The sequence below is a fragment of the Diaphorobacter sp. genome (assembly GCF_050251835.1).
GTDB lineage: Bacteria > Pseudomonadota > Gammaproteobacteria > Burkholderiales > Burkholderiaceae_C > JBFXIE01.
Genome location: NZ_JBFWLZ010000020.1, coordinates 1 through 51,352 on the forward strand (window position 1 = coordinate 1; position 51,352 = coordinate 51,352).

Here is a 51,352-nt window from a genome sequence, read left to right on the forward strand (position 1 = left end):
ATCCAGTGCGCAGGCAGGCCGAAGGCCGGGTCGGTGGTGGGGGTGCCGATCAGCGGCGTGGAGATGCCGCCGGGGTTGATGGCCAGGAACATGCCGGGGAAGGCCTCGCCCTCGCCCACCACCACGCCGCGCAGGGTGATGCGGTAGGCGCTGGGCTTGAGCTCCAAGTTGTCGCGCACATGCACGGCGGGCGGCAAAAAGCCCACCTCTTGTGCAAATTTGCGGCGCACACCCTTGATGCGCGTGAGCAGGTCGCCCTGGCGGTTTTTGTCCACCAGCGCGATCAGGCGGTAGCCCAGCTCCAGGCCCAGCAAGTCCACGGGCTGCAGGTCGTCCCAACTGGCCTCGCCGTCCCCTGCTGCGGGGGCGGGGGCTTCCTCTTCCGGCGGCGGGGCCTTCTGGCGCTGCAGCAGCACCCAGGCGCCCCAGCCAAACAGGCTGCCCATGGCCAGGAACACGACATGCGGCATGCCCGGAATCAGGCCCAGCAGGATCAGCACCCCGGCCGTCACCCCCAGCACGCGCGGCGACATGAACAGCTGTTGCACGATCTGCTGGCCCATGTCCGTTTCCTTGCCCACGCGCGAGACCACCATGGCCGAGGCCACCGAGATCAGCAGGCCCGGAATCTGCGCCACCAGCGCATCGCCCACGGCCAGCAGGATGTAGCTGTTGGCGGCCTCGCTGGCCGACAGGCCATGCGACACCATGCCGATGGCGAAGCCGCCCACGATGTTGATGATCAGAATCAAGATGCCGGCCACCGCGTCGCCGCGCACAAACTTGCTGGCGCCGTCCATGGAACCAAAAAAATTGGCTTCTTCCTGCACCTCGAGGCGGCGGCGCTTGGCTTCCTTCTCGTCGATCAGGCCGGCGTTCAGGTCGGCATCGACAGCCATCTGCTTGCCGGGCATGGCGTCCAGCGTGAAGCGGGCCGACACCTCGGCGATACGCTCGGCACCCTTGGTGACCACCACGAAGTTGATCACCACCAGGATGGCAAACACGATCAGACCCACGGCAAAGTTGCCGCCAATCAAAAAGTGACCAAACGCCTCGATCACCGCACCTGCGGCGCCCGGGCCGGTGTGGCCCTCCAGCAGCACCACGCGGGTGGAGGCCACGTTCAGCGACAGGCGCATCAGCGTGGTGAGCAGTAGCACCGACGGAAACGCCGCAAAGTCCAGCGGCTTGAGCATGTAGGCGGCCACCATCATTACCATCAGCGCCACGGCGATGTTGAGGGTGAAGAAGGTGTCCAGCATCCACGCGGGAATGGGCAGCACCATCAGCGCCAGGATGGCCACCACCAGCATCGGGGCCGATAGCCCCTGCAGGGCCACGCCGTTGGTGCCGGCCCATTGCCTCATGGATTGGATCGAATTGGGCGTCGTCATTTTGTGGCTCCGGCCGCGGTGGCAAGCGGCTTGTGGTGCGGATCGAGTTCAGGCGGCACGTAGGGGTCGGGCTGCGCTTCGGGCATGCGGCCCTCGCCGCGCATTGCGGCCTTCAGGCGATAGACATAGGCCAGCACCTGCGCCACAGCGGTGAACAGCTGGGCGGGAATGGGCTGATCGAGCTCGGCGTGGGCATACAGCGCGCGCGCCAGCATGGGCGACTGCAGCACCGGCACCTTGTGCTGCTGGGCAATCTCGCGGATCTTGAAGGCCAGCAGGTCCGTGCCCTTGGAGATGACCTGCGGCGCGCCCATCACGGCCTCGTCGTAGCGCAGCGCCACCGCGTAGTGGGTGGGGTTCATCACCACGAAGTCGGCCTTGGGCACTGCGGAGATGCTGGCGCGGTCGGCAATCTCGCGCTGCTTTTGCCGGATCTTGCCCTTGACCTCCGGGCTGCCTTCAGATTCCTTGTGCTCTTGCTTGACCTCCTGGTGGCTCATCTTCATGCGCGACTTGAAGAAGAACGCCTGCAGCGGCACGTCCACCACCGCAAACGCAAACACCACCAGCAGCTGCAGACTGACGCCGGCGACGATCCAGTCAGCCACGTGGCGCAGCGACTGCGGCGAGGGCTGCAGCACCAGCAGTGCCATTTCTTCGATGCTGTGCCCCATGTAGTTCCATGCCACCGCCGTCAGGATGGCGCTCATCAGCACCATCTTGGCCACGTTGGCCAGCTGCTGCTTGGAAAACAGGTTGGCAAAACCCGACAGCGGGTTGAGCCGATTGAACTGCGGCGTGACGGGCTTGAAGCTGAAGATCCAGCCGCCCGCGCCCACGGCGCTGGCCAGCGCGGCGGCGCCGGTCAGCAGCGCAAACGCGGCGCTGGCAAGCAGCCCCACCCCCACCATGGACTGCATGCGCGACAGCATCTGGCCGGGCGCCTGTACGGTGGCTGCGTCAAACACCAGCTGCATGCGCATGGCGCGCTCCAGGTACTCGACGAACCACGGCGCCAGCACCAGCAGCGCCACGGCACCCACACCCAGGATGGCCAGGTGCGACAAGTCCCGCGACCGGGCCGCCTGGCCGTCGGTGCGTGCCTTCTGGAGCTTTCGCTCCGTGGCGGGTAGGTTTTTGTCTTGGCTCGAATCCATGGTGGCATGACCTCAGGGCCATGCCATTGTCGGGAGCCGCAGGAAAAGCTAAAGCCCGAATAAAGGGGCAGGTGCGGCGCTATTCGCGGTGGCAGGCAGAGCCACGTTGCCGCTGATGTGCTATCGGGGTAATAGCAGCAAGCCTCCGATTGGCGGAGTCTGGTTGCACCCGGCGGTGTCCGGCGGTGCTTTTTCGGGCCAAACTGGAGCCGTCAAAACCCCAGGCTGGCCAGCAGGTCATCCACCTGCGACTGGTCGGTGACCACGTCGGGCGTGGCCCCCGGGTTGACCACGGGGCCTTGCAGGCGTTCGCGTTGCGGCTCGGGTGTGGCGGGCGGCTGCGCGCCGGGCGGCGCGGTCTGCAGCAGCAGCTGCACCAGTTGCTGCTCCAGCGTGCTTGCCAGGTTCACCACGCGGGCGATCACCTGGCCGGTGAGGTCGTGAAAGTCCTGCGCCATCATGATCTCGGTCAGGTGGCTGTCGGCTTCCTTGGTCACGCGATCGACGTCGGTCAGAAAGTTGTACACCTCGCCCCTGGCCACGGCAGCCACCGGATCGGCCACCAGCGAGGTGACCACGCGTTTCGTCTCCGAGGCCATGTAGTCGTGCAGCGACTTGGCCTGCTCCACGCGGCCCAGCACCTTTTCGGCCGCCTCGCCCGTCAGCCGCGCAATGTAGGACAGACGGCTTTGCGCATCGGGCAGCTCACCCATGCTGCCGCGCAACTGGTCGGCATAGCCCAGCTCGGTGAGTGCGGTGTGCAGCTGGCGCGTCAGCAGGCCGATTTTTTGGTGGACGTCGTCCGCCGCGCCGGCGGGCATGCCTTGATCCGCAGCTCCCATGGTTACAGCCCCAGCTTCTTGAGGATGAGCGTCACCTTTTCTTCGAGCGTGGCTTTGGTGAATGGCTTGACGATATAGCCCGCAGCGCCGCCCTGGGCTGCGGCGACGATGTCTTCCTTGCGCGCCTCGGCCGTCACCATGAGCACTGGCAGATGCTTGAGCGTGTCGTCCTTCTTGATCTCGGTCAGCAGCTGAAAGCCGTTCATGTTGGGCATGTTGATGTCGGTGACCACGAAGTCGAACTTGCTGTTGCGCAGCTTGTTGAGCGCTACCACGCCGTCCTCGGCCTCGTCGGCCTCGGTGTAGCCGCTTTCCTTGAGCAGATTGCGGACGATGCGCCGCATGGTGGAGAAGTCATCAACGATCAGAAAACGAAGGGCGGAGGACACAAAGGACCCTTTCGGTGCAAAAGAGGGGCGAGATTGGGAGGGCTATTGTCGTCAGTCACCGACGGCGTGACAAGTTGTTACCGACGCTCAGGGGTTTAATGCAGGATTGTCCGGCTTTTCGGCCGGGGTTTTCTCCTGGGGGAATAAGACATTCCTCTTGCCCATGAGTCGTTCCTCTGCCTCGTGCGTCAATACGGTAATGGTGATGCGGCGATTGACTGGCGCGCGCGGGTTGTCCGGCTCCAGCAGATCGCTGGCCGCCAGGCCTACCACGCGGCCCAGTTTGTCGTCGGGCATGCCGGCGGCCACCAGTTCGCGGCGCGAGGCATTGGCGCGGTCGGCAGACAACTCCCAGTTGCTGTAGCCGCGCTCGCCGTTGCCATAGGGCACGGCATCGGTGTGACCAGCCAGGCTGATGCGGTTTTCCACTTCGCCCAGCGCCGCGCCGATCTCGCGCAGGATGTCGCGCATGTACGGCTTGACCAGTGCGCTGCCGCTGTCGAACATGGGGCGGTTTTGCTCGTCCACGATCTGAATCTGCAACCCGTCGGGGGTCAGGTCCAGGCGGATCTGCGAGCGGTACTCATTGAGGCGCGGGTTGCCCGTGATCATGGCGTCGATCTTGGTCTGCAGCGCCTTAATGCGCTCGGCGTCGATGCGGGCGCGCTCGGCGCGCAACGCGTCGGGGCTGAACTGGTTTTTCTCGGCGCTGGAGCGGCGCACCTGGCCGTGCACTTTGGTCAGGTCATTGCCGCCGCCCGGGATGATGCTGGAGCTGTTGCCCGCTCCGTCGCCGCCTTGCATGGCTACCTTGAGCGGCGACTGAAAATACGAAGCAATGCCCTGCAGGTCGCCCTGGGCCGTGGAGCCCAGCAGCCACATCAGCAAAAAGAAGGCCATCATGGCCGTCATGAAGTCGGCGTAGGCAATCTTCCAGGCGCCGCCGTGCGCGGCGTGCGCGCTTTTCTTGACGCGCTTGATGATGATGGGCTGGAGCTTTTTTTCTGCCACGACCACCCCCGCCTACTTTTTGCCCTTGACGTGCGCTTCCAGCTCGGCAAAGGTCGGGCGGTCGCCAGAGAACAACACCTTGCGCCCAAACTCGATCGCCGTGGCCGGGTTGTAGCCCTGCATGCTGGCCAGCAGGGTGGACTTGATGCACTCGTATTCCTTGGCGGCGTCTGCGGCCTTTTGCTCCACCAGTCCGGCGATCGGCTCCACAAAGGCATAGCCCAGCAAAATACCCAGGAAGGTGCCCACCAGCGCCGAGCCCACCATGCCGCCCAGCACCGCCGGCGGCTGGCCCACCGAGCCCATGGTGTTCACCACCCCCAGCACGGCGGCCACAATGCCGAAGGCCGGCAAGCCGCCGGCCACACGGTTGAGCGCCGCCACCGGCGCATGGGCCTCCTGGTGGTGGGTGTCGATCTCGTTGTCCATCAGGGCTTCGATCTCGTGCGAATTGAGGTTGCCCGACACCATCATGCGCAGGTAGTCGGTGGTGAATTCGACCACATGCGGGTCAGAGCCCACGGTGGGGAATTTCTTGAAAAGCTCGGACTCGTGCGGTGCCTCCACATCCGCCTCGATCGCCATCAGGCCCTCTTTGCGGGCCTTTTGCAAAATCTCGTAGAGCATCGCCATCAGCTCCAGATAGCGCGCCTTGGTGTATTTGGAGCCCTTGAGCGCCGCAGGAATGGCCTTCAGGGTGGCCTTGATCACCTTGGGCTGGTTGTTGACGATGAACGCCCCCAGTGCCGCGCCACCGATGGTGGCCATTTCAAAGGGGAGCGCCTTGAGCACCACACCAATGGCGCCGCCATGCAGGATGAACACGCCAAAGACGCAGACCAGGCTGACGATGTATCCAATGATGACGTTCATTAAGGCGGTTCAGAAGCGTGGGTGGGCTGGTGAGAACAACCGCACCCAGTCAAGCTAGGCCGCGGCGAGAATGCACGGTAGTGATAATGGTATCGGATTGAACGGGCGCCACTTGAGAACTAGTCCGCTGACCCGTAAGGATCGGCCGTGGTGCGCCTAGTCGGATCGGAGTACGGCTCGTTTAGCGATTCACTCAGTCTGGCAGCCAAGCTTGCAGCCAGTTTTGTAGGTGTGCGCCTTCCAGCATCCAATGCTGGTGCACGGCCTTTCGCAGCGCGTCGCCTGATGCCGCCGATGCGTCCAGATCGGCCAGGTGCATGCGGATGGCGTCCACCCAGTTCTTGTAGCGGTTCTTCACGCGCGTCACGGGCAAGCCGCATTGGTAGGGCGCTACGTCGCTGCATACCACGGGGTAGCCACAGGCGCCGTACTCCAACAGCTTCAGGTTGCTTTTGCAGTCGTTGAACAGATTGTGTTCCAGGGGGGCCACCGCCAGGTCGAGGTTCAAACTGGCAAGCTTATGAGGGTACGACGCAATGTTGACGGGCGTGTGGTGCTCGTGCAAGTAAGGGCGCATGGGCGCTGGGCACATGCCCAGAAACACCCACTCCACCTCACCTGCCAGGGCCTTAACCACGTCGGCGATCAGTTCCAGGTCGCCCTGGTGGCTTGAGCCGCCTGCCCAGCCGACGCGCGGGCGCTGGCCCTGGCGGCGCAGGCTGGAGAGGTGGCCCCAACGTTCGGGGGGCAGCCGGTTATGCACTACACGAATGTCGCGGTGCAGCTTTGCCATTGCTTCGGCCAAGGGGGTAGTGGAGACGACCAGCCGATCTGTCAGATCGAGCCAGCGTTTCAATACCCTTTGCATGTCTTGCGGTAGTTGGCCCCGGTGTCCATTCTTCATGGGCAGGTTGAGCAGGTAGTCGTCCAGTTCAGCCACTTTGAACGCCTGGGTGAAGGGTACTGTGCGGCGTACCGTCTCGAACGGCACATCGCCCACCAAGCGCTGGAGCACCCAAGCGTCAGGACGTAGGCGCTCCATCTCCACCGGGCCGTAGTGGTATTCGCTCACGCGTACATCGGCCAGTCCGGCATTCGCCATGGCCTGGCCGGGGTGGATGATGCGGTAGTGGCCGCAGCCGAAGGCGTCTGCATTTACTGCTAACACCACCGGCAGTGGGCGCCAGGGCAATGGATCCCAGTTCAAGCGCGTATCTGTTTCCACGGCGAACTCCGTGGACTGGAGCGACAGGTTGCGGTTGTAGGCCGGGTCGTGCGCCAGCGCGGGCAGCCAGCGTCGGTACATCTCGTCCTGCGCAAGCGCGCGTTGTTGGTCGAACGCCTCGGGAGGCGTAGAGGTCAGGGTGGCGCCCTTCTCGTGCAGCAGCACGGCGTGGGGCGTCCACACCGTCAGGTAGCCTGCCGCGCGTGCGCGCAGGCATAAATCGATGTCGCCGCAGATAAGCGGGAATGCATCGGCATCCATGCCGCCCAGTTCGTCGTAGAGCGCGCGGCGCACCATCAGGCAGGCAGCGCTGACGGCGCTGTAGTTCTGGTCAATCTCCAGCCGGTGCATGTAGCCCGGTGCGTCGGCTTCGGCCCCGGAGAACGGGTAGCCTGCCATGCCGTGCAGCCCAAGCAGCAGTCCGGCGTGCTGCACCTGACCATTGGGGTAGAGCAGCTTGGCGCCGACCACGCCCACCTCGGGGCGCTGCGCGTGGTTGAGCAGCGCGTCGAGCCAATCGCCTTGCGCGATGGCTGTGTCGTTGTTCAGCAGCACCAGATAGTCACCGCGCGCCTCGCGTGCGCCTAGGTTGTTCATGGCGGCGTAGTTGAACGGCTGCGGATAGCGCAGCACGCGGATGCGCGCTTCGCCCAGTGCCGCCAGGCCGTCGAGCCAGGTGCAGGCGGCGGGCTCGGTGCTGCCGTTGTCCACCAGCAGGATCTCGTAGTGCGGATAGGTGGTCCTCTCCAGTAGCGAGTTGACGCAGCGTTCTAGTAAGGCGAATTGGTCCCTGGTGGGGATGATGATGGACACCAGCGGCTGCGCCTGGTGCCCATAGAGAACGCGGTAGCGGCCCGCCAGGGAAGCATCGACCGTGGCGTTGTCGTAGCCACGCGCGCGCAAATGTTTGGCAATTGCTGCCAGTTCATGTGCGTTGTTCGCCAGCAGCGGTGTGTGGGTGACCAGCAGGGGTTCGTGTATGTGTGCCAAGCCGTTCAATCCGCCGGCTTCGATCAGGCGCAACAGTAGTTCGAATTCCGGGGCCTGCGCATAAGCTGCATCGAAGCCTCCAGCCTCCAGGAACACATCGCGGCGGAACAGCCAGTGCCGAGCCATGTTCGCGGGGCAGGATAGCAGCATGTCCAGGTTGAAATCCGGGAGGAACATGGGAGTCGGCTCACCAGAGTCAGTTGGCACGAGCGCATCGGCAAAGACGGCGCGGCACTGCGGCGCGGCTAGCAACTCCAGCATCACGATGGGCAAACCCGAGGGGGTGAAATATTCGCCCGCATTCACCACCAGAAGCCAGTCGCACGCACCGGCTTGTACCAGTTGGTGGATGGCGTCAAGCTGCTCGGTGGCCGTTATGGCGGCAACGTTGCACAACTGGGGCAACTGGCTATGAGCGGCATTCGCGCCCAGTACGATGATGGACTGTGGCGTGAACGCCGACGGCAGCGCTGCAAGGCTTTGCAAGGTGGCACCCAGGCTGCTGCCTGACTGACCTTGGGTGCGGATGAAGAGGGTTAGTGAGAGCGGAGCTTTGGCTTGGTATTGCGTCATCAAGCGCGACTGCGCGGGTGTTGGAACGCGCTCGGCCAGCCATTGGCTCAAAGGAGGCTGACCGTTGTCTGCGGCGCAGGCGGCCGTGCTGGCAGCCAGCTTTCTGCGCTGCTGGTGCGTGGACAATCCGGCGTATGCTCGGGCGGCGCTTTGTGTCACTTCGATGAAGTTTTGTACGCTTTGTCGCGCCTGTTCGCGTGCCGCGGCGAGGTGTCTGGCTCTCTCTGCCGGGAGATCCGGAACCAAGGAAAAATCCAGGCACGCTTCCTCTACGGTCGGGATACCGTATTTTTCGAGGTTGAACTGTTTTAAGTAATCTGACTGAATGAAGATCGAGGGGCAGCCGCATGCATAGGCTTCAGCCACCATATTGGAAGGCTCATAGCAATACAGAACTTTGGTGGAGCGCAAAATATCTGCAATCTCCTCGGCGGATCGGGGAATTTCTTGGCACAGGTTGATGCCGTTTTGCCGAATCGTATCCGCTATTCTCCCGCCGAATGCAAGATACTTGTGAGCGTAGTAGCAAAATCCTGTTCTTTGAGTGGTGGAGGTATTTTCATCGTTGAAGATTCGTTCATCGACAGGGGGTAAGAAAAGTCGCCCACTGTGCGCCTCACCTTGTAGAACCCATTCGTCCCAATAAAAAATGATGTCGTTGGGATTAATGCTGGCATGCCCACCAAGATGGCCTGCCTTATTGAGCAACCAACGTGCAACTACAGGCTCTTGGAGCGGGTTGTCACGTATGACCTCTGGATAAACGGCGATCGGTGTGCGGTGGGTATCTTTGTGCCTTTTCTGGATCTCATGGGTCAACACAGGGGTGCGCAGCCAAGGGCTTTGGAGTTGCGAAGTAATGTATGCCTCATAACCTAGTTCGTTAAGTATGTGGCATAAATAATGCAACATCCGAGGTCCTGCCGTTTTCTGAGAGAAATCAGGACTGACGATGTAATACGGCCCATGGCGGCTTTGGTAGAAACTAGACCCCGGTTGGTAAGGAGTCATGTTTTTTCCTCCACATACGCCAATCCATCAACACTGATGATGGTTGTTCCGGGTGCAAGAGTGGTCGAAACTGTATCAATCACATCATTAATGAAGGTACGACGGGTTGCGATAACCAGGCAATCTATTTTTGCACTGCTGATAGACTCAGGGGGCGAAACTTTTAGGTCGGCGTATTCCAATGCGTCACCGTGGAAGACCTCCTCCTTGTCGGTAACCCAGACCATATTTGCATGGAGGTCAGGGCTCTTTCTAAGAAAACTGTAACCCCTGCCCTGTATACCCCAGAGGCCGATGCGTGCGTTTGGGCAGGTGCCGACAAATTCCCTGACCAAGCGAGCCAAGCCTTCCGCCTCGTGATCGGCTTCTATGCAAAGCTTGCTCTCATTCATGAACGCATTCCAAAAAGCCGGGCGCGATGCAGCATCCGGAATGGCTTCGTGCATGACGATGTCGAAGCCCTTGTTTTCCTCGGGAAAGCACTGCATGCGCGCAAAAAGTCGGCCAGCCATGTCGTAATAGCTGCTCCACAAGCGTTGCATACCTTCGGCGCCAAATCCTTGGCCTTCGAGCCAGCGAAAAAACTGGTGAATACCGAAAATCATGTTCTTGTTGGCGTAGGCCTTCCATTCCCATGCGCCGACGCATTGCAGCATGCAGGGTTCGCCGATGTAGGCGATGGGTTGGCCCGCAACGCGAGGCACGGTCAGCATTGCATGGGGGAAGCAATCATCAACGAGCACGGAAGAGCCGTCAACGCTGGCACTGGGCTTCAGCCAATTGAGTGCATCCACGAAAAACTGCCGCCGGGTGACAAAGCAGAATGTGCCGCTGAACAAGGCGGAAGGGTTTTTCCCTGGCAGAAAGACGAGTTCTTCCAGTTGTGAAAGATGCAGCCATTCACGGGAATCACATTGGAGGTTCTTCAGCAGAAACTCCGGAATGGCCGGCTTCGCCTGGCGGATGAGGCGGCTGCGCAACGAGGGACCAATCCAACCGAAATTGACATAGTGATAGCTGACGTGGGGGGCGGCAGAGATAGAATCCATAATGCGTGCAATGCCGCCGGGCAAAACGATGTCGTCGTCGCTGATAACCCACACATAATGGCCGCTGGCGAGCTTGGCGGTAACGTTCAGCAGGTTGTTGCCGAATCCCAAGTTACTGGCATTTTTTCCATAAATGATGGGAAGGCGACTTGCCTTGACCACCGCCTCGGTATGATCGGTCGATGCGTTGTCCGAGACAACGATTTCCAGCCGATCCAGGAAAGGGGCGCTTTCCCTGGCAATATTTTCGAGTAAAGGTTCTAGCAACTCTGCTCGATTGCAGGTTGGAATGCATAGGGAGAGAAGTGGCTGGGACAACGTTCGACCTATAGGTAAATAAAAATCGATCCTAGATTCAAATGGCGGTGATGTTGATGTCCAGGCTGCCGCCGCTGATTTTACCGGTCCGGATGGGATGATCCAGCACATGCAGACCATATATATGATCATGCCATCCTGCTGGTGCGTTATTCTGTCGAACGCGCATTTCTTCCATTTTTCGGTACTCGTGTGCTTGATTGAATTCTTTGATTGCTAGCATCTCTCCGTACCATTGATTGTTGGTGAGTAAATCATTGATTTCATCAAAATATAAAATAGTTGCGGGCAGGTGTTTGTTGGGGGTTGATTCAGAGATTTTGAAAACCGCCGAAGTTGAATTATAAAGATCGACATCAGCTGAAACAAAACCAAGCCATACACCGAATGCATATGGCGGACGCTGTATTTGATCCTTGTAGATCATCTGACCTGTGTTGGGAGCGTCTTTCACGGTGTTGTCTGGATTTATTTTAATTTGGCAATGATTTGCAGGATTTTAAAATTTTCGTTGTCGGTTTTTATTGCGGTTGACTGACTGTTGATTATGTTTAATGTGCATTGATCCAGTAATTTCTCCATCGATGAAATGGAGAAAAAATTAATGTGCTCATGCCAATGTTTTTTGTTTTTCAGTCGAGTATTTTTGTCTTCTTGCATTACGGGTTCGTGTGGCACCTCAAGATAGAGGGTGCTGCTTTTATCCATGCGCAGGCAAATGGCCTGCAGTATGTCGCAGGGGTAGGGGACATGTTCCAAAACTTCGCTGCAAACGATCAAATCATATGCCGAGGCAAGTGTTTCCTGTGCTGAGACGCTTTTCGCGCCAGCGATGGTGGGCTTTTGGCTGATGTCGTAGATGTGGAGGCATTTGTTCTTGCTCTTGAAGGGGGTGTTTTTCCCCGTGTCTCCGCCCCAATCCAAAATTGCAGGGTTGGGCGCAATGTGGGGGGCAATGAAGTTTTCTATCTGGTCAAGGTAGGGGATGTCTGCAAGCAGTAACCGATTGCGCTCCCGGTAGCCTGGTTCGTAGAGTTCCCGCAACTCCACATAGTCTGGGCCGCGATAGTCTTGGTAGAGCCGGGACAACTCGGCATCGCTAAAACGCATGTCGAGAAAAAGAAAGTCACACACCCCGCAATACAGGGAGTTGCATATGGAGTATGCGTGTCCATTGGCAATGGTGTTCAGTCCCCAGGAGGCGTCGATGACGACGGGGCGCCAGCCAAACACCCGGTGCGCGACAAACGGCATAAGGATGGCTGGTGAGGCTTGCAGTTGCATATTGCCGCAGCAGACGCACTGTGTGGCAATGCGTTCGCGCGGTGTAGATGGAATGGTGGTCATGGCTTGGCCGCTCTGTTTAGTGCGGTTTGACGGTGTGCTCAATGGCCTGCGCCAGCGTGTGGTGCAAATGCAAACCCAGTGCGTTGCGGGCTTTGGCGGTGCAAGGTACGTACCGCTGCCTGGCACTGTCGGCGCCTGCCGCAGCAGCTATGTGCACGGGCTTGCCTGGCGCCAGCAGGTCGCGCACCAGTTCCGCCAATTCGCGGATGGTGATGGCCGCTTCCGAGCCGACGTTGTACGCATGGCCTGCTTGGCCGTTGCGCAGCAAGGCTTCCAACCAGTACGCTAGATCGCGCTGGTCCATGTAGGAGCGAACGGGGGTGCCGTCGCCGCTGACGGTGATTGTGGGCGCAGTCAGGGCATCGCGGATGAAGTTGCCGATGGCGAAGTGCACGTTCAGCGGCAAGTCCTGGCCTATGAAGGCAAAGCAACGTGCCACCACGGTCTCGACGCCATACTGCTGCTGGTACAGGGCGCACAAATGCTCGGCGCAGCGCTTGGCAATGCCGTATGCGTGTTCTGGCCGTAGTGGATCGGGAATGCCGTTGTAGGTCTCGGGAATGGCATCCATGCCGGGTGGCTGCGGGCCATAGACGCCACCGGAGCTTGTGAGCAGAAAGCGGCCAATGCGATGCTGTGCCGCATAGTCCAGCAGGTGGCGCGTGCCATCGACGATCTGCGCATAGCGCTGCATGGGGTTCAGTTGGGGGCCACGGGTCGAGTCGGCAGCCGCATGCAGCACATGGGTGAAGCCACCGGCTGGCGGCAGCGATGCGGGGTCGAGGATGTCGCCCCGGTGCAGGCGCAGCCAGGGCTGGTGCGCGAATTCAGGGTTGCGTGCCAAAAAATCCTGCGGTGACCGGCTAAGTAGGGTGATCGAAGGCGCATCCTGGCCTGTGCCATGCAATGCCTGCCAGTGTCGCAAAAGGGCCTTGCCAAAAAAACCCGTACCTCCGGTGAGAAGTAGCTCCATGGTTGGTTCAGTTTTTTGGGGCGGCTGTAGGGGGGATGTCCTTTTTCCGGGCTATCCGGGCAAGGTACCACTCCTGTGCCATGGCTTGGATCCGGCTGGATGTGTCACCAGTGTTCTCGCACATGTCGACCTGCCGCCGCAACGTGGCGATTTCATCGGGAGTGCAGTGCGCAAGGATTTCTTCTTTCGCCAACTGTGGATCTACTTCGGGAGTCCAGTCATCAATAATCCTCCCATCGCTATCGATATTCTCGTTGAGGCCACACTGCTCTAACGTGTCGAGAAAATTCTGGTATGCCGTTCGATAGCGTTTGCTTGCTGCGTCATAATCGCAGCGCGATAGGAAAAAATTGATATTTAGTGTTTCTGGCAGGTTTCGTTCGGCGACGAATGGCAGACAGAAGAATTCACACATCTCCCTGACTCGTGCATCGTGGGCAATGAAGACGGCTGGTTTTCCTGCGTGGATGGCGGGGGTTAATCCGTGCATTCTCGCGCCAAATGCAAAATCAATGGTTTCCATGAATTTCTTCCAGGTCGGGTAGGCTGAAAAGTAATGCACTAACCCTTTCTCCAAGAGTGAAATGATTGGAGTCAGATCTTGGTATGATTTTTTGGCGGACTGGATGCTTTTGCTGGATATTTTTCCTGGGTAATGCAGAGCTTGAATTGCGAGGCCGAATTCTTGTTCTATGTAGTGGTAATTGGAGTGTTCGGCGAATTGGAGAAAATCCGCAATCCTGCTGTGAGGATTCTTCTGATAATTAGAGTAGCATACCGCGACTCGGCGTGGATCTTGGGGCGGCTGCAGGAGCGATGATTTCAGTGCGGGGCCGTTGAGAAAGAGAGAGGGGCAGCCTAAGGGGACGGCGTTTTTGATTCCGAGACGGCTCAGGGTTTCAGCCGAATATGTACCACGCGTTCCAACGATTGGCGACCGATCTGCAATCGTTTTTAGGTAGCGCACGACCTTGGGCGATAGAGTTTTATGTAAATCTGTGATGTATTCGTAGCTTTGAGCTTGTATGGACTCACTTAGGCTGAAGAATGGGATTTTCAACCGTTCGATGAAGTTGATCACATATTCGAATGCATATCCGTCCTCGTCGAATGGCGGAGGGGCGATGCGGCAGGGCAGAAAAAAGATAACCTTGGAGAACTTTTCATTGACTTCCTCTGGGGACATCTGGAAGTTCCAGATGCCAAAGTTCCTGCCCGAGGTTAGTAGGGCGCCACCGTAGGTGTATGCGATATCTCCGCTGTTGATCAAGCGAGCATGGTGTGGATAGTTGGCTCCGGTTTTCGCAAGGCTCGTGAGCGATGGTAGAAAACCGATCAGCGTGGGCCGGTTGTCGGGATAACTTGCGCCCGACGGGCGAATATGACCACGCTTTGTGGGTGGGTGGTTATTCGTAGTCATAGATCTCTTCCAGGCCAATGAGCCGCTCGGGGGGCAACCCCAGGCCCAGCAGATGCTGCCGGATGGCCGTGCCGAACCGGATAGAGCAGATGAGCAGCGGGTAGGCACCATGGCGCTCGGGGTCGTAGGCCGCCACGGTGTGGCCTGCTACTTGCCGCCCCCATTCGGCGGGCGAAGTGTCGGCAAGTGCCAGGATGGGAAGGGCGTCCGCCAGGGGCAGTACATAGTTATGGAAGTCGCCGCCGATGCCGTAGGCAACGAAGGGGCCGCCGATGCGCTGGTGAAAGCGCTGCAGCAACAGAACACGTTGTTCTGCAGCGCTGGGCTGAACGCGGGCCAGGGCCCGGATCGAATCCGGGTACACCGGCGACTCGTAGTGCCCCAGCGAAAGCTGGTGGCAGGTCAAGCCCTGGCTGGCCAGCAGCATGGTCAGGGAGGCGGGGGTGAACTGGTGCAGGTGCTCGGGGTTGCAGTCGCTGGCCAGCAGGGGGTGGCCCGCGCCGTGGGGGACTTCGATCAGCACCTGCCCGCCGGGCGCCAGCAGCGCGTGCCACGCCTGGAGCTCCAAGCCGGGATCGGCAATGTGCTCGAGCACGTGAAAGGACGCGATCAGGTCGTAGGGGGCGGATTCGACCTGGGCCGCCGGGGTGGAAAAAACCCGGTTCAGCCGTTGGCGTGCCAGATCTTTGTCGTGCGATAGTTCCACGCCGTCGTACACCACCAGGTGGCTTTTTTTGATGGCCTGGCCCAGCGCGCCCTCGGCGCAGCCTACCTCCAGGATGCGCTGCACCTGAGGCGTGAGCAAATCCGTGAGCGCGGCTGCCCGGCTGGCGGTTTTCTGCTGGAACCAGGGCGTCTGCAGGTCGTTGCGCCGGGCCAGCGATGCGTAATAACAGCTACCCGCCTGCGCTGCAGGGCCACGCCAGCGGTGTCCGCAGCGCAGGCACCGGGCGTAGGCCGGGCTGGCGGGCAACGCGGCAGCAGGTGCGCAACAGCAGGGGCAGGCGACGGTAGTCATGTTGTATTACATGCTTATTAGGCCTCTGGCGCTTACCTAGCAAGCGCAAGCAGCTCTCATTTTTGATTGTGCTCGTTGCCTCTTGCTGTCAGCGAAACCGGGCTCAAGGGCACGATCATCTCGGCCTGTAGTTGCCGCAGCGGCAGCAGCGGGCTCATGTCTTCCAGCGGCATCGAGGCCATGGAACCATTGGCTTGCGGCACAGCGGCCACCTTGGGCGCCAGCGCTTCGTCGCGCTGCAGCACCACTTCCACAATCAGGGGCCGGGGCTGGGCCATGGCCGCTGCCAGGCCAGGGGCCAACTCGGCAGCGTCGCTGATGCGCAGGAAAGGCAGCCCGTAGGTGCGCGCCAGGTCTTGCAAGTCAGGCATCCACAGCCCGGCTTCAGGGCCGGTGCCGACGTAGCGGGCCTCGAAGTAGTTGCGTTGCGTGTTGCGGATGGAGGCATAACCGCCGTTGTTCATCACCACCAGGCAGATCGGCAGGTTCTGGCCGCGCAATGTCGCCAACTCCTGCAGGTTCAGTTGCAGGCTGCCATCGCTTTCCACCGCCACCATGGGGCGGCGGTCATTGGCCAGGCAGGCGCCGATGGCGGCGGGCAGGCCGTAGCCCATGGCGCCCAGGCCCGATGTGAGGAACACGCGCTGGCCGGGCCGGTTGCGGAACACGGTGTAGAACACTTCGACGGCCAGGCCCGAGCTGCCGGTGCTGACCAGCGTGTTGGCGGGGATGGCGTCCGAGAGTGCGTCGGCAAACTGGAAGTGGCTGATCGCGCCCTGGTTGGGGAAGGGTTGGCCGTCGTTGACGCAGTAGCGTGCCTTCCAGTCGGCGCAGCGTGCCAGCCACTGTGGGCGTTCATAGCGGCCACCGTCCAGCGTGGCCGTGAGTGCGGTGATGAAATCACCCGCATCACTGGTCACTGCTACATCCATGGTCATGTCAAGCTTGGCGATCTCGTGCGCGTCCACGTCCACCACCACCTTGCGCGCGTGGCGTGCAAAGTCGCGCGGGGCGTAGGCGGTGATGATGTTGTCCAGGCGGCTGCCAATGGCGATGAGCAGGTCTGCGTTTTGTACCGCGAAGTTGGGCGCGCGCAGCGCCACCACGCCGGGGCGGCCCACATATAGCGGGTGCTCATAGGGCAGCAGATCCAGGGCGTTCCAGGTGGTGACCACGGGGACGCCGAGGGCCTCCACCCATTTCTGGAAGGCTTGGGCAGCTCCGCTCAGGCGCACGCCGTGCCCGGCCAGGATGAGCGGGCGTTCGGCGCCCTCCAGCAGTGTGCGTATCTGCGCAAGCTGGGCTGGGTCGATCGTGGGGGCTGCAGGTGCATCGGGCTGCCAGGCTTCAAGCGTGGTGGGGTCGATGGGTGCGCCCTGCACGTCCAGCGGCACGTCGATCCACACCGGCCCGGCGCGGCCCGTGCGAGCCAGGAAGGTGGCGCGCTCCAGTTCGCGGCGGATGTCATCGGGGTGTTCGATGGTCACGGCATATTTGGTGATGGGGCGCACGATGCTGACGATGTCCACCTCCTGCACGCCCTTTTGCCGCAGTGGCGAATCGCGCAGCAGGTCGGCGCGCTTGACCTGACCCGAAAGCACCAGCAGCGGTACCGATTCGATCCATGCTCCCGCCACGGCGGTGACGGCGTTGGTCGCACCAGGGCCGGTGGTGACCATGGCCACGCCAATGTTCTGCTGGATGCGGCCATAGGCTTCGGCGGCAATAGCGGCAGCCTGCTCGTGGTGGCAGGCCACCACTTCCAGGCGCGGGTGCTTGCCCACGGCGTCGTTAAGGTGCATGGCGCCGCCGCCCGGCAGCAAAAAGACATGGCCCACGCCCAGCGTGGCGATGAATTCGGCGATGTAGTCGGCAACGCGATAGGGGGTCGGCACGGCTAGTCCATCCAGTAGCTCAAAAGGGTTTTGCGGTCGCGGTTGGCGTTGACCGCTTCATCGGTATAGAACGAGTCGTCACTGATGTGCGTGGAAGACAGTTCCTCGATGATGACGCCCCCCGCGCTGTAGAAGGCGTGGCGCACGCCGGGCTCGATGGTGACCACGTCGCCCGGGCGGCATGGGCGCTCCACGCCGTTGAGCGAGAGCGTCATTTCCCCATGCAGCACATGGAAGGTTTCTTCCTTTTGCCGGTGGTGCTGCTCGGGGTGGTGTTGGCCGGGCAGCAACATCAGCAGCTTCTTGCAGTAACTGCGGTTGACCACGGTGAGCATGGTCAGGCCGGCCTCGTCGAAGCGCTCCAGGCCGTAGTGGTGCGAGATTTCCAGGTCCACGCGTGCGGGCACCACCACATGGCTGGCGGCCAGTTGGGCGCGCACGCGCTGGACGATCTCCCACACCTTGGCGCGCATGTCGCGCTGGCTGGTGTTGTGGGGGGTCAGCGCGGCGTCGGCGGCAACGGCTGTTTGGGCGGTGAAGGTGGCGTATTTCGACCAGTCGTTGGCGGTGTATTGCCCGTCCTGCGGCGGGAAGGCGAAGTACACGTCTTCGGCGTGCACGGTTTCCCCCGCGGCAATCGACCGCCGGGCGAAGATGCCGCGCTGTAGGCTGCGCAGGCTTGCGCGCTCCACAGGATTGGCAGGCTGGCGCTGCACGCCTTCTCCGCATAGCAGTAGGGCGCGTTGGGCAGCCTCCAGCCAGCGCTGCACTTGCTGCGGGCTGGCCGAGTAGGCGTTGAGCGGGTACTGTGCGGTAGGCAGGCCGACGTGTTTTTCGAATACGCGCGCGCCTTTGGCCAGTGCCATTTGCACGATGTCGGTGCTGTCCGGGTCTTCGTGCGTGGAAAAGCCCACGTGCACGCCAGGGTAGCGCCGCTGCAAGAAGTCAATCTGCGACAGGTGCATGTGCGCGTCCGGCGTGGGGTATTCGCCCACGCAGTGCATGATGGCGAAGTTTTTCTGGCGGTGCGTGAGGAAGCTCACCAGGCGGTCAATCTCCTCCAGCGTGGCCCCTGCGGTGGAGGCGATCAGTGGGCGCTGTGTCTGCACCACGCGTTCTAGCAGCGGCCAGTCGCTCATGGAGCAACTGGCGATCTTGATGGCGTCCAGGCCTTGATCCTCGATCACGGCCACCGATGGCTCGTCGAACGGGGTGGACAGGCACAGAAAGCCGTTGGCGCGGATTTCTGCCACCAGGCTGTCGAACTGTTTGCGTGTCAGCCGCGTCTCGCTGAAGCGTTTGATGTACTTCACATCATCGCGCCCTCGCATGGCCTTGTGGATGAAGGTGTCCAGGTCGCGGTACTGCAGCTTGAAGGCGAACTGGAACGGAAACGGCTTGCACACCTCCGCAAAGGCGCGGACCAGCGCCACGCCATGGGCTAGGTCGCCCATGTGATTGTTGGCCATCTCCAGGATAAACAGCGGCTGCGTAAATAGTGCGGAAGCGGTAGGAGGCGTCGTCGTGCTCATGTGTGTCGTGTCTTTCCGCCTTTAAAGGCTTCGATCTGGCTGGCTGCGTAGTCCAGGTGGTCTTCAGTCAGCCCAGGCCAGACGCCGATCCAGAAGGTGTCGTGCATCACCTTGTCGGTCACACGCAGCTCGCCTGTGACGCGGTAGGTCTGGCCCTGCATGTAGGGCTGGCGCGTCAGGTTGCCGGCGAACAACAGGCGCGTGCCGATCCCGTGGGCGTCCAGATGCTGTAGCAGCGCCGTGCGGTCAATGCCGCAGCCGTCACGCAGGGTAAGCGTGAAACCAAACCACGAGGGATCACTGCCCGGCGTGGCCTCGGGCAGCACCAGCCAGTCCTCGCAGTGCGACAGGCGCGCGTGCAGCCAGGCGAAATTGCGTTTGCGCGCGGCGATGAAGGCTTCCAGGCTGTCCATCTGCGCTAGGGCGCAGGCGGCCTGCATGTCGGTGATCTTGAGGTTGTAGCCCAGGTGCGAGTAGGTGTACTTGTGGTCATAGCCTTGCGGCAAGCTGCCCAGTTGGCGGCAAAAACGTTTGTTGCACGTGTTGTCCTTGCCGGGCGCGCAGTAGCAGTCACGCCCCCAATCGCGGAACGATTCGAGCGCGCGTTTGAGTATGGGTGAGTTGGTGAATACCGCACCGCCCTCGCCCATGGTGATGTGGTGGGCCGGATAGAAGCTCAGTGTGCCGATATCGCCGAAGGTGCCAACCATCTTGCCGTCACAGGTTGAGCCCAGCGCGTCGCAGCAGTCCTCGACCAGCCACAGCCCATGGCGGTCACAGACTTCGCGCACCACTTTCAGGTTGAATGGGTTGCCTAGCGTGTGGGCCAGCATGATGGCTTTGGTGCGCGGGCTGATGGCGGCCTCCAGTTGTGCCACGTCAATGTTGTAAGTGCCCAGCTCCACGTCAACGAACACCGGCACGGCGCCGAACTGCAGGACTGGGTTCACCGTGGTCGGGAAGCCTGCGGCCACGCCGATCACCTCGTCGCCCTTCTGAATGGCGCGTTCGCGCAGCAGTGGTGAGGTCAGCGCCGAGAACGCCAGCAGGTTGGCAGAGGAGCCAGAGTTGGTGGTCAATACGTGGCGCACGCCCAGGTAGCTGGCGAGGCGCTGTTCGAAGGCTTCGTTGAAGCGGCCCGTGGTCAGCCAGCCGTCCAGTACGGCGTCGGTCATGGCGCATAGTTCGGGTGCGCCGATGACCTTGCCTGAAGGCGGCACGGTGGTTTCGCCAGGGACGAAAGGCGCTGGCGCGTGGTAGCGCTGTGCATACATTGCCACCAATTCGCCAATGTGCTTACGCAGGGATGGTTCGTCAGGGAAGTTCATTGGGCGCTGTCTTGAAAGGCTGCAATTTGCATACGTGTGAAATCCTGCATGTCTTTGCCTGTACGCCAAGCACTGTGCCAGTCGGTAGTGCGTGCCAGTGTCTGTGCCAGTGTCCAACGCGGGCGCCAGTTCAAATGTTGGTTTGCTTTGGAGGAGTCCAGTGCCAGCCGTCCGGCCTCATGGGGCTCGCGCGTCTGTTCCTCGATGCGCCATGCCGCCGGTCCAGGCCATAGCGCCGAAAGCTGCGCTATCACATCGGCCACGCTGGCCAGTCCTTCGGAGTCTGGGCCAAAGTTCCAGGCCGATGCGGTGTGTTCCTGGCCCTCTGCCAGCGACTGGGCCAGAAGCAGGTAGCCGTGCAGCGGTTCCAGCACATGCTGCCAGGGGCGGGTGGCATGGGGGTGGCGCAGCGTCAGGGTTTCGCCGCGCTCCCAGGCGCGCAGGGCATCGGGCACCAGGCGGTCGGGCGACCAATCACCGCCGCCGAGAACATTGCCCGCGCGCGCAGTGGCAAGTGCAACGCCGCTGTCTTGCAAAAACGAAGCGCGCCACGAGGCACACAGCAGTTCCACGCAGGCTTTGCTGCTGCTGTAGGGGTCGTATCCACCGAGTGCATCGTTTTCACGGTACGGCCAGGGCCATTCGCGGTTGTCATAGCATTTGTCGCTGGTGACCACCACCACCGCGCGTACTGAAGCGCAGCGGCGAGCGGCTTCCAGCAGGTACACCGTGCCCATCACGTTGGTAGCGTAGGTTTCGGTAGGTGCTGCGTAAGACGCGCGCACCAGCGGCTGCGCCGCCAGGTGCAGGATCACTTCCGGCTGGAATGCAGTAACGGCAGCGTCCACGCGCGTGATGTCGCGGATGTCTGCTAGCGCGCCGGGTGTCAGTTCGTCCAAACGTGCCGCCAGCCACAGCGAGGGAGTGGTGGCTGGCGGCAATGCGTAACCCTGCACCTTGGCGCCCAGCATGTGCAGCCACAGCGACAGCCAGCCGCCCTTGAAGCCTGTGTGTCCGGTCAGCAGCACGCGTCGTCCAGTCCAGAACGCGGGGCTCAGCTCCATAACCGCCAGGGCGCGTGCCCGCTGTGCCAGCGTTCTTCAAGCATATGGCGGTCGCGCAGGGTGTCCATGGGCTGCCAGAAGCCGCGGTGAAAGTGGCTCATCAACTCGCCGCGCGCAGCCAGCTGACGCATGGGTTCTTGCTCCCAGATGGTGGCGTCGCCCGCAATGCTGTCGAGCGCGCCGGGCTCCAGAACAAAAAAGCCACCGTTGATCCAGCCGCCGTCGCCGTCGGGCTTTTCTTGGAATCCACGCACCTGTTCGCCCCGGATCTCCAGCGCCCCGAAGCGGCCCGGAGGCTGCACGGCCATCACAGTGGCTAGCTTGCCGTGGCGGCGGTGGAACGCCAGCAACGCGGTCACATCGATGTCGGCCACGCCATCGCCGTAGGTCATGCAGAAGGTTTCGTTGCCCAGGTATTTGCGCACACGCTTGAGGCGCCCGCCGGTCATTGTGTGTTCGCCCGTGTCCACCAGGGTCACGCGCCAAGGCTCTGCGTGCTGGTCGTGTATCTGCATGCGGTTTCCGGCCATGTCGAAGGTCACGTCGGACATGTGCAGGAAGTAGTTAGCGAAATACTCCTTGATGACGTAGCCCTTGTAGCCCAGGCAGATCACGAAGTCGTTGATGCCGAAGTGGGCGTAAATTTTCATTATGTGCCAGATGATGGGCTTGCCGCCGATCTCAACCATGGGCTTGGGTCGCAGGTGCGATTCCTCGGAAATCCGCGTGCCCAGCCCACCTGCCAGGATGACAGCCTTCATTGTGGCAATCCTGCGTGGGCGGGACGAAGAGACTTGGCGAGAATCATGTCAGATGTTCATGCGAGTACCAAAATGCTGAGGTTAGCGTAGTGGCCACGAAACATGCGTATGCCAAGCAATCCCAGCATGGATTTTTGAAAAAATGGCTTTCAGCCCTTGCCTGGCAAGCGCTGAAAGATATAAAGAGGGAGTTTTTACTGGGAACCACTGTTTAGTTGAGCAATGCCAGTACCCCCTGCGGAATCTGGTTGGCCTGAGCCACCATGGCGGTGCCGGCCTGTTGCAGGATCTGGGTGCGCGACAGGTTGGCCGTTTCCGCGGCGAAGTCAGCATCCTGAATACGGCTGCGCGAGGCGGACATGTTTTCCGAAGAGATGTTCAGGTTGGCGATGGCCGTCTCGAAGCGCGACTGCAGGGCGCCGTAATTGGCACGCTGGCTGCTGATCGCGGCGATGGCAGCATCCACCATGGCCAGGGTGCGGTTGGCGCCGCCGACCGTGCTCACGTCCATGTCCTTGACGGCCTGCAACTGGCTGGAGGTGGCGGTGTTGGCGCGCATGAAGCCACCTCCTGTCAGCGTCCCCTGGCTATCCGAGGCGCTAAACGACTTGGACGAATCGAGCGTCAACTGGCCCGTGACGACGTAGCCGTTGGCGGCGAAGGTGCCAGTACCCCCCTGACCCGCAATGCCTGTCTGGGCTGTAGGCAGTGGCGTGCCGTCGGGGTTGGTCAAGCCGAAGGTGCTGGTGGACACCGAGTTGTTCAGTAGCTTGATGTCTTCGCCGGAATCGTTGGTGAGGATGATGCGGTTGCCGTCGTCATTCACGCGGGCCGACACGCCGGTCTTTGCCGACACGTCGTTGAATGCCTTCACGGCGGCGCTCAGGCCGTCGGCGGTGAGGGAGTTGACGGTGAACGAAACCGTCGCGGGGGAGCCCGTGGCGTTGTTCGATGCCACCTGCATCGTGTACGAGGCGCCGGAGACCAGGCTGTCGATGCCCACCTCGGTGCGTGCCGAGGCACTCACGCCGGTGAGTTCGGTCTGGGCATTCACCAGGGACGCTACGCTCTTGGCCGAGGCACCGGCCGGGTAAGTGATGGCCTTCTTGCCGTAGGCGCCATCCACGGTCAGCGTGCCGGGGCCGGTGATGCCCGAGGTGGGCGTCGCAGCTTGTGCCTTGACGGAGCCCGGCAGGCTGCCCAGTGTCAGATCGCCGGTGTTGTCCGTCGGCGTTACTGCCTTGCCGCCAATACGGTAGTTGCCGTAGGCACTGGTGCTGAAGTTGGACGAAGTGGCCGTGATGGTCTGGTTGGCATTGGCGCCTACCTGGAACTGGGCGCTGGTGAACGAGCCGTCCAGCAGCTTGCGGCCGTTGAATTCGGTGGTCTTGGCGATGCGATCCAGCTCCGAGGTGAGCTGGTTCACTTCGGCGTTCAACGCTTCGCGATCCGAGGCGCTGTTGGTGGCATTGGCCGACTGCACGGCCAGCTCGCGGATGCGCTGCAGAATGTCGCCCGAGCTCTTGAGCGCACCCTCGGCAACCTGGGCGAGCGAGATGCCGTCGTTGGCATTGCGCGCGGCCTGGTTCATGCCGCGGATTTGTGTAGTAAAACGCTCTGAAATGGCCAGCCCGGCGGCGTCGTCCTTGGCGCTGTTGATGCGCAGGCCCGAGGACAGGCGATTGATCGAGGTATTGAGCGAGGCCTGGCTGACACCCAGATTGCGCTGGGCGGTGAGCGAGGCGATGTTGGTGTTGATCGTCGATGCCATTGCGGAACTCCTGCAGGGCTGGAAATGAACATTACTGCCGGTTCAAGCGTTACCCCTCCGGCGGACTTTTTGGGAACGTTGGAGGGATTGTGGCCAGCGGCTGCTGCGCCGTTGGCTTGATAAGCACGCCAAAAACCGCTCAATCCGCCAATTCAGTCCTAAAGTTTTCCAAGCGCAACCCGAAAACAGAATCAACGGGGCGCATGAAACAAAAAGTGACGACCCGCTGTTCAACAGTCAGCCTGGTTGGGCGCTGTGAACCCTGCGGCCAGACGGTTCTGGGCCCAGTTGGCGGCAACGCCATAGATATGTCAGTTCCTTCAGGAGAGTAGCAATGGCCACTATCAACACCAACGTCGCATCGTTGACCGCCCAGCGCAACCTGAGCATCAGCCAGAATGCGCTCAATACCTCGATCAATCGCCTGTCCTCGGGCCTGCGCATCAACAGCGCCAAGGACGACGCCGCCGGTCTTGCCATTTCCGAGCGTTTCTCCAGCCAGATCCGTGGCCTGAACCAGGCCGTGCGCAATGCCAATGACGGTATCTCTCTGGCGCAGACGGCAGAAGGCGCGCTCAAGAGCTCGGGCGACATCCTGCAGCGTATCCGCGAGCTGGCCGTGCAGTCGGCCAACGCCACCAACAGCGCCTCGGATCGCGAAGCGTTGAACTCCGAAGTGAACCAGCTCACCTCGGAGCTGGACCGCATCGCCAAGACCACTGAATTCAACGGCCGCAAGCTGCTGGACGGCTCGTTCACCAGCGCCCAGTTCCAGGTGGGCGCCAATGCCAACCAGACCATCACGGCCACTTCGTCGAACTTCAGCACCAACTCCTACGGCAACAACCGCATTGGCGCGAAGGCAGCTACCGCCACCGACGCCACGGGCGATTTGACCCAAGGGAGTACCGCAGGCACGAACCTGGTCCTGCGCGGCACCTCCGCCGGCTCGTCTGCGATTACGGGGGGGACGCTGACCGTAGAGGGGGCTGCTGGCAAGAAAGACATTACCTACGGGGCCAAATCTTCTGCCAAAGATGTGGCAGCCTTGGTCAACGCGCAAACCGAATTCACGGGGGTCAGCGCGTCGGCACGTACGGAAGTGGGGATGGACACGTTTGTGTCCGGGGCTTCCTACACCATGCAAGTGGCGTCGAACAACGAAACAAGTGCGCCAGTCACCATTTCGTTCAAGACGAACGGCAACACGGCCGAAGGCCTCAGCGCTGCAGTGAAGGCCTTCAACGATGTGTCGGGCAAGACGGGTGTGTCCGCTCGCTTGAACGACGCTGGAAATGGCCTTGTCTTGACCAATGCTTCCGGCGAAGACATCAAGTTGCTCAATAAGTCGGATGCCGCCAGCGTGTTCACTCTGAAGGCGCTAGACGGCACCAACAATGGAGCAGGTACTGCATTGGGCGCTGCCGTAGCCGGATTGTCCACCGCCGCTTTTGGCACGAACGACATTGTCATCACGGGGCAGTTGACGTTGGATTCGTCCAAGTCGTTCAGTGCCACGGACAGCGCTGGCAGCACGACTGCCGGCTTCTTGAAGGCAACCACTGCGACGGCCAGCCAGATGCAGAAGGTGAAGGACATGGACGTGAGCACGGTGGCCGGTGCCAACCGCACCTTGGCCATGGTGGACGCCGCCATCTCGACCATCGCCAGCCAGCGTGCCAGCTACGGCGCCCTGCAGTCTCGCTTCGAGAGCACAGTGACTAACCTGCAGACCACGTCGGAAAACATGGCTGCCTCGCGCGGCCGCATCCAGGACGCCGACTTTGCATCGGAAACCGCCGCCTTGTCGCGCGCGCAGATCCTGCAGCAGGCCGGCACCGCCATGGTGGCGCAGGCCAACCAGTTGCCCCAGGGTGTGCTGGCCCTGCTGCGCTAAGCGCGGCTTGGGAAGCCGGGCCCCTGAGGGGCCGGCTTTGCAAAGCAAGAAGGAGCGGCGGCGATGCGAGATCGCCGCCGCTTTGTCGCTTGCAGGGATGGACGGTATTTCGGGCACTTTTCGGCGCAATGCGCCTGGCAGCTTGGCTGGACAATCTCTCGATTGGTATTAACCTGACAGTGCATTTATCAGGAGGTGGCTATGGCCAGCTTTACGTCCCTAGGGGTCGGTCTCGGCGGCGGCGTGGATGTCAACGCAATCATTAAATCGTCGGTGGACATGGCGCGCCTGCCCATCACCCGGACTACTGGCCTGACCTACCAGGCCACGATGATCGACGCCAAGATTTCTACCTATGGTCAGATCAAGTCACTGGTGTCCACTTTGTCAGACGCCGCGAGCAAGCTGACGAGCGTGACGGGCTGGAATGCAGTGACCGCTGCTTCGTCGAACAAGGATGCTGTCACCGCGTCGGCGGTGGGGGGGACGGTAGCTTCCACGTTCAGTGTGGAGGTGCAGGGGCTGGCCAAAGCGCAGACCACGACTTCGCAAGCGCTGAGCAAGGGCTTGCCGGTGGGCGCTGGCACGCTGCGCCTGCAGGTGGGCAAGTGGGCGGACTCCTCTACGTTCACGCCTGCCGATGGCAAGACTGCGGTGGATATCACCGTCGGGATCAACGACACGCTTTCCGACATCGCTGGCAAGATCAACGGCGCCAAGGCGGGCGTGACGGCCACCATCGTGTCCGACGCCTCGGGCGAGCGGCTGCTGCTACGCAGTCAGAGCACCGGCGAAGAGGCAGGGTTCCGCATGACGGTCACCGATACCGATGGCGACGATGCTGATGGTTCGGGTTTGTCGCGCCTCATGGATAGCGCCACCACCATCTATGCGGCCGACGCCAAGGCGACGGTCAACGGCATCGCGGTCACCTCGGCCAGCAACACGTTCACGAATACGGTGTCGGGCGTGACGTTCAACGCACTGAAGGAAACGGCCGGGCCGGTTGAGATCACTGTGGCCAGCGACACCTCAAAGGTCAAGGAGAACCTGGACGCCTTCGTGAAGGCTTACAACGCGGTCAACCAGGCGCTCAACACGATCACAGCCTACGACAAGGACACCAAGACGGCCGGATTGCTGCAAGGCGACTCGTCGGCGGTGACACTGCAGAACACCCTGCGCATGGCGTTGCAGTCGGTGGCGGGCGGGGATGGCAAACTGCGGACACTGTCCGATGTTGGCATCAGCACGGCCAAGGGAACTGATCCACTGCGGCCCTCGGGCGACTTGGCGATTGACTCGACCAAGTTCGAAGCCGCGCTCAAGGATCCAGAGGCTCTCAAGGCGTTCTTCCGCGGCGCCGATGGCAACACCTCAAATGGCGTGGGCACCAAGATCAAGTCCACGATCGACGGCTTGCTGGCCGATGGAACCGGCTTCTTCTCCAGCAAGGACAAATTGCTGAAAAAGGCCAAGGATCTGAATGCCAAGGATACCCAGGCTGTGGAAGATCGGGCCACCCGGCTGGAAGCCAGCCTGACGGCGCGTTACGTGGCCCTGGACAGTCAGATGAGCAAGCTCAATGCGCTCAACTCCTACATTGCCCAGCAGGTCACGACATGGAATAAATCCTCGGGCTGAAAGAGCTTCAGTTTGACGGCCTTGTGCCGATAAATTGAATAGCAGCCAGTTTCAGGATTACCGTCATGTTCAGTGCCTTCACTCCCCGCGCCGCATCCGCGTACCAGCGCATCAACGTTGAAACCAGCATGCACACCATCGACCAATACCAGTTGGTCAACTTGCTGCTGGACGGTGTTCTGAATGCCATTGCCACGGCCCGTGGCGCACTGGCACGCGGTGATGTGCTGACGAAGTGCAACAGCATTACCAAGGCCGTGCGCATTCTGGAGGAGGGCTTGATGACGGCGCTGGACCGCGAGGCCGGTGGAGAGCTGGCCCAGAACCTGGGGGCTATCTATGACTACAGCCTGCGCCGTCTGGTTCTGGCCAACGCACGCAACGACGACGCCATGATGCAAGAAGTGATGCGCTTGATTGAGCCGATTGCGCAGGGCTGGAAAGACATGAAGAAAAACAACGAAATGGCCAGCGAAGCAGCGGAACCTGCGCTGGCGGAGGCTTGAAAAATGCCGGAAATGCTCATCGACTACTACAAAGCCATCGAAGACAGCAGCGCCAAGATGCTGGAGGCGGCGCGCCAGAAAGACTGGGACGAGGTGGTGCGCTACGAGGGCGCCTGCGCCGTGCTGATCGAGCAGCTGCGCTATGAGGCCCGCCAGCAGGAACTGGCCCCCGAGCATCGCAAGGAAAAGGCTCGCATCATGCAGCGCATCTTGCGCAACGATGCCCAGATACGCTGCCTGGCCGAGCCATGGCTGGTGCAGTTTGACCACTTGTTCGACGGACAGCCGCAGGTGATGCACTAAGGTTTTTTGGTCAAAAACGGTTCCGGCGCTTATTTATCAAGCGCTGGCAGCTATCAAAACAAGAGTCTCGAAGGCGTGGTCCAGCAAGACAGGCGACGGGGTTGTCTTGCCGCCAAAGCGCCAGGACACCGAACACCGGCTACCGCAAGGTAGCCGGTGTTTTTTAGGCCGGAAATGGCGCTGGCGCTTATCCGTCAAGCGCCAGAAGCTATCAAATGATGAGTGGATGCGCGATGAGCGGTGGTCTTAGACCTGCATGTTCATGATGTCGGTGTAGGCCTGCACCATGCGGTTGCGCACATGCAGCGTGGCCTGGAAGCCGATTTGCGCTTTTTGCATCGAGACCATGGTCTCCTCGATGCTCACGTTGGGGTTTTCCAGCTGCACTTCACGCTGCAGGCCGCTTGCGCGGTCCTGGGCGGCGCTGACCGCCTGCAGGGCGTTTTTGAAGGCGGACGAGAAGCCGGCTTCCTGCACGCCGTCCTGGGGCGCCGTGACGCGGCGCGCCACCTGCGTGCCGGTGACGGGAAGCTGGGAGCTGTTGATGCGCAGGTCCATGGTGGTGCTCTGGGGAAGGCTCGGGATGGGGCAATCGTAGGCGTTTGGCGGATCGGTGGCGTGCGGAAATGATGGCCAAAGGCGCGGCTAATCCGGCCAATGGCGGCGGGGGCGGCTCTCATAATCGGGCCACCGCCAGAGTCTTGCCTGGCGCCAGACCCTTTGGAAAGCACCATGTCTGCAGTAGCCGAAATTCCCGTGACCCCGCCCGCCGCCGCCGCCAGCACTGGCCCGCTGCAGCGGCTGGCGTCGCTTGACCGCACCGCGCGCCTGCGCCTGGGCGCTGCGGCAGCGCTGGTGCTGGCGGTGCTGGTGGCGTTTTTTTTCTACGGCCGGCAGCCCGAATACCGGGTGTTGTTCTCGGGCCTGAACGACAAGGACGGTGGCGCCATCGTGGCGCAGCTGGCCACCATGAACGTGCCCTACAAGTACACCGAGGGCGGCGGCGCCATCATGGTGCCCAGCGACCGGGTACACGACGTGCGCCTGCGCCTGGCCACCCAGGGACTGCCCAAGGGTTCGGTGACGGGCTTCGAGCTGATGGAGAGCAACCGCTTTGGCGTAACGCAGTTCCAGGAGCGGCTGAACTTCCAGCGCGGCCTTGAGGGCGAGCTGACGCGCTCCATCCAGGCGCTGGCTTCGGTGCAAAGCGCGCGCGTGCATCTGGCGCTGCCGCAGCAAAACGGTTTCTTTCGCGAGCAGCAAAAGCCCTCTGCCTCGGTGCTGCTGAGCCTGTACCCCGGACGCACGCTCGATCGCGCGCAGCTGGCGGGCATCGTGCACCTGGTGGCCTCCAGCGTGCCCGAGCTGGCACCGTCGGCCGTCAGCGTGCTGGACGACACGGGCAAGCTGCTGTCGCAGACGCCCGACATGTCCGGAGCGGGCGTGGATGCGCAGCAGCTGGCCTATGTGCAGTTGATCGAGCAGCAATACTCGCGCCGCATCCTGGACTTGCTGGAGCCCGTGGTGGGCAAGAACAACGTGAAGGCCCAGGTGACGGCCGAGGTGGACTTCAGCCACACCGAGCAGACGGTGGAGCAGCACCGGCCCAACCTGGCCCCCGATTCCAGCGCCGTGCGCAGCCAGCAGGTGGTGGAGACCGGCGGCGCCCCCGGCGCGCAGCCGCCCACGGGCGTGCCCGGCGCGGTGAGCAACCAGCCGCCGCAGGCGTCCGCCGCGCCCATCAACGGCGCCAACCCCGCGCCCACGGCGGCGGGCGGCGTGCAGGGCGGCGCGGCGGCGCCGGGCAAGCGCGAGTCCATCACCAACTACGAGGTGGACAAGACCACGCAGGTGACGCGTGGCGGCATAGGCTCCATCAAGCGCGTGAACGCTGCCGTGGTGGTCAATTACCAGTCGGTGAGCGAAGGGCCGGGCAAGCCCCCGGTGACCAAGGCGCTGACGCCCGAGCAGATCGAGCAGATGACGGCGCTGGTGCGCGAGACCATCGGCTTCAACAAAGACCGCGGCGACTCGGTCAACCTGATGAATGCGCCCTTCCTGGTGGAAGAGGTGAACACCGCCGAGCAGCCCCTGTGGAAGCAGCCCGAGATGATCGAGCTGGCCAAGTCGCTGGGCTGGCCCGTGGGTGTTTCGCTGGCGGTGGCGCTGCTGCTGCTGGGCCTGGTGGGCCCGGTGATCAAGGGGCGCAAGCAAGAGTCGCTGGAGGGCGGGCCGCGCCAGCCGGGCGCGCAGCTGGACGCCGTGGCCGGCGAAGAGCTGCAGCGCCCGGCGCTGCCGGCGCCGGTGCAGGCCCAGGACCTGCAGCCCACCGAGGAGCAGCTGCGCCTGGAAGAGGCACGCCAGCTGGCCCGCAGCAACCCGGTGGCCGTGGCCAGCATCCTGAAAACCTGGGTCAATGGCGAATGATCATGAACAACCCCCTGAGGCCCTGCGGGCCGTCCCCCTTCTCTCGCAGCGCTGCGCGTTGCGCGCTGGGGGCGCGCCAGTTGCGCAGGGCGCGGGTCATGCGCGCAACAAGAGGCAAGAGCCATGGATGAGCAAGGACTGAACGACGCAGCCATCATGCTGATGTCCCTTGGCGAGGAAGAGGCGGCCGAGGTTTTCAAGCACCTGTCGCCCAAAGAGGTGCAAAAGCTGGGCGAGACCATCGCCCGCATGCGAACCGTGTCCAAGGAGAAGGTGGACGAGGTCATCAACCGCTTTACCGGCGACGCGGCTGCGCAGAGCCTGCTGGTGTCGGATACCAGCAACTACGTGCGCTCGGTGCTCAAGCGCGCGCTGGGCGACGACAAGGCCGCGCTGCTGATCGACCGCATCCTGCAGGGCGGCGATGTGTCGGGCATCGAAAGCCTGAAGTGGATGGACCCGCTGGCGGTGGCCGAGCTGCTGCGTCACGAGCACCCGCAGATCGTGGCCGCCATCCTGGTGCACCTGGATCCGGACCAGTCGTCCGAGATCCTCAAGCAGTTCACCGAGCGCCAGCGCGCCGAGGTGATGCTGCGCATCGCCACGCTGGAGGGTATCCAGCCCACGGCGCTCAAGGACCTGAACGAGGTGCTGTTCAAGGTGCTGGCGGGCGGCGACAAGGTGCGCAAGAGCTCGCTGGGCGGCGTCAAGGCGGCGGCCGAGATCATCAACCTGATGGGCTCGGGCATGGATGCTGCGGTGCTGGAGTCCATCCGCGGCTACGACATGGACCTGGCGCAAAAGATCATGGACAAGATGTTCGTGTTCGACGACATCGCCAAGATGGACGGCCGCGCCATCCAGACGGTGCTGCGCGAGGTGGCCTCCGAGACGCTGGTGGTGGCCCTCAAGGGCGCCCAGCCCGAGGTGCGCGACAAGATCCTGGCGAACATGTCCACCCGCGCCGCAGATGCCATGCGCGAAGACCTGGAGTCGCGCGGCCCGATGCGGCTGTCCGAGGTCGAGGCGCAGCAAAAGGAAATCCTCAAGACGGTGCGCCGCCTGGCCGACGAGGGCCAGATTGCGCTGACCGGCGGCGGCGACGACGCCTTTGTCTGACGCACGCCAGGCCGGAGACTGACCCATGACGCGCGCGCATCGCCACTACACCCGCTTCATCCCTCGCGAGGAGGTGGGCGATGTCACGCGCTGGGAGTTTGGCGACATCGATGGTGCCAACCCTGGCGGGCCGATCGGCCCCATCGGCCCGGAGCCGAAGGCCCCAGAGCCGGCAGTGATTGCGGCGGACCCGGGCATTCCCGAGGCCGAGCACCAGGCCCTGTTGCAGCAGGCGCATGACGAAGGCTATGCCCGCGGCCTGGCTGAAGGGCAGGAGCAGACGCACTTGCAGTGGCAGCAGCGCATGGACGACTACGTGGCCGGCCAGGGCCGCGAGGCCGCCGAGCGCCTGGCGCGCGTCGCCCAGGCCTTTGAAGACAGCCTGGCTGGCCTGCAGCAGGGCATGGCCCACGAGGTGCTGCAACTGGCCTGCGACATCGCCCGCCAGGTGGTGCGCCAGGAAGTGACGGGCAACCCGCAATCCGTGCTGCCCGTGGTGCGCGAAGCCGTGGATATGCTGGCTGGCGAGGGCCGTCCGGCCACCGTGCGCCTGAACCCCGGCGACTGGGCGGCGCTGGAGCAGCCGCTGCGCGAAGAATGGGGCGGCGGCGCCATCCAGTGGCAGGCCGACGCGGCCCTCGCGCCCGGCGACTGCGTGGTGGAGTCGGGCGGCATGGTGGTGGACGGCACGCTGGACAGGCGCTGGCGCCGCGCCATTGCCGCGCTGGGTCTGACGCAGGCCTGGAGGGACGACGACCATGCCGATTGAGCCAGCCCCTGTCTGGGCGGATTTTGTCGCGCAGGCGCGCGCGCGACTGGCGCCGGGCCTGCCGCTGCACACGCGCGGCACCCTGACGCGCCTGACCGGCCTGGTGCTGGAGGCGCAGGGCATCCGCGTGCCCGTGGGCTCGCAGTGCCAGGTGCAGATGGCCGGGCAGGAGCCCGTGCTGGCCGAGGTGGTGGGGTTTGCGGGCGACAAGGCTTTTTTGATGCCAGCCGGCGACACCCACGGCCTGTCCAGCGGCGCCAGCGTCACACCGGCCGAGGCCTATGTGCCTGCGCTGCGCCTGGGCGTGCAGCAGGCGGATGAGGCCGGCACGGGCGCGGGCGTGCTGTGCCTGCCCATCGGCAACGGTTTGTTGGGGCGCGTGGTGGACTCGCAAGGCAACCCGCTGGATCATGCGGGCCCCCTGGAGCAGGTGGCCGCGCGGCCCATGGACCGCAGCCCCATCAACGCCATGGAGCGCGACCCCGTGCGCCAGCCGCTGGACACCGGCGTGCGCGCCATCAATGCGCTGCTCACCGTAGGGCGTGGTCAGCGGCTGGGCCTGTTTGCGGGCTCGGGCGTGGGCAAGAGCGTGCTGCTGGGCATGATGGCGCGCTACACCCAGGCCGACGTGATCGTGGTGGGCCTGATTGGCGAGCGCGGGCGCGAGGTCAAGGAATTTGTCGAGGACATTCTGGGCGCGCAAGACCGCAGCCGCGCCGTGGTGGTGGCCGCGCCTGCCGACGCGCCGCCGCTTTTGCGCATGCAGGGCGCGGCCTACGCCACGGCGATTGCCGAGTATTTCCGGGACCAGGGCCGGCATGTGCTGCTGCTGATGGACTCGCTCACCCGCTACGCCATGGCCCAGCGCGAGATCGCCCTGGCCATTGGCGAGCCGCCCGCCACCAAGGGCTATCCGCCCAGCTGCTTTGCCAAGCTGCCCGCGCTGGTGGAGCGCAGCGGCAACGGCCTGAACGGCGTAGGCTCGATTACCGCGTTCTACACCGTGCTGTCGGAGGGCGACGACCAGCAAGACCCCATTGCCGACGCAGCCCGCGCCATTCTGGACGGCCACATCGTGCTGTCGCGCGCGCTGGCCGAGAGCGGGCATTACCCGGCCATCGACATCGAGCAATCGGCCTCGCGGGTGATGCACAACGTGGTGCCGCGCGCGCACTTTGACCTGGCGCGCAGCTTCCGGGCCATCTATTCGCGCTACCAGAAAAGCCGCGACTTGATCCAGGTGGGCGCGTACATGAGCGGCTCGGACCCGCAGCTGGACGAGGCCATCCGGCTGCAGCCGGGCATGGTGGCGTTCTTGCAGCAGGACATGCGCGACGGCGCCACCATGGACGCCAGCGTGGCCGGCATGGCCCAGGCGCTGGAAGGTGCTTGAGAGTCCGACGCCATGAAAAGGCACGCCGTATGTCCTCACTGAAAGCCTTTGAAGTGGCCGTCGATCTGGCGCAGCGCCAGCGCGACGCGGCGCGCCAGGCGCTCAAGGATGCGCAAGGCGCCCGCCAGGCGGCGCAGGCGCAGCTGAGTCAGCTGACCGGCTACGCCGCCGAGACGCAGGGACGCTGGGGGGCGAAGACCGGCGGCGCCATGCAGCCCGAGGTGATGTTTCACCACTATCAGTTCATGGGCCGGCTCGATCACGCCATCGGCCTGCAAAACGGCGTGGTCAGCGGGCAGGACGCGCGCGTGGACAGGGCGCGCCAGGCACTGCTGCAGGCCGAGCTGCGCCTGGCCAGCCTGCGCAAGGTGCTGGAGCGCCGCCGCACTGAATTGGCGCTGCAGCAGCAGCGCCGCGACCAGAAACAGACCGACGAGCGCGCATCCCTGCGCGTGAACCGGCCCCAGGACCAGGAGCATTGATCATGGAAAAGACCCATCTTTCCACCCCCGCGCAGCACGGCGCGCATGAAACCCGCGCCGCCCGCGGCGCCACGGGCAAGACCGGCGCCGCGCAGGACGGTGTGCAGCCTGCCGCCCCAGGCGACGGTTTCGCGCTGCTGCTGGCCGCCCTGGGGGGCGACCTTGGCAGTGACCTGGGTAGTGCCCTGGGCAGTGAGGCGGGCAGTGAGGCGGGCGACGCCCTGGCCAGCGTCCTGCCTGCCGCCCAAGTGCAGCAGGACACGCCGGCTGCAACCGGCCTGCCTCCGCCGGACCTGCAAACCGCGCTGCTGGCTGGGCTGCAGCCCGGGGCTTTTTTGGGGGGGGCGCCGGCAGGTCTGGCGGGCGCCGAACCTGACGCCCTGGCAGCGCGCATGGGCCTGGGGCTGGTTCGTCCCGGGCAGGACACGCTGGTGGGCCAGACGGCGCAGCTGGACGCGGGGGGGCACTCGCAGGAGCCGGGCAGGCCGGCGGGCCGCTTTGCCGCAGCGCCTGCGGGCCGTGGCGGGTTGCCGCGCGGATTGGCATCGGCGCTGGATGCTGTCGGGGCGCCGTCCGCGGCCCTGGGCGTGGGCGGCGGCAAGCTGGCCGCCGAGGCAGGCCTGGAGCGGGCGGCAGCCGCCACGACCCAGGTGACCCAGGGGCTGGTGATGGGGCCGGTGATGGTGCAGGCCACGGGCCTGGCCGGTCGGCGCGACGGTGGCAGTGCCGCGGCGCAACCTGCCGCCGAGCTGGCGGGTGAACCGGCGGCGCCCGCTGCGGGCGTTGCAGCGGTGGGTGCGGCAGGCGCCATGGCCGGTGCGGCGCTGGGGGGCGACGCATGGGCTGCGCCTCGGGGTGGCGACGCCGCCGCGGGGCAAGGCCTGGAGCCGCAGTCACCCAGCGTGGCGGATGCCGCCGAAGCCATGCCCGATGCCGCGCAGGCCGGCATGGCCAGCACCGAGGATCAGCTGGCCGAGCAGGTGGCCTACTGGGTGCACCAGAAAACCCAGAACGCCGAGCTGACCCTGGACCAGGGCGGCCAGCCGGTGGAGGTGAAGGTGACGCTGACGGGCGATGAGGCCCATGTCACCTTCCGCAGCGACCAGGCCGAGGCGCGCCAGCTGCTGGACACCGGCGCGGCCGAGCTGCGCGCCATGCTGCAGCGCGAAGGGCTGCAGCTGGCGGGCGTGACGGTGGGCATGTCCGGTGGCGGCGGCGACCCGTCGCGCCAGGGCGGGCGTGACGATGGCCGCCGCGGCGCACGCCAGGCCAGCGTGCAGGCGGCCACGCCGGCAGGCCAAGGGGCGCACGCACGGGGCGGTGTGGGCGAGCGTTCGGTGGATATTTTTGTCTGACCGCTGCCGTCGCGCCAGCCCTAGGCCGGGTGCTCGGCCCGGGGCGCGGCCGCTTTCAGCGGGCGCTGCAATGGCCTGCGGCGGCCTCGTTGCGCCCCCCGCTGCCAATACCTGAATCTGGCGCCAAGCCCGACGGTGAATCCGGGTTGAAAACACGCCCCGCATCCATGCCGGGCGCAAGGGTGGTGGCGCCAAGTCACCGAAAACCCGGGTTTTGGACTCTTATTCCGCGGATCAATCGGGGGCGCCGCGTTCAATAATCGGCCATCCGGCAAATGGCGGGCCGCAGCAGGTCCGCCCTGATGCCGACTTTAGACTCCAGTCACGCATCTGTTGCGCAAGAAAGCCCTGACGTGTCCGAACCCACCGCTGCCCCGGCCAATAGTAAGAAGCTGATCATCATTTTGGTGGTTCTCGTGGTGCTGCTCGTCGCCGGCGGCGCCGCGGCCTGGGTGATGCTGTCCAGTCGCAATGCCGGCGACGAGGCCGACGAGCCCGCCGCCCGCACCAGCCAGACGGCCTCCAAGGCGCCCAAGACTCCCCCGACCTTTTTGCCCATGGAGAACATGGTGGTCAACCTGGCCGACCCCGGCGGCGATCGTTTCGCCCAGGTGGGCATCACGCTGGAGCTGGCCGACAGCAAGACCGCCGACCTGGTCAAGACCTATATGCCCAGCATACGCAGTGGCGTGTTGATGCTGGTGTCGCAGCGCACGACGGACGAGCTGCTCACCCGCGAGGGCAAGGAGCAGCTGGCCGTGGACATCCGGCGCGAGGTTTCGCGCCCGCTGGGCTACAAGGTGCCCAAGCCGCGCAAGCGTGCGGCCAACTCCGCCGATGACGGGAGTGACGAAGACTTTGAGCCGCCGGTGGACAACAACCCTGTGCGGCAGGTGCTGTTTTCCAGCTTCATCATCCAGTGAGGAAGGGCGTGAGCCATGAGTGATTCCTTTCTGTCCCAGGAAGAGGTCGATGCCCTGCTGGAGGGCGTGACGGGCGAGAGCCAGAAGACGGTCAAGGAGGAGATCGAGGCGGGCGCCGTCCGCAATTACGACATCTCCAGCCAGGAGCGCATCGTGCGCGGCCGCATGCCGACGATGGAAATCGTCAACGAGCGGTTTGCGCGCAACTTCCGCATCGGACTGTTCAATTTCATCCGCCGCAGCCCCGAGATCGCCGTGGGCACGGTATCGGTGCAGCGCTACAGCGCTTTCTTGCGCGAGCTGGTGGTGCCCACCAACTTCAACATCGTCGCCATCCGGCCTCTGCGCGGCAGCGGCCTGGTGGTGTGCGAGCCGTCGCTGGTGTTCGGCATCATCGACACGCTGTACGGCGGCGCGGGCAAGTTCCAGACCCGCATCGAGGGGCGCGACTTCTCGGCCACCGAGCAGCGCGTGATCAACCGCCTGGTGGACGTGATCTGCGCCGAGTACAAGAAGGCCTGGCAGGGCATTTACCCGCTGGAGCTGGCCTACCAGCGCTCGGAGATGCAGCCGCAGTTTGCCAACATTGCCACGCCCAGCGAGATCGTGGTGTCCACGGCCTTCCAGCTGGAGATTGGCGACCTGGCCGGCGCCATCCATATCTGCATGCCCTACGCCACGCTGGAGCCCATCCGCGATGTGCTGTATTCCAGCGTGCAGGGCGACGCGATCGAGGTGGACCGCCGCTGGGTGCGGGTGCTCACGCGCGAGATCCAGGCCGCCGAGGTCACCCTGGTGGCCGAGCTGGCGCGCGCCGACGCCACCGTGGAGCAGCTGCTGGCCATGAAGCCGGGCGACTTCATCGAGCTGGAGCGCCAGCCGCGCATCCAGGCCTCCATCGAGGGAGTGCCCATTTTTGAATGCCGCTACGGCACGCACAACTCCAAGTACGCAATCCGCATCGAAGAAAGCCTGCGCAGTACCGACGCGCACTGGGTGGGAGAAAAGAATGTCCACTGAATCCGACCACAACGACAACCCTGCCGGCGACGGCGCATCGGCCGCAGACGATCCATTTGCCGGTTGGGCCGAGGCGCTTCAGGAGCAGAAAAACGCCGACGAGCAGGCCCAGGCCATGGAGATGGGCGGCCCGCTGTCGGGCGAGCCCGCCGCCCGCCCCTACAGCGGCGGCGGCGAGCCGCCGGTGCACGACATCAACATGGTGCTGGACATCCCGGTGCAGCTGTCGGTGGAGCTGGGCCGCACCAAGGTGCCGATCAAGTACATCCTGCAGCTGGCCCAGGGCTCGGTGGTCGAGCTGGATGCGCTGGCCGGCGAGCCCATGGATGTGCTGGTCAATGGCTACCTCATCGCCCAGGGCGAGGTGGTGGTGGTGAACGACAAGTTCGGCATCCGCCTGACCGACGTGGTCACGCCGTCCGAGCGCCTGCGCCGTGTCAGCCGTGGATAACCCGGGCTTCACGCAGACGCTGCTGCTGGTGGTGCTGTTCGTCGGCGCGCTGGCGGCGCTGCCGTGGCTCATTCGCCGGCTGCAGCAGCGCCAGGCAGGTTTGCAGTCGCCCGCCGGGGCGGCCGCGCGTGTGCTGTCGGCCGTGGCCGTGGGGCCGCAGCAGCGCGTGGTGACCGTTGAAGTGGGCCCGGCCCAGCAGCGCACCGTGCTGGTGCTGGGCGTGACGGCTCAGCAGATCAACTGCCTGCACGTGCTGCCGGCGCAGCCCGGCGCAGCCAGCGGTGCAGCAGCGGCAGCGCCATCGTTTGCCGGCGCAATGGCCACGGCCCAGGCGCAACTGCATAACCCTCACAACCCGCACAACCCGCCAGCCGCGGACGGCTCGCAGGGAGGGGTGTTCCATGGCTGAGTGCGCGACACCCATGCGCCCCTTCGGGCGCGCCCTGCGCTGGGGCGCGCTGCTGGCGTGCGCCGCCGCGTGCGCGCCGGCACTGGCGCAAGACCAGGGCGCGCTGCCGCTGGTGATTGGCTCGGGGCCGGGCGGCACCAGCTATTCGGTGCCCATCCAGACGCTGCTGTTCTTCACCGCGCTGTCGTTCCTGCCGGCGGTGCTGCTGATGATGACCGGCTTCACGCGCATCGTGATCGTGCTGTCGCTGCTGCGCCAGGCGCTGGGCACGCAGCAGGCGCCGCCCAACCAGGTGATCATCGGCCTGTCGCTGTTTCTAACGCTGTTCGTCATGGGGCCGACGCTGGACAAGGTGTACCAGGACGCCTATCTGCCCTACACCACCAATGCGCTCACCTTCGAGCAAGCGGTGCAAAAGGCCGAGGAGCCCATGCGCGGCTTCATGCTCCGGCAGACGCGCCAGTCCGACTTTGCGCTGTTTGCGCGCCTGGCCCGGCTGCCCGAGGGCGTATCGGCCGAGACCGCGCCGCTGCGCGTGCTGGTGCCGGCCTTCGTCACCAGCGAGCTGAAGACCGCCTTCCAGATCGGCTTCATGATCTTCATCCCGTTTCTCATCATCGACATGGTGGTGTCCAGCGTGCTCATGTCGCTGGGCATGATGATGCTGTCGCCGGTGCTGGTGGCGCTGCCGTTCAAGCTCATGCTGTTCGTGCTGGCCGATGGCTGGAACCTGCTGATCGGCTCGCTGGCGGCAAGCTTCGCCACATGAAGGATTTCTCATGACCCCGCAGTTCGTTCTCACCATGGGCCGCGAGGCCCTCACCCTGCTGCTGATGATCTCCATGCCGGTGCTGGGCGTGGTGCTGGCCGTCGGTCTGCTGGTCAGCATTTTCCAGGCCGTGACGCAGATTCACGAGGCCACGCTGGCCTTCGTGCCCAAACTGGTGGCGGCCATGGTGGTGTTTGCCGTGGTCGGGCCGTGGATGCTCACCACGCTGGTGGACTACCTGCGCCGCACGATCGAGGCCATTCCCACCGTGGTCGGGTAGCCGCCTTGATCACCTTCACCGAGGCGCAGATCATGGCCTGGCTGTCGCCGGTGCTGTGGCCGTTCTTGCGCGTGCTGGCGCTGTTCACGTCGGCGCCGGTGTTTTCCATGCGGGTGATTCCGCTGCGCACGCGCATCGGCCTGGCCTTTGTGGTGGCGGTGTGCGCGCAGGCGGTGCTGCCCGAGCAGCCGGTCATCGGCCTGAACAGCCGCGAGGCCGCTGGCGCCGTGGTGCAGCAGGTGGGCGTGGGGCTGGCCATGGGCTTTGCGGTGCGGCTGGTGTTCACGGCCGTCGAGCTGGCGGGCGAGGTCATCGGCCTGCAGATGGGCCTGAACTTTGCGTCTTTCTTCGACCCCGCTAGCAACGCGCAGGTGAGCGCTGTGGCGCGGTTCTTCGGCAACATCACCATGCTGCTGTTCGTGGTGATCAACGGCCACCTCATGGTGCTGATGGCCGTGGTGGACAGCTTCGAGCGCTTTCCCGTCAGCGGCAACTTCCTGCAGGTGGTGGGCCAGATGCGGCTGCACGAGCTGGGCGCGTCGCTGTTTTCCGGCGCGCTGTGGATTGCGCTGCCCCTGATTGCCTTGCTGCTGTTCGTCAACGTGACGATGGGCATCATCTCGCGCGTGGCGCCGCAGATGAACATCTACGCCGTGGGCTTTCCGGTCACGCTGACCGTGGGCATGCTCGGCATCACTGCCATGCTGCCCATGCTGGAGCAGCCCATGCTGACGCTGTTGCAGCAGTCCATCGACTTGTTTGCTGCGCGGCGATAGGCGTGCCGCAGCGAAAGATTATTCAAAAATAATAGCTGCCTGCGCTGGTTTGACAAGGGCTACAGGCCTAATAGGCTCACATTCTGGTGCTCTGTGGCCAGCTGGGGGGGGCTGCGCGCCCGTGGTTGGGCGCCGGGGCGTGACCGGTGCGCAGAAAAACCAAACCAAATCCGGCGTCAGCCATTGCGTATCAAGCGCTGGATGCTATGGTTTTCATACCAGCTTGTTACGAATGGCATAGACCGTCAGCTCGGCGTTGTTGGCCAGCTTGAGCTTTTCGAGCACGCGGGCACGGTACACGCTCACGGTCTTGGGGCTGAGCATCAGCTCTTGCGCAATGTCCGACAGGCGCTTGCCTGAAGCCATTTTCACCAGTGTTTGCAGCTCGCGCTCGGACAGCGACTCGTGCGGCAGCTCGGGCGTAGGCTGGGCCAGGCTGTCGGCCAGCAGCTGCGCCACCTCGGGCGTGAGGTATTTGCGCCCCTGCACGATGGTCTGTACCGCGGCAATCAGCTGCACCGGGTCGCCCGCCTTGTTGGCGTAGCCGTGCGCGCCAGCCTTCAGACAGCGCAGCGCGTATTGGTCTTCGGGGTACATCGAGACGATCAGCACCTTGATGTCGGGGTGCGTCTCTCTCAGGCTGGCCATCACCTCCAGGCCGCTGCGCCCGGGCAGGTTCAGATCCAGCAGCAGCACGTCGCAGGCGGCGGTGCGCAGCACCTCGCGCAGCTCGGGGTAGCTGCCGGCCTCGCCGGTCACGCAGATGTCGGGCGACTCGGTCAGCGTGTCGCGTATGCCGCGCCGCAGCACGGCGTGGTCGTCGCATAGCACTACGTTGATCACGGGGTGTCTCCTTGGTCGCCGGCGGGCGTTTGCTGTTGGGTCAGCGGCACGGTCATGATGATGGACGTGCCGCTACCCGGGCGGCTGCTGATGTCCATCCAGCCGCCGGCGCGGCGGGCACGCTCTTGCAGGCCGCGAAGGCCGAACGAGCGCGATTTTTGCAGCATGCCGGGCGCGATGCCGCAGCCGTCATCGGTCACTTCCAGCGTCAGCACTTGCTCGTGGTCGGACAGGTCAATGTGCACCTGGGCCGCCTGCGCGTGCTTGTGCACATTGGTCAGCGCCTCTTGTGCCGTGCGGTAGGCCACCAGTTGCAGCGCGCTGGGCACGTCCAGCGCCTCGCGGCTGGTGGTCAGGCGTACGCGGATACGGGTGCGCCGCTCGAAGGTTTCGGCCAGCCAGCGCACCGCGGCCACCAGGCCCTGGTCCAGCACCGGCGGGCGCAGGTTCATCATCAGGCGCTGGCTGGCGTCGATGGCATGCTGCAGCATCTCGGTGGCGGTGGCGGCGTGCTCGCGCAGGCCGTCAGCCTGCGCATGGCGGCCTATCCAGGCCAGGTCGAACTTCACCGCAGCCAGGGCGCCGCCAATGTCGTCGTGGATCTCGCGCGCAATGGCGGCGCGCTCTTCTTCGATGGAGGTCTGCAGGTGCTCGGCCAGGTCGGCCAGGCGCTGCTGGGACTCGGCAAGGTCGGCTGCGGCCTGCTCGCGCGCGCGCCGGGCCTCGGCCACCTCGATGGCGCGCGCCAGCACGTGGGGCAGGCGGGCCATGTCATCCTTGAGCAGGTAGTCGGCAATGCCCAGGCGCATCGCATCGACGGCCGCGGCCTCGCCGATCGCGCCCGACAGCAGCACGAAGGGCGGATGTGCGGGCTGCTGCTCGACAATGCGCCAGGCATCCAGCGCCGTGAACCCGGGCAGGCGATAGTCGGCCAAAATCAGGTCGAAGGCCTCGTCGTGCAGCCACTGCGTGAAGCCTTCCAGCGTGTCGGTCTGGCGGATTTCGTGCGGCATGCCCGCGCGGCGCAGGGTCAGGCGCACCAGCGCGTGGTCTGCGGCAGAGTCCTCAAGATGCAGCACTCGCACAGGGCTTTTCGGGGCGTCATGATCGGTGGGAGTGGGTATCATAGGATACATATTGGAACAAATGAGGTCGCGCATCTCTCGCAAGAGGGCGCAGCGGCCGGGTGCAAGCCATAACGGGCAACCTGCAACAGGCTGCTGCTGCCAGCAGCGACGGAGAAATGATGCAATCTACGCTCAATACGCCAGACGGCCCTGCTGTGCAGGTACCCGTGATGGTGGCAGCCGAGTTGCAGGACTCCCTGCTGATGGTCTTGCACGACCTGCATCGCCTGGAGGGCTTGCTCAACCATGCCACGGACAATCTTTTGCAGCGGTTCGATGAGGCCAATGGAGCGTTGACCGACGCCATGGTTGGCAACTCTGTTGAGCTGGCCGCGATGCGCACGGCCTTGCGCAAGGCGGTGACGGAGTTGCAGTTCCACGATATGGCAACACAACTGCTGGGCCACACCAGGCAGGTGCTGGGCGCGTGCGTGTTCCGCCTTGCGGCCGAGACCATGGGCGGCGACGAGGGCGAGCAGGCCGCGCCGCTGGAAGGCACGGCACCCGAGCGCCCCAATCCCGTGACCCAAAGCGAGATGGCTGCGGGCTCGGTGGAGCTTTTCTAAATTGCCCGGTCCGTTGTCGTTCAAACTATCAACCTATTCACAAGTCAGAAGTCGTTGGAGCGTTAAATGCAGTCCATTCTTGCCGTCGATGATTCTCCGTCCATGCGGAAGATGGTCTCCTTCACGCTTACGGGCGCGGGCTACCATGTGGTGGAAGCCGTAGATGGCCAGGATGCACTGGAAAAGGCCGAGTCCCACGATATCCACCTGGTGCTGGCTGATCAGAACATGCCCCGCCTGGACGGCATCGGCCTGACGCGCAGACTGCGCGAGCACCCGCGGTTCAAAAACACTCCTATCCTCATCCTCACCACCGAGTCCAGTGACCAGATGAAGCAGGCAGGCCGCAGCGCGGGCGCCACCGGGTGGCTGGTCAAGCCCTTTGACCCCAACCGCCTCATCGAGGTCATCCAGAAGGTCATCCGCTGACAGCGCCGACCCACACTCCCCACACGCAGAAAACAGGAACCCGGACAATGGCGGACATCTTTCAAGAGGGCGCGGGCGCGGACTTCGACCTCAGCCAGTTCTATCAAATCTTCTTCGAAGAGGCCGGCGAGAACCTCGACCTGATGGAGCAAATGCTGTTGGGGCTGGACGTGAACGCCACCAACGATGAAGAGCTCAATGGCATCTTCCGCTGCGCTCACTCCATCAAGGGCGGCGCGGCCACCTTTGGTTTTTCCGACGTGGCCGAACTCACGCACCAGATGGAGTCGCTGCTCGACAGGCTGCGCCGCCACGAACTGCAGTTTCTCCCCCAGATGGTGGACGTGCTGCTCGAGTCCGCCGACGCATCGCGCAGCCTGCTGGCGCGCCACCAGGCGGGCGGGCAGGGCGAGGCTCTGTCCACCCATGAGCTGGTGCGCCGTATCAGCGAACTGGCCGCGGGCGCAGCGCCTGCCGAGGCGGCGCCCCCTGTGGCTGCGCCAGCGCCCGTTGCCGCGCCCGCCCCGGTCGCGCCTGCGGCAGTGCCTGCCCCGGCACCCGCGCCCGCGCAGGCCGCCAGCGGGCTGCGCGCGCTGGAGATCCACATCGGCCCGATGAACCAGCCCGCGCAGGCCGAGGCCATCAAGGAGCTGTTTCGCGACATTCCCGGCCTGGGCAGCATCAGCGATCTGCCTGACGACCGCCCGGACATGCGCCGGTTTGCCGTGCAGACGACATCCAGCGATGACGATCTGCTGGATCTGTTCGCGTTTCACGTCGCCAAGGAGCAGGTGCGCATTCTGGATGCCGGTGCCCCGGCCCCGTCTGCCGCAGCGCAGGATCACGAATTGCATGACCGCGAGCTGCATGCGCCAAGCGCTGCGGCCGTCGCCCAGCCTTATGGCTTCTTTCCCGGCGCGCCCGGCGTGCCGGCCGACGAGGTGGCCGCAGCTGCCATGTCCGCGTCGGCTGCGGTGGCGGGCTCGGTGACACCTGATGCATCTGCCGCGCCGCAGGCGCCAGCCCGTGCGCCTGCCGAATCCAGGGCCACCAGCCAGGCATCCATCGAGTCGTCCACCATCCGCGTGGCCGTGAGCAAGGTGGATCAGCTCATCAACCTGGTGGGCGAGCTGGTCATCACCCAGGCCATGCTTGCGCAAAACAGCCGCGACCTGGACCCCGGCGTGTACCAGCAACTGCTGGCGGGGCTGGCCGACCTCGATCGCAATACCCGCGATCTGCAGGAGTCGGTGATGTCGATCCGCATGATTCCCATGTCCATCGTCTTCAACCGCTTCCCGCGCATGCTGCGCGACCTGGCGAGCAAGCTGGACAAGAAGGTGGACTTTGTCACTCACGGTGAGGCCACCGAGCTGGACAAGAGTCTGGTCGAGAAAATCATCGACCCGCTTACCCACCTGGTGCGCAATAGTTGCGACCACGGCATCGAGCTGCCCGCCGAGCGCCTGGCGGCCGGCAAGCCCGAGCACGGCACGATCACGCTGTCGGCCTCGCACCAGGGCGGCTCCATCGTCATCGAGGTGCGGGACGACGGCAAGGGCATGTCGCGCGAGAAGATTCTGCGCAAGGCCCGCGAGCGCGGCATGGATGTGTCCGATGCCATGCCCGACAGCGAGGTCTGGAACCTGATTCTTGCGCCGGGCTTTTCCACGGCCGAGGTGGTGACTGACGTGTCGGGCCGCGGCGTGGGCATGGACGTGGTCAAGCGCAACATCACGGCGCTGGGCGGCTCGGTGGAGATTGATTCGGCAGAGGGCTACGGCATGCGCGTGTCGGTGCGCCTGCCGCTCACGCTGGCCATCATGGACGGCATGTCCGTCGGGGTGGGCGGCGAGGTGTACATCCTGCCGCTGTCGTCGGTGGTCGAGTCTTTCCAGGTCAACCCGGGCGACCTCAACACCGTGGCCCAGGGCTCGCAACTGGTGAAGGTGCGCGACGAGTACATGCCCGTGATGGCGCTGGAAAAGATATTCCAGGTGCCGCGCCACGACGGCGGCGAGGCCAGCACCATCATGGTGGTGGTGGAGGCCGACGGCAGCCGCGTGGCCGTGCTGGTCGATGAACTTCTGGGCCAGCACCAGGTGGTGGTCAAGAACCTGGAGACCAACTACCGCAAGGTGCCCAATGTGTCGGGCGCCACCATTTTGGGTGATGGCACCGTGGCCCTGATTCTGGATACGGCGGCCCTGGTGCGACGTGCGCGCCATTGAGTTGCCATTGGCATGGCATAACGCAGAACTACGAGGAGTGAAGGCATGAACGTGGTGGACAAGGGCGTGGAAGCCGCTGCAGCGGGAGCGCGGGAATACCTCACCTTTCGCCTGGGCCAGGAGGAATACGGCATTGACATCCTCAAGGTGCAGGAAATCCGGGGTTACGAGAACCCCACGCGCATTGCCCATGCGCCCGCCTTCATCAAGGGCGTGACCAATCTGCGCGGCACCATCGTGCCGATCGTGGACATGCGTCTGCGCTTCAACTGCGCGCAGGCCGAGTACAACAGCTTCACGGTGGTCATCATCCTGAACCTGCGCGAGCGTGTGGTGGGCATCGTCGTGGATTCGGTCAGCGACGTGATGGCGTTGTCGCCCGAGCAGGTGCGCGCCGCGCCGGACATCGAAAGCGCCATTGACGCGCAGTGCATCCGCGGCCTGGGCTCGCTGGGCGATCGCATGCTCATCCTGCTGGACATCGAAAAACTCATGTCCGGCGTGGACATGGGGCTTGCTTCGATTGGGGACTGATGATTCGCTGCGTGTTGCCTGCAAGGTGCGCGTGTCCGAAAGACCGGTCATGAATCGGCAGGAGGGCGTTCCCGCAGATCGCGCCCAGATCCGGCGCCAAGCGCGGGTGGCGGCGATGGGTGCCACGCATGACCACGACGCTGCGGCGGATCAGGGCGTTGACGCGCGCGAGTTCGCCTGGACCCAGGCCGATTTTTCACGCGTGCAGTCGCTGATCCACCAGCGGGCGGGCATCAGCCTGCACGACGGCAAGCACGCCATGGTGTACAGCCGCCTGTCGCGCCGCCTGCGCGAGACGGGGCACACCAGCTTTCGCGACTACCTGGGCTGGCTGGAGAGCAATGACGGGCCGGAGTGGCAGGAGTTCGTCAACGCGCTCACCACCAACCTCACGGCCTTCTTTCGTGAGCAGCATCATTTCGAGATTCTGGGCTCGCTGCTGCGCATGCGCTCCAGCGGGGCGTGGCGCATCTGGTGCAGCGCGGCTTCCACGGGCGAAGAGCCCTATTCCATCGCCATGACGGTGCTGGAGACGCTGGGCAACAACGCCCAGTTCAAGCTGGCGGCCAGCGACATCGACTCGCGTGTGCTGGCCACGGCGGCGCGTGGCGTGTACCGGCTCGACAGCCTCAAAGGCCTGAGCCAGGAACGCCTGCAGCGCTTTTTTCTGCGCGGCAAGGGCGCTAACGCCGGGCTGGCCCGTGTGCGCCCCGAGCTGCGTCGGCCCATTGATTTTCTGAGCGTGAACCTGATCCAGGACGATTGGCCGTTTCGCGAGCCCTTCGACGTGGTTTTTTGCCGCAACGTCATGATCTACTTCGATGCTCCCACCCAGCGGCGCGTGCTCGAGCGAATCCACCGCGTGCTCAAGCCCGGTGGTACGCTGTTCGTGGGACATGCAGAAAATTTCAGTGACTCCCGCGATCTCTTTGTCCTGCGCGGCAAGACGGTCTATGAGCGCATCTGACCCACCAGGCCGCAAACCCACCCGGCGCCCAGCAGTTCATCACCACGCACCCACCGGGCAACGCCAGACCTCTGCCGCACATGAGCACTACCACAGCAGCTGATTCCCTCGGCGCCGGCGCACCGCAGGGCGGGCCTGATCGCAGGCACCTGCCGCGCATCAGCCCGCTCGGGCCGGACGCTTCAAATCTGGCCTCCGCGCCCGAGGTGTCGCTGCAAGAGCTCAAGGCGCGCGCGCGCAGGCCGGGCGAGGCGGGGTTCTTTTTCTTTGACCCCCATTTCCAGCACAACGCTGTCAAGGTGCTGCCAGGCGAGTTTTTTGTCGCCCGCGAGCGCCTGTCCATCATGACGGTGCTGGGCTCGTGCATTGCCGCGTGCCTGTGGGACAGCCGCTCGCGCGTGGGCGGCATGAATCACTTCATGCTGCCCGATGGCGACAGCGCCGATGTGTCGGGGCGCTACGGCTCCTACGCCATGGAGCTGCTGATCAACGAGATGATGAAACTGGGCGCGCGCCGCGAGAGCATGCAGGCCAAGATTTTTGGCGGCGCGCAGGTCATGCACAACTTCACCACCTTGAACGTCGGCGAGCGCAACACCCGGTTTGTGCAAAACTACCTGGCGACAGAGCGCATCCCGGTGGTCTCGGAGGATGTGCTCGACATCTACCCCCGCAAGGTCGTGTTTTTTCCGGCGACGGGCAAGGCCATGGTCAAACGGTTGGCGCATGCGCATCCCGAGACCCTGGCCGAAGAAGTGGTGCGCGGCAACGCCGCCACGGTGGCGCGGGCGACCCGAGGCGGTTCGGTTGACTTGTTCTGACCGGGCCGTGTTCGCAATCGATACAAGGAGCGTTTGAAGGGCATGAGCGGGAAGATCAGGGTGATTGTGGTGGACGATTCGGCACTGGTACGCAGCCTGCTGTCGGCGATCATCAACCGCCAGAGCGACATGGAGTGCATCGGCACTGCCAACGATCCGTTGATCGCGCGCGAGATGATCCGCGAGAAAAACCCTGACGTGATCACGCTGGACGTGGAAATGCCGCGCATGGACGGCATCGACTTCCTGGGGCGCCTGATGCGCCTGCGGCCCATGCCGGTGGTGATGATCTCCACCCTGACCGAGCGCGGCGCCGAAGTAACGATGCGGGCGCTGGAGTTGGGTGCCGTCGATTTCGTGGCCAAGCCGCGCGTGGGGCTGGCCAGCGGGCTGAATGAGCTGGCGGCGCAGATCGTGGACAAGATCCGCGTGGCGGCAGTGGCCCATGTGCGGCGCATGCCGGTGCGCAGCGCCCAGGCCATCGTGAAGCCGGTTGCGGGAGCTGGCGCGGCTTCGGCCAGCGCCGCTGTGGCTGCGCCGCCGGTGTCGGCGTCGGCCCTGCTGGGGCGGGTGTCCACGGAAAAGCTCATTTGCATCGGCGCCTCCACCGGCGGCACGGAGGCCATCCGTGAGGTGCTGACGCAGATGCCCGCTGATTCGCCGGCCATCGTCATCACCCAGCACATGCCGCCCGGGTTTACCACCAGCTTTGCGGCGCGCCTGGACAGCCTGTGCCAGATCATTGTGAAAGAGGCAGTGAACGGCGAGCGCATCCTGCCTGGCCATGCCTACATCGCCCCGGGGGGCAAGCAGTTTTCGATTGCACGCAGCGGCGCCAATTACGTGGCTGTGGTGGATGACGGCCCGCCCGTGAACCGGCACAAACCGTCGGTGGAAGTGCTGTTCAAGTCAGCCGCAGCGGTGGTGGGGCGCAATGCCTACGGCATCATGCTGACCGGCATGGGCGGCGACGGTGCGGCGGCCATGCGCGAGATGAAGGACGCGGGCAGCTACAACTACGTGCAGGACGAAGCCAGCTGCATCGTCTTCGGCATGCCGCGCGAGGCCATCGCCCACGGCGCCGCCGACGAGGTGCTGCCGCTCAACCAGATTGCGCCCGCACTGATCGCGCGCTTGCGCGGCTCCACCGACCGGCTGCATCACCGCATTTGATAAAAATGTGAGCAGCTTGCGCTTTCCTGGCGCGGGTTAGAGCCTGATTTGGCCTTGATGATTTTGACGGCGCTGCGCACGCTGCGCAGCCTGCCGGGGTCGGGTCGGTCAGGCAGAGAGCGCGGACCAGCGCTCCAGCGCCTGCATCAGCAGCTCTTCGATTTCGCCGTCCCGCGCGTGCAGCGCCGTGGCGCGCGCAGCGTCGCGCGCATACAGGCTGGCGTCGGCCAGCTCATCGCGGATGGCCTTTTGCTCGGCTTCCAGCGCGTCAATCTGGGCGGGCAGCTGTTCCAGTTCGCGTTGTTCTTTGTAGCTCAGCTTCTTTTTTTGTAGCTGCTCGCGCTTGATTGGAGCGGGCTGGTCGTCATTTTTGTTTGCATTCTTGACGGCGGTCGCCGCCGCCGCTGCGCCTGCCAGCTCGCGGCTGCGGCGGGACTGGGTCAGCCAGTCCTGCACGCTGCCTTCGTACTCGCGCCACACCCCGCCACCCTCGCTGGCAATCGTGCTGGTGACCACGTTGTCCAGAAAGGTGCGGTCGTGGCTGACGAGGAACACCGTGCCGTCGTAGCTTTGCAGCAGCTCCTCCAGCAGATCCAGCGTGTCGATGTCCAGGTCGTTGGTGGGCTCGTCCAGCACCAGCACGTTGGCCGGGCGGGCAAACAGCCGCGCCAGCAGCAGCCGGTTGCGCTCGCCGCCCGAGAGCGAGCGCACGGGCGAATGCGCGCGCGCCGGGGAGAACAAAAAATCGCTCAGGTAGCTTTTGACATGCTTGCGCTGGGAGCCAATCTCTATCCACTCGCTGCCGGGGCTGATGAAGTCCTCCAGCGTGGCATTCAGGTCGATGCTGTGGCGCATCTGGTCAAAGTACGCGACCTGCAGGTTGGAGCCGCGCCGCACGCTGCCGCTGTCGGGCTCCAGCTCGCCCAGGATCAGCTTCAATAGCGTGGTTTTACCAGCGCCGTTGGGCCCGATCAGGCCCACCTTGTCGCCCCGCAGGATAGTGGCGCTGAAGTCGCGCACGACGGTTTTATCGCCGAAAGCCTTGGTCACGTGGGTGAGTTCGGCCACGATCTTGCCCTGGTAGCCGTTCTGGCTGCCTGATGCGATGTCCATCTTCACGCTGCCCAGAGCTTCGCGCCGCGCTGCGCGATTGGCGCGCAGGGCTTCGAGTCGGCTGATGCGGCTTTGGCTTCGTGTACGCCGGGCCTCCACACCCTTGCGTATCCACACCTCTTCCTGTGCGAGCAGTTTGTCTGCGCGGGCGCTGATGACGGCTTCTTGCGCCAGCTGCTCCTCTTTCTGCAGGACATACTGGGCAAAGTTGCCAGGGTAGGAGCGCAGCTGCCCCCGGTCCAGCTCCACGATGCGAGTGGCAATGCGGTCAAGAAAGGCGCGGTCGTGGGTGATGGTGACGATGCCGCCCTTGAAGTCGAGCAGCAAGTCTTCCAGCCAGACGATGGAGTCCAGATCCAGGTGGTTGGTGGGCTCGTCCAGCAGCAGCACGTCAGGCCGCGCGACCAGCGCCTGGGCCAGTGCTACGCGTTTTTTGGTGCCACCGGAGAGCGCGCCTATCACCGCCTGCGGATCAAGATGCAGGCGCTGCAAGGTTTCGTCCACCCTCTGTTCCCAATTCCAGGCGTCCAAGGCTTCGATGCGCGACTGCAGGGCATCCAGGTTCAGTCCGGAAGCACCAGAAAGATACTGCTCGCGAATCGCAATCGCCTCCGCGAGTCCTTGCGAGACCGCTTCAAAGATGGTGGCATCGAGCGACAGGGAGGGCTCCTGCGCGACGTAGGTGATGCGCATGCCTTGCTGCACGTTCAATGCGCCATCGTCAGGCTTTTCCAGGCCCGCCAGTATCTTGAGCAGCGAGGACTTTCCGGCGCCATTGCGCCCAATCAAACCGACGCGCTCGCCGGGCTCGAGCGCAAAGTGTGTGTGATCCAAAAGAGCTACATGCCCGAAAGCCAACTGGGCGTCCATGAGTGTGATCAATGCCATGTCCACGATTATGGAGGTGTGCGCAAAAGTGCTTCGCATGGCTGCGGCCTGCTCGGCATGACAAAAAAATGTCAGGATCGCGTTTTGGCGGGTAAACCCGATATACAATTTGCGCTCGCTACGACAAGGCGATCTCCTTTGATCAAACCGGTTGCAGCAAGGAAGCTAAAAATTTCCTGCCTTGTTTTGTTTC

At 63.8% G+C, this 51,352-nt stretch carries 48 protein-coding genes; 25 read left to right on the top strand and 23 right to left on the bottom strand.

Going from position 1 to position 51,352, the window contains the following annotated elements; translation table 11 throughout:
* The 19 genes from AB7E35_RS08630 to AB7E35_RS08720 all read right to left on the bottom strand — a co-directional run.
* The coding region (locus AB7E35_RS08630; protein ID WP_428167415.1) for a flagellar biosynthesis protein FlhA at window positions 1-1,397 on the bottom strand (1,397 nt) is incomplete at its 3' end.
* A complete protein-coding gene (locus AB7E35_RS08635; RefSeq protein WP_428163204.1) occupies window positions 1,394-2,554 on the bottom strand; it encodes an EscU/YscU/HrcU family type III secretion system export apparatus switch protein in 1,161 nt (386 codons plus the stop codon). The genes AB7E35_RS08630 and AB7E35_RS08635, both read right to left, overlap by 4 nt.
* A gap of 212 nt (window positions 2,555-2,766) precedes the next feature.
* Window positions 2,767-3,396: a protein phosphatase CheZ gene (locus AB7E35_RS08640; RefSeq protein WP_428163203.1), complete on the bottom strand. Its 630-nt coding sequence runs from the start codon at window positions 3,394-3,396 to the stop codon at window positions 2,767-2,769.
* A 2-nt stretch (window positions 3,397-3,398) separates the two neighbouring features.
* On the bottom strand, window positions 3,399-3,785 hold the full coding sequence (gene cheY / locus AB7E35_RS08645) for a chemotaxis response regulator CheY (protein ID WP_103739120.1): 387 nt from the start codon (window positions 3,783-3,785) through the stop codon (window positions 3,399-3,401).
* Window positions 3,786-3,872: 87 nt separating this feature from the next.
* Window positions 3,873-4,796: a flagellar motor protein MotB gene (motB, locus tag AB7E35_RS08650; RefSeq protein WP_428163202.1), complete on the bottom strand. Its 924-nt coding sequence runs from the start codon at window positions 4,794-4,796 to the stop codon at window positions 3,873-3,875.
* A gap of 12 nt (window positions 4,797-4,808) precedes the next feature.
* On the bottom strand, window positions 4,809-5,669 hold the full coding sequence (gene motA / locus AB7E35_RS08655; protein WP_428163201.1) for a flagellar motor stator protein MotA: 861 nt from the start codon (window positions 5,667-5,669) through the stop codon (window positions 4,809-4,811).
* A gap of 193 nt (window positions 5,670-5,862) precedes the next feature.
* A complete protein-coding gene (locus AB7E35_RS08660) occupies window positions 5,863-9,468 on the bottom strand; it encodes a glycosyltransferase (protein WP_428167416.1) in 3,606 nt (1,201 codons plus the stop codon).
* Window positions 9,465-10,835, bottom strand: coding sequence for a glycosyltransferase family 2 protein (locus AB7E35_RS08665; RefSeq protein WP_428167417.1), 1,371 nt, complete (start codon window positions 10,833-10,835; stop codon window positions 9,465-9,467). The genes AB7E35_RS08660 and AB7E35_RS08665 overlap by 4 nt, the downstream gene beginning before the upstream one ends.
* Before the next feature lie 37 nt (window positions 10,836-10,872).
* Window positions 10,873-11,289, bottom strand: coding sequence for a hypothetical protein (locus tag AB7E35_RS08670; protein WP_428163198.1), 417 nt, complete (start codon window positions 11,287-11,289; stop codon window positions 10,873-10,875).
* A 14-nt stretch (window positions 11,290-11,303) separates the two neighbouring features.
* Window positions 11,304-12,182, bottom strand: coding sequence for a class I SAM-dependent methyltransferase (locus tag AB7E35_RS08675; protein WP_428163197.1), 879 nt, complete (start codon window positions 12,180-12,182; stop codon window positions 11,304-11,306).
* A gap of 16 nt (window positions 12,183-12,198) precedes the next feature.
* Window positions 12,199-13,155, bottom strand: a complete 957-nt coding sequence (locus tag AB7E35_RS08680; protein WP_428167418.1) for an NAD-dependent epimerase/dehydratase family protein — start codon at window positions 13,153-13,155, stop codon at window positions 12,199-12,201.
* A 7-nt stretch (window positions 13,156-13,162) separates the two neighbouring features.
* Window positions 13,163-14,575 carry a polysaccharide pyruvyl transferase family protein gene (locus AB7E35_RS08685; protein ID WP_428167419.1) on the bottom strand — a complete coding sequence of 471 codons (1,413 nt, stop codon included), beginning with the start codon at window positions 14,573-14,575 and terminating at the stop codon, window positions 13,163-13,165.
* Entirely contained in the window at window positions 14,562-15,593 is a 1,032-nt protein-coding gene (locus AB7E35_RS08690) for a class I SAM-dependent methyltransferase (protein ID WP_428163194.1), read from the bottom strand. Before AB7E35_RS08690 ends, AB7E35_RS08685 begins: the two co-directional genes overlap by 14 nt.
* A gap of 56 nt (window positions 15,594-15,649) precedes the next feature.
* A complete protein-coding gene (locus AB7E35_RS08695; RefSeq protein WP_428163193.1) occupies window positions 15,650-17,488 on the bottom strand; it encodes a thiamine pyrophosphate-binding protein in 1,839 nt (612 codons plus the stop codon).
* A 2-nt stretch (window positions 17,489-17,490) separates the two neighbouring features.
* Window positions 17,491-19,020, bottom strand: a complete 1,530-nt coding sequence (locus tag AB7E35_RS08700) for an N-acetylneuraminate synthase family protein (RefSeq protein ID WP_428167420.1) — start codon at window positions 19,018-19,020, stop codon at window positions 17,491-17,493.
* Complete coding sequence (rfbH, locus tag AB7E35_RS08705) at window positions 19,017-20,348, bottom strand: lipopolysaccharide biosynthesis protein RfbH (protein ID WP_428163191.1); 1,332 nt, start codon at window positions 20,346-20,348, stop codon at window positions 19,017-19,019. The genes AB7E35_RS08700 and rfbH overlap by 4 nt, the downstream gene beginning before the upstream one ends.
* Window positions 20,345-21,412, bottom strand: coding sequence for a CDP-glucose 4,6-dehydratase (gene rfbG, locus AB7E35_RS08710; RefSeq protein WP_428163190.1), 1,068 nt, complete (start codon window positions 21,410-21,412; stop codon window positions 20,345-20,347). Before rfbG ends, rfbH begins: the two co-directional genes overlap by 4 nt.
* A complete protein-coding gene (gene rfbF, locus AB7E35_RS08715; protein WP_428163189.1) occupies window positions 21,403-22,173 on the bottom strand; it encodes a glucose-1-phosphate cytidylyltransferase in 771 nt (256 codons plus the stop codon). Before rfbF ends, rfbG begins: the two co-directional genes overlap by 10 nt.
* A gap of 211 nt (window positions 22,174-22,384) precedes the next feature.
* Window positions 22,385-23,944: a flagellin gene (locus AB7E35_RS08720; RefSeq protein WP_428163188.1), complete on the bottom strand. Its 1,560-nt coding sequence runs from the start codon at window positions 23,942-23,944 to the stop codon at window positions 22,385-22,387.
* A 334-nt stretch (window positions 23,945-24,278) separates the two neighbouring features.
* On the opposite strand from AB7E35_RS08720, the gene AB7E35_RS08725 reads away from it, so the two are divergent.
* The 4 genes from AB7E35_RS08725 to AB7E35_RS08740 all read left to right on the top strand — a co-directional run bounded on the left by AB7E35_RS08725 (window position 24,279) and on the right by AB7E35_RS08740 (window position 28,294).
* Window positions 24,279-25,841 carry a flagellin gene (locus AB7E35_RS08725; protein ID WP_428163187.1) on the top strand — a complete coding sequence of 521 codons (1,563 nt, stop codon included), beginning with the start codon at window positions 24,279-24,281 and terminating at the stop codon, window positions 25,839-25,841.
* A gap of 201 nt (window positions 25,842-26,042) precedes the next feature.
* Window positions 26,043-27,485 (top strand): flagellar filament capping protein FliD, encoded by a 1,443-nt coding sequence (gene fliD / locus AB7E35_RS08730; RefSeq protein ID WP_428163186.1) that lies wholly within the window; start codon window positions 26,043-26,045, stop codon window positions 27,483-27,485.
* Window positions 27,486-27,550: 65 nt separating this feature from the next.
* Entirely contained in the window at window positions 27,551-27,991 is a 441-nt protein-coding gene (gene fliS / locus AB7E35_RS08735; protein ID WP_428163185.1) for a flagellar export chaperone FliS, read from the top strand.
* A gap of 3 nt (window positions 27,992-27,994) precedes the next feature.
* Window positions 27,995-28,294, top strand: coding sequence for a flagellar protein FliT (locus AB7E35_RS08740; RefSeq protein WP_428163184.1), 300 nt, complete (start codon window positions 27,995-27,997; stop codon window positions 28,292-28,294).
* A gap of 246 nt (window positions 28,295-28,540) precedes the next feature.
* Here the strand turns inward: AB7E35_RS08740 and fliE are convergent, their stop codons facing one another.
* Window positions 28,541-28,852 (bottom strand): flagellar hook-basal body complex protein FliE, encoded by a 312-nt coding sequence (fliE, locus tag AB7E35_RS08745; protein WP_135147849.1) that lies wholly within the window; start codon window positions 28,850-28,852, stop codon window positions 28,541-28,543.
* Between the two features lie 174 nt (window positions 28,853-29,026).
* Here fliE and fliF point away from each other — a divergent pair, with 174 nt between their 5' ends.
* From fliF to fliR, 13 genes are all read left to right on the top strand, one after another.
* Window positions 29,027-30,721 (top strand): flagellar basal-body MS-ring/collar protein FliF, encoded by a 1,695-nt coding sequence (gene fliF / locus AB7E35_RS08750; protein ID WP_428163183.1) that lies wholly within the window; start codon window positions 29,027-29,029, stop codon window positions 30,719-30,721.
* 123 nt (window positions 30,722-30,844) lie between these two features.
* Window positions 30,845-31,840 carry a flagellar motor switch protein FliG gene (gene fliG / locus AB7E35_RS08755; RefSeq protein ID WP_428163182.1) on the top strand — a complete coding sequence of 332 codons (996 nt, stop codon included), beginning with the start codon at window positions 30,845-30,847 and terminating at the stop codon, window positions 31,838-31,840.
* A gap of 25 nt (window positions 31,841-31,865) precedes the next feature.
* Window positions 31,866-32,609 (top strand): FliH/SctL family protein, encoded by a 744-nt coding sequence (locus AB7E35_RS08760; RefSeq protein ID WP_428163181.1) that lies wholly within the window; start codon window positions 31,866-31,868, stop codon window positions 32,607-32,609.
* Window positions 32,599-34,002 carry a flagellar protein export ATPase FliI gene (gene fliI, locus AB7E35_RS08765; protein WP_428163180.1) on the top strand — a complete coding sequence of 468 codons (1,404 nt, stop codon included), beginning with the start codon at window positions 32,599-32,601 and terminating at the stop codon, window positions 34,000-34,002. The genes AB7E35_RS08760 and fliI overlap by 11 nt, the downstream gene beginning before the upstream one ends.
* Before the next feature lie 29 nt (window positions 34,003-34,031).
* On the top strand, window positions 34,032-34,484 hold the full coding sequence (fliJ, locus tag AB7E35_RS08770; protein ID WP_428163179.1) for a flagellar export protein FliJ: 453 nt from the start codon (window positions 34,032-34,034) through the stop codon (window positions 34,482-34,484).
* A gap of 2 nt (window positions 34,485-34,486) precedes the next feature.
* The gene (locus AB7E35_RS08775; protein ID WP_428163178.1) at window positions 34,487-35,839 is read left to right on the top strand and encodes a flagellar hook-length control protein FliK; all 1,353 of its coding nucleotides are present in this window, start codon (window positions 34,487-34,489) and stop codon (window positions 35,837-35,839) included.
* A 353-nt stretch (window positions 35,840-36,192) separates the two neighbouring features.
* A complete protein-coding gene (locus AB7E35_RS08780; protein ID WP_428163177.1) occupies window positions 36,193-36,762 on the top strand; it encodes a flagellar basal body-associated FliL family protein in 570 nt (189 codons plus the stop codon).
* 15 nt (window positions 36,763-36,777) lie between these two features.
* Complete coding sequence (fliM, locus tag AB7E35_RS08785) at window positions 36,778-37,782, top strand: flagellar motor switch protein FliM (protein ID WP_428163176.1); 1,005 nt, start codon at window positions 36,778-36,780, stop codon at window positions 37,780-37,782.
* Window positions 37,772-38,233: a flagellar motor switch protein FliN gene (gene fliN, locus AB7E35_RS08790; RefSeq protein WP_428163175.1), complete on the top strand. Its 462-nt coding sequence runs from the start codon at window positions 37,772-37,774 to the stop codon at window positions 38,231-38,233. The genes fliM and fliN overlap by 11 nt, the downstream gene beginning before the upstream one ends.
* Window positions 38,217-38,642 carry a FliO/MopB family protein gene (locus AB7E35_RS08795; protein ID WP_428163174.1) on the top strand — a complete coding sequence of 142 codons (426 nt, stop codon included), beginning with the start codon at window positions 38,217-38,219 and terminating at the stop codon, window positions 38,640-38,642. Before fliN ends, AB7E35_RS08795 begins: the two co-directional genes overlap by 17 nt.
* Entirely contained in the window at window positions 38,635-39,411 is a 777-nt protein-coding gene (gene fliP / locus AB7E35_RS08800; RefSeq protein WP_428163173.1) for a flagellar type III secretion system pore protein FliP, read from the top strand. The genes AB7E35_RS08795 and fliP overlap by 8 nt, the downstream gene beginning before the upstream one ends.
* A 10-nt stretch (window positions 39,412-39,421) precedes the next feature.
* Window positions 39,422-39,691 (top strand): flagellar biosynthesis protein FliQ, encoded by a 270-nt coding sequence (fliQ, locus tag AB7E35_RS08805; RefSeq protein ID WP_428163172.1) that lies wholly within the window; start codon window positions 39,422-39,424, stop codon window positions 39,689-39,691.
* Window positions 39,692-39,696: 5 nt separating this feature from the next.
* Window positions 39,697-40,467 (top strand): flagellar biosynthetic protein FliR, encoded by a 771-nt coding sequence (gene fliR, locus AB7E35_RS08810; protein ID WP_428163171.1) that lies wholly within the window; start codon window positions 39,697-39,699, stop codon window positions 40,465-40,467.
* 213 nt (window positions 40,468-40,680) lie between these two features.
* On the opposite strand, the gene AB7E35_RS08815 is transcribed toward fliR, so the two are convergent.
* Complete coding sequence (locus AB7E35_RS08815; RefSeq protein WP_428163170.1) at window positions 40,681-41,310, bottom strand: response regulator; 630 nt, start codon at window positions 41,308-41,310, stop codon at window positions 40,681-40,683.
* Window positions 41,307-42,437, bottom strand: coding sequence for an ATP-binding protein (locus tag AB7E35_RS08820; RefSeq protein WP_428163169.1), 1,131 nt, complete (start codon window positions 42,435-42,437; stop codon window positions 41,307-41,309). Before AB7E35_RS08820 ends, AB7E35_RS08815 begins: the two co-directional genes overlap by 4 nt.
* Before the next feature lie 119 nt (window positions 42,438-42,556).
* On the opposite strand from AB7E35_RS08820, the gene AB7E35_RS08825 reads away from it, so the two are divergent.
* From AB7E35_RS08825 to AB7E35_RS08855, 7 genes are all read left to right on the top strand, one after another.
* The gene (locus AB7E35_RS08825) at window positions 42,557-43,003 is read left to right on the top strand and encodes a hypothetical protein (RefSeq protein ID WP_428163215.1); all 447 of its coding nucleotides are present in this window, start codon (window positions 42,557-42,559) and stop codon (window positions 43,001-43,003) included.
* 66 nt (window positions 43,004-43,069) lie between these two features.
* Complete coding sequence (locus tag AB7E35_RS08830; RefSeq protein ID WP_428163168.1) at window positions 43,070-43,432, top strand: response regulator; 363 nt, start codon at window positions 43,070-43,072, stop codon at window positions 43,430-43,432.
* A 47-nt stretch (window positions 43,433-43,479) separates the two neighbouring features.
* Entirely contained in the window at window positions 43,480-45,663 is a 2,184-nt protein-coding gene (locus tag AB7E35_RS08835; protein WP_428167421.1) for a chemotaxis protein CheW, read from the top strand.
* Between the two features lie 45 nt (window positions 45,664-45,708).
* Window positions 45,709-46,197, top strand: coding sequence for a chemotaxis protein CheW (locus AB7E35_RS08840; protein ID WP_428163166.1), 489 nt, complete (start codon window positions 45,709-45,711; stop codon window positions 46,195-46,197).
* 115 nt (window positions 46,198-46,312) lie between these two features.
* Window positions 46,313-47,164, top strand: coding sequence for a CheR family methyltransferase (locus tag AB7E35_RS08845; RefSeq protein ID WP_428163214.1), 852 nt, complete (start codon window positions 46,313-46,315; stop codon window positions 47,162-47,164).
* An 80-nt stretch (window positions 47,165-47,244) separates the two neighbouring features.
* Window positions 47,245-47,985: a chemoreceptor glutamine deamidase CheD gene (cheD, locus tag AB7E35_RS08850; RefSeq protein WP_428163165.1), complete on the top strand. Its 741-nt coding sequence runs from the start codon at window positions 47,245-47,247 to the stop codon at window positions 47,983-47,985.
* 42 nt (window positions 47,986-48,027) lie between these two features.
* Complete coding sequence (locus AB7E35_RS08855; RefSeq protein WP_428163164.1) at window positions 48,028-49,158, top strand: protein-glutamate methylesterase/protein-glutamine glutaminase; 1,131 nt, start codon at window positions 48,028-48,030, stop codon at window positions 49,156-49,158.
* Window positions 49,159-49,266: 108 nt separating this feature from the next.
* On the opposite strand, the gene AB7E35_RS08860 is transcribed toward AB7E35_RS08855, so the two are convergent.
* Window positions 49,267-51,159, bottom strand: a complete 1,893-nt coding sequence (locus tag AB7E35_RS08860; RefSeq protein ID WP_428163163.1) for an ATP-binding cassette domain-containing protein — start codon at window positions 51,157-51,159, stop codon at window positions 49,267-49,269.
* Here AB7E35_RS08860 and AB7E35_RS08865 point away from each other — a divergent pair.
* Window positions 51,115-51,352 (top strand): hypothetical protein (locus AB7E35_RS08865; protein WP_428167422.1); only part of this gene is annotated, 238 nt, incomplete at its 3' end. The two genes, AB7E35_RS08860 and AB7E35_RS08865, sit on opposite strands and share 45 nt — an antisense overlap.

Coding starts and splice junctions, on each gene's coding strand:
- AB7E35_RS08635 (WP_428163204.1), bottom strand. CDS start 2,554: ATGGATTCGAGCCAAGACAAAAACCTACCCGCCACGGAGCGAAAGCTC.
- AB7E35_RS08640 (WP_428163203.1), bottom strand. CDS start 3,396: ATGGGAGCTGCGGATCAAGGCATGCCCGCCGGCGCGGCGGACGACGTC.
- motA (WP_428163201.1), bottom strand. CDS start 5,669: ATGAACGTCATCATTGGATACATCGTCAGCCTGGTCTGCGTCTTTGGC.
- AB7E35_RS08660 (WP_428167416.1), bottom strand. CDS start 9,468: ATGACTCCTTACCAACCGGGGTCTAGTTTCTACCAAAGCCGCCATGGG.
- AB7E35_RS08675 (WP_428163197.1), bottom strand. CDS start 12,182: ATGACCACCATTCCATCTACACCGCGCGAACGCATTGCCACACAGTGC.
- AB7E35_RS08680 (WP_428167418.1), bottom strand. CDS start 13,155: ATGGAGCTACTTCTCACCGGAGGTACGGGTTTTTTTGGCAAGGCCCTT.
- AB7E35_RS08685 (WP_428167419.1), bottom strand. CDS start 14,575: ATGACTACGAATAACCACCCACCCACAAAGCGTGGTCATATTCGCCCG.
- AB7E35_RS08690 (WP_428163194.1), bottom strand. CDS start 15,593: ATGACTACCGTCGCCTGCCCCTGCTGTTGCGCACCTGCTGCCGCGTTG.
- AB7E35_RS08700 (WP_428167420.1), bottom strand. CDS start 19,020: ATGAGCACGACGACGCCTCCTACCGCTTCCGCACTATTTACGCAGCCG.
- rfbH (WP_428163191.1), bottom strand. CDS start 20,348: ATGAACTTCCCTGACGAACCATCCCTGCGTAAGCACATTGGCGAATTG.
- rfbG (WP_428163190.1), bottom strand. CDS start 21,412: ATGGAGCTGAGCCCCGCGTTCTGGACTGGACGACGCGTGCTGCTGACC.
- rfbF (WP_428163189.1), bottom strand. CDS start 22,173: ATGAAGGCTGTCATCCTGGCAGGTGGGCTGGGCACGCGGATTTCCGAG.
- AB7E35_RS08720 (WP_428163188.1), bottom strand. CDS start 23,944: ATGGCATCGACGATCAACACCAACATCGCCTCGCTCACCGCCCAGCGC.
- AB7E35_RS08725 (WP_428163187.1), top strand. CDS start 24,279: ATGGCCACTATCAACACCAACGTCGCATCGTTGACCGCCCAGCGCAAC.
- fliD (WP_428163186.1), top strand. CDS start 26,043: ATGGCCAGCTTTACGTCCCTAGGGGTCGGTCTCGGCGGCGGCGTGGAT.
- fliS (WP_428163185.1), top strand. CDS start 27,551: ATGTTCAGTGCCTTCACTCCCCGCGCCGCATCCGCGTACCAGCGCATC.
- AB7E35_RS08740 (WP_428163184.1), top strand. CDS start 27,995: ATGCCGGAAATGCTCATCGACTACTACAAAGCCATCGAAGACAGCAGC.
- fliE (WP_135147849.1), bottom strand. CDS start 28,852: ATGGACCTGCGCATCAACAGCTCCCAGCTTCCCGTCACCGGCACGCAG.
- fliF (WP_428163183.1), top strand. CDS start 29,027: ATGTCTGCAGTAGCCGAAATTCCCGTGACCCCGCCCGCCGCCGCCGCC.
- fliG (WP_428163182.1), top strand. CDS start 30,845: ATGGATGAGCAAGGACTGAACGACGCAGCCATCATGCTGATGTCCCTT.
- AB7E35_RS08760 (WP_428163181.1), top strand. CDS start 31,866: ATGACGCGCGCGCATCGCCACTACACCCGCTTCATCCCTCGCGAGGAG.
- fliI (WP_428163180.1), top strand. CDS start 32,599: ATGCCGATTGAGCCAGCCCCTGTCTGGGCGGATTTTGTCGCGCAGGCG.
- fliJ (WP_428163179.1), top strand. CDS start 34,032: ATGTCCTCACTGAAAGCCTTTGAAGTGGCCGTCGATCTGGCGCAGCGC.
- AB7E35_RS08775 (WP_428163178.1), top strand. CDS start 34,487: ATGGAAAAGACCCATCTTTCCACCCCCGCGCAGCACGGCGCGCATGAA.
- fliM (WP_428163176.1), top strand. CDS start 36,778: ATGAGTGATTCCTTTCTGTCCCAGGAAGAGGTCGATGCCCTGCTGGAG.
- fliN (WP_428163175.1), top strand. CDS start 37,772: ATGTCCACTGAATCCGACCACAACGACAACCCTGCCGGCGACGGCGCA.
- fliP (WP_428163173.1), top strand. CDS start 38,635: ATGGCTGAGTGCGCGACACCCATGCGCCCCTTCGGGCGCGCCCTGCGC.
- fliQ (WP_428163172.1), top strand. CDS start 39,422: ATGACCCCGCAGTTCGTTCTCACCATGGGCCGCGAGGCCCTCACCCTG.
- AB7E35_RS08820 (WP_428163169.1), bottom strand. CDS start 42,437: ATGATACCCACTCCCACCGATCATGACGCCCCGAAAAGCCCTGTGCGA.
- AB7E35_RS08825 (WP_428163215.1), top strand. CDS start 42,557: ATGCAATCTACGCTCAATACGCCAGACGGCCCTGCTGTGCAGGTACCC.
- AB7E35_RS08830 (WP_428163168.1), top strand. CDS start 43,070: ATGCAGTCCATTCTTGCCGTCGATGATTCTCCGTCCATGCGGAAGATG.
- AB7E35_RS08835 (WP_428167421.1), top strand. CDS start 43,480: ATGGCGGACATCTTTCAAGAGGGCGCGGGCGCGGACTTCGACCTCAGC.
- AB7E35_RS08840 (WP_428163166.1), top strand. CDS start 45,709: ATGAACGTGGTGGACAAGGGCGTGGAAGCCGCTGCAGCGGGAGCGCGG.
- AB7E35_RS08845 (WP_428163214.1), top strand. CDS start 46,313: ATGGGTGCCACGCATGACCACGACGCTGCGGCGGATCAGGGCGTTGAC.
- cheD (WP_428163165.1), top strand. CDS start 47,245: ATGAGCACTACCACAGCAGCTGATTCCCTCGGCGCCGGCGCACCGCAG.
- AB7E35_RS08855 (WP_428163164.1), top strand. CDS start 48,028: ATGAGCGGGAAGATCAGGGTGATTGTGGTGGACGATTCGGCACTGGTA.
- AB7E35_RS08860 (WP_428163163.1), bottom strand. CDS start 51,159: ATGGCATTGATCACACTCATGGACGCCCAGTTGGCTTTCGGGCATGTA.